Below are 57,671 nucleotides of genomic sequence, written 5' to 3'. Positions count from 1 at the left end.
GAGCCGTTGCTGACGGTGATGGCGCTGGCACTGCGCAAGCCCTTCGAATTGACCGAGGCTGCGAACTTTGCGGCATGGTCGAGATTGGCGATGTCGCGCTGGGTGGCGCCGCCGATAGACACGTTCTGCCCGGTCAGGCGCACGCCGTCGATCGCGTTGACCCGTCCGTAGATACGGATATTGCCATCGGGCGAGACCGGGAACGATCCGGCCATCAGGTTGCCGACCGCCGACTGGTTGATGGCGCCGTTCGCGCCGATCAGGCTGTCGGTGAATTCGCGCGTCGGCGTCGAGACGTTGAGGCTGCCGACGTTCACGGTGCCGGAACGGCCGACCACGAACCCCTTGGGATCGGCGAAATAGACGTTACCGCCGATCGCACCGTTCATGTAGGAGTTCAGCGTGCCGTTGACGTAGACCGGAGCGTCGCGAACGATGTTGACGAGGTTCTGCGTGCCCGTCGGCAGTTGCAGGTTGACGGTGTTGCCCTGCCCGACGCTGAACTGCGAGAACGAGTTGAAGGCGTTGTTGCCCGAGACCGTCGACGTCGTGACGTTGGTGATGCTGCCGGAGGTCTGCAGCGAGGTGCCGGTGCGCCCGTCCGGCGTGATCACGTTCGCCGTCTGCGCCTGAACGCGGACGCTGTACACCGGCAGGAAAACCATCTGCAGCGCGCAGAGCAGCGACATCGAACGGAAGCGCGAAAGCCTCCGCAGCGTCGTCAGCTCGTCATCGTCTCGCGTCGCAGATGGTCCGCGCATGTCAGATCCTCGTCATCGGCATTGGCGCCGATCCACCACCGGGTGGGAGAATGTCGTCGACGGCGTCCGGCATCAGAACTGGCCGGGCGGCAGCTTGAAGATGTCGGGGCTCTTGGCATCGGCCACGTAGAACAGCAGCAGGCTGGTGGGCGTCAGCACACGCTGGTTGTTCTCCTTGTTCTCGAACGTGCCCTGCAGCAGCAGGATCACCGAGCGGTCCTTGGCATCGCTGCCGCGGAACATCACGATGCCGCCGGCGACCGGCATGTTCACCGCGACGGAGTCGGGCTTGAAGCCCTCGCCCATGAAATGGGCGCGCAGGATGTTGGCGTTGGAAAACAGCTTCTCCGGCGTCATCGCCGTGTCGGTCCCCTTCGACCAGACCGCGCCGACCTGGATCAGCGATTTGGTCTTGTAACCGAACACGTAGGAAAGCTCGGCGGTGCCGCCATTCGGCAGCAGTTCCGGAACGGCGAGCAGCAGGCTGCGCGTCAGTTCGGACGCGTTGTCCTGGATCTTGATGGCGTCGGGCTTGGCGTTGAAGTCCTTCGCCATCGCCGCGCGCACGTCGGTCTCGCTCATCCCGAACTTGGCGGAGCGAAAGCCGTCGACCGCCTTGGCCGTCTTGTCCTCGGCGGCGGGAGTTTCTGCCGCAGCCGTGGAGGTTGCACCAGCGGGAGCTGGCGCCGCGCCGGCAGCAGCGGCCTTGGGCGGGGCCTTCTGCTTCGGCACCGCGCCCTGAGCCGCAAGCGGCCCGGCTGCAACAGAGGTGAGAAGGCCGACGAGGGCCGGAAGGAGATAGATCTTGCGCATCGAAAAACCTTCGAAACAAACCTGAAACAACGCGTCAAAAACAGCCGCTGTGAAATCGACTTCTCCGCACCGTCGTCACAACCGGGACGGAAATTGCTGCAACGCCACAAGGTGTTGCAAATCATCACGGCGCAGACAAAGCTCGAAACAGCGAGTCTTCGGCTGCGTAGGAATACGGTATCGGGCTGACCAATGCTGCGAATGAACATTCATATGCGTCGTTTTTCATCAATTGTGGCCGTTAGCCTTTCGCGTTAAGGACACGCTTGGGAATAAGTTCTGCGAAACATTTCATGACCAAGCGGCCAGCTCCTGCCCCCACCGTGCCGGCGCCTGCCCGCCGCGATTTCCTGCGCATTGCAGGCGCAACTGCCGCTGGATTCTTCGCGCTCGGCGCGACATCGGATCGCATGCGGATCGTGGCGTCGCTGACCAGCCTGTCGCTCGACGACGAGCTGACCAGAAGAAACATGTCCGACGGCAATACGACATCTCGCCTTGGCGGCCTCATTGCCGGCTTGCGGCAGCGCGGCTGGGTCGAAGGGGTCAACTACCGCTTCGAGCTCCGCTCGACGTTCGGCGGCCCGGACAAGCTGAGGACGGCGGTGCAGGAGCTGATCGCGCTCAAGCCCGATGTCATCTTGACCGGCTCGACGGTCGAAACCGCGGCCATGCTGGGCGCCACCAAGACGATTCCGATCGTTTTCGCGACTGCGAACGACCCCGTCGGCAACGGCTTCGTGCAGAGTCTGGCGCGTCCCGGCGGCAACGTCACCGGTTTCACCAGCAGCACCGCCGAGATGGGCGGCAAGTGGCTTCAGCTGATCCGGGAGGCCGTGCCGGATCTGGCGCGTGTCGGCGTCCTGTTCAATCCCGCGACGACGCCGCGCGCCGGGCGCTTCTACCTGGAATCCATCGAGCAGGAGGCCGCCGCAACCGGAGGAGTGTCCGTGGTCCCTGCCCCCATCGGCGCCCCGGCCGAGATCGACACCGCGATGGGGCGCTTTGCCGAACCTCCCAAGGCCGCAGTGATCGCGCTGGTCGACAGTTTCTTGGTGGTCAACCGGCAAGCCATCGTTGCGGCGGCGGCGAAATATCGTGTCCCCGTGATCTATCCGTTTCACTATTTCATGGATGCAGGCGGGCTGATGAGTTACGGGCCGACGCTCGAAGTGCGCTCGGCCGACTATGTCGACCTCATCCTGCGCGGCACCAAGGCCGGCGATCTGCCGGTGCAATCGCCGCGGAAATACGATCTCCTGATCAACCGCACGGTCGCCCGCGCGCTCGGATTGGTGATGCCGTTCACGCTGCTCGCGCGTGCCGACGAGATCCGCGAGTGAACGAAGCGATCGACCAGGGACATTTGCGGACGCCTCCCGGCCGGCTCTTCCGCAAATATCTCTACTCGATCGTCGCACTCGCATTCGCAGCACTCGCCGTCAGCACCGGCTTCGACGTCTGGTTCTCCTATCGCGAGCAGAAGCAGCTGCTCGCGGCGACGCAGCGCGAGCAGGCCGCATCCGCGGCGATCCAGATCGGCCAGTTCATCGGCCAGATCGAGAACCAGATCAGGTGGCTCGCGCGCCTGCCGCCGGAGTTGTCGAGCAACGAAGACCAGCGGCTCAACGCAATCCGCCTGCTTCGCCTCTCGCCCGCGATCGCTGAAATTGCCGAGCTCGACTCCCGGGGCCGCGAGCAGGTGCGCGTGTCGCGCCGCGTCGCGGACAGGCTCGGCAGCAAGACCGATCTCTCCGGCTCGCCCGCCTTCCGCGGCGCCAGTGAGAGCAGGGCCTATTACGGACCCGTCTACTTCTTCGGCGACACCGAGCCGTTCATGACGCTCGCCACGCGCGGGACCGGCCGCGATCCGAACGTGATCGTCGCCGACGTCAATCTGCGCTTCATCTGGGATCTCGTCGCCGGGATCAGGGTCGGCAACACCGGGAAGGCCTATGTGGTCGACCGCGAGGGGGTCTTGATCGCGCACCCGGATCTGTGGCCGGCGCTCCGCCGCAGCGATCTGTCCGGGTATGCCGACGTCCGCGCCGCGCTCGATGGGGTGGGCCCGCCCTCTGGCGGCCTCGTCAAGGAGGACCTGTCGGGCCAACGCGTGCTGTCGACCTACGCGACGGTCCCCTCGCTCGGCTGGCTGGTCTTCGTCGAGCTTCCACTCACTGAAGCCTATGCGCCGATCTACGCGTCGATCGGCCGCTCGACGTTCCTGCTGGTCATCCTGCTGGCCCTTGCGGTTCTGGTGTCGCTCTGGCTCAGCCGGCGCATGACCGTGCCGATCCAGCTCCTGACGCAAGGCGCGCGGCGGATCGGCAGCGGCGATCTCGGCCTGCGGCTCGCGATCAGGACCGGCGACGAGCTGGAGGCACTCGGCGACCAGTTCAACCGGATGGCCGCGCATTTGCGCGAGTCCTACGCCACGCTGGAGCGCAAGGTCATCGAGCGGACCTCCGAGCTGGAGAAGGCCCGCGACCACGCGCTGGCCGAGCATGACTCGGCCGAGCGCGCGCGCAGCGTCGCGGTTGCGGCCAACGAGACCAAGTCGCGATTCCTCGCCGTCGTCAGCCACGAGCTCCGCACGCCGCTGAACGGCGTCATGGGCGTGCTGCAACTGCTCGACGACGGCAGCCTCGGCGAAGCGCAGCGCCGCCACCTCGCGACCGCGGCGGCATCAGGCGAAACGCTGGTCGCACTGGTCGACACCATCCTGGAATATGCACGCCTGGAAGCCAGCACCGAAACGCTGGAGACGCGCGACTTCCGCCTCGACCGGCTGATCGAGACCGCCGTGGATCTGATGCGTCCACAGGCCTTCGGCAAGGGCCTGGCCTTCGACCTCGCCTTCGACGAAACGGTCAATACCTCCGTGCACGGCGATCCCGTCAGGCTCAACCGCATCCTGCTCAATCTGATCGGCAATGCGATCAAGTTCACCCCGCGCGGCGGAATTGCCTTGCAGGCGACGGCCGGGCAGCGCGACGATCATGTCCTGCTGCACATCACCGTTCAGGATACCGGCATCGGCATCGCGCCCGACATGCACGAGCGCATCTTCGATGATTTCGTCCAGGCCGACGACAGCATCGCGCGGCGATTCGGCGGCACCGGCCTTGGCCTTGCGATCGCGCGGCGCCTGACGCGCCTGATGCGCGGCGAGCTGACGGTGGAGAGCACGCCGGGCGCGGGCAGCACCTTCACGCTTGACGTGCCGCTCGGCCTTGCCGCAAGCGGCGTCGCGCAAAGTGCGCTTGCCCCGCCGTCGCGGCAGCTCCGCGTGCTGCTGGTCGACGACGATCCCGTCAATTGCGAGGTCGGCGAAGCCATCCTGAACCGGCTTGGACATCGCCCCACCATCGCACGCAACGGCGCCTCGGCCATCACGCTCGCCCGCGAGCAGCCGTTCGACGTCATCCTGATGGACCTGCACATGCCCGACATGGACGGCGTCGACGCGGCCTCGCGGATCGGCAAGCTGGGCCTGCCGAAGATGCCGCGCATCATCGCCGTGACCGCCGACGTGTCGCGCAGCGCCCGCGAGCGGCTCGCCGGCGCCGGCATTACCAGGATCGTCGGCAAGCCGATCCTGATCAATGCGCTGCGCGAGGCGATCGAAGACAGCCCGGAAGAGCCGGCCGCAGCGCCACTTGCCGCGGGTGCGTTGATCGACCGGCACTTCCTCGACGACCAGAAAGAATTGCTGGGCGCGGCGCAAATCGCGAAGTTGCAGCAATTGCTGGAAGAGACCAGCAGACAGCTCGTCGAAGACATCGCGAACGCGGCAACGGCCGGCGATCACAAGCAGCTTGCACGCTCCGCGCACCAGCTCGGCAGCGCCGCCGGCGCGCTCGGTCTCGTCCGCCTGTTCGAGCGTTGTCGCGAGATCGAGGACACCGCGGCCACGATGCCCCCGCCCGAATGCCAGAGCGCCGCGCGCGACCTCGCCGCGCTGCAGAAGGCTTCGATGAGTGCGCTGGAAAAGTTGCTTCGGCCGGAAAAGCCGCGGTTGATCGGCTCACAGGATCGGTAGAGCGTCAGCGAAACCCTTCGCTTTCGTGCGCGCGAATACGTGATGGGTTTCGCAAGGGCTCTACCCATCCTATGCTCCTGGAATTACTGTCCGGCGCTCGTAAGCCGATTCATCGACCAATCTTCTTGATGCAAGTGGGCTCGCTGTTGGGGTGAGGCGTGCAATCCCAGTCAGGTCCAAAGCCCGCACCAGCGTTCTGCTGGGGCAAGAAAGGGAAGTAGATCACCACGACGGCAAAGATGGTGACAGCGACAATTGCCAACACCAGCATCCACACGACGCCTGCGCGATCCGGGCTCCAGCGGAGATGCCGAATCGACCGATGCTTCCTTGGATGCGAATGCTTCACGGCGGTGTCGTCGATGCGGTGTGGCAGATAGGTTATAACTTTAAGGTTGTGTCTAACCGGTCGCGGTTTTTAGCTCATCGGAAGGGTCAAGCGCCAGCGAAACCCTTCAACCCGCCCAAGACGACGAAGCAAGATTGGTTTCGCTGGCACTGCACCCATCGCATGCTGTCTCGGTCTCAGGGCGTTCCCTCGCCCTCCTCCCGCCCAAACCGCTCCACCAGAAAATCGATGAACAGCCGCACCTTCACCGACAGATGCCGCGTCGGCGGATACACTGCATAGAGCGCGAGCGGCGGCGCCGAATAATCGTCCAGCACCGTCCGCAGCTCGCCCTTCCTCAAAGCATCGGCGGCGATGAAGTCCGGCAGCAGCGCGAGCCCCCTGCCCTTGATCGCGACGTCGCGCAGCACTTCGGCATTGTTCACGCAGAGCGACCAGGCCGGCTGGATCCAGTGATCGCCGTCGCGGCCTGTGAGCTTCCACTGATTTCCGGTGAGCAGAAAGCCGTAGGTCAGCGACGCATGCTGGCGCAAATCCTGCGGATGCTTTGGCGTGCCGTGCCGCGCCAGATAATCCGGCGACGCGCAGATCATGCGCGCCACCGGCACGATCTTTCGCGCGATCAGGCTGGAGGATTCCAGCTCCGCGATCCGCAGCGTCACGTCAAAGCCGTCCTGAACGGGATCGAGCAGATCGTCGCTCAGCACGATCTGGAGCTGAAGCTCGGAATGGCGCGCCATGAAATCGGCGAGCACGGGACCTAACCGCAGCGTGCCGAACGACATCGGCGCGTTGACGCGCAACAGGCCCCGCGGCGCCGACTGGGCCTGCGCCACCGCCTGGTCGGCGGCCTCGATCTCCGAGAGGATTACGACCGCGCGCTCGAAATAGCGCTGGCCGTTCTCGGTCGGGCTGGCGTGGCGGGTGGTCCGGTTCAGAAGCTGGACGCCGAGGCTCTCCTCGAGGTCGGCGACGTATTTGCTGATCGCCGAGCGCGACAGCCGCAGCTGGCGGCCGGCTTCCGCAAAACTCCCGCTCTCAACCACCTTCACGAAGGCCCGGAGGCTGCCAACCTTATCCATGGGCCGCCCCCGGCGATTGTTTCCAAATCGTAGACATAGACGTCATATTTGCATGGATTGTCTCCAATCCAAAGCGGAACGATATTTCCGGCCAGAGCAAGACCGCTCCCCGATTTCAGGAGGACGACAATGTCTGGACTGCACCATGTCACCGCGATCGCCGGCGATCCCATCCGCAATTTCGGCTTTTACACCCGCGATCTCGGCCTGCGTTTCGTCAAGAAGACGGTCAATTTCGACGATCCTGGCACCTATCATTTCTATTACGGCGACGAGACCGGCCGCCCCGGCACCATCCTGACCTTCTTCCCTTGGGCCGGCGCCGCCCCGGACGTCGCGGCGTCGGCGAGACCCATCAAACCGCGTTCCGCGTGCCGCAGCGTTCGCTGGGCTACTGGACCCAGCGCTTTACCGAGAAGGGCATCGCGTACGAGGCGCTGGAGAAGCGCTTCGGCGAATCCGTGCTGCCGTTCACCGACCCCGACGGCATGGCGCTCGCGCTGGTCGGCGTCCCCGGCGCCGAGAACGAGCCGGGCTGGAGCAATGGCGAGGTGCCGGCAGAGCATGCGATCCGCGGCTTCCACGGCGTAACCCTGCTGCTCGACAGCGCGGCGAAGACGGCTGCCGTCCTCACCGACGTGTTCGGCTTCAAGGAAACGGGCCGCGAAGGCTCCGTGATCCGCTTCAAGGCACCGGGCGATGTCGAAGGCAGCGTCGTCGACATCTACGAAGCCAAGGGCTTTTTGCGCGGACACCAGGGCGGCGGTTCCGTGCACCACATTGCTTTCCGCGCGGCCGACGATGCCGAGCAGGGCAAGATGGCGCAGCAACTCGTAAGCAACCACGGCCTGCACCCGACCGAGCAGCGCGATCGCAACTACTTCCGCTCGATCTACTTCCGCGAGCCCGGCGGCGTGCTGTTCGAGATCGCGACCGACATCCCGGGCTTCGCCGTCGACGAGCCTGTCGCGACGCTGGGACGAGATCTGAAGCTGCCAAGCTTTCTCGAACAGCATCGCAAGCAGATCGAGGGCGTGCTGCCCAGCCTGGAGGAGACCGTGGCATGACCGAGCTTGCATTCATCCATCGTTACGAGCCCGCGACCGGCGCGGGCTCCCCTCCGCTCCTGCTGCTGCACGGCACCGGCGGCGACGAGAACGACCTGCTCGGGCTCGGCAAGATGATCTCGCCCGGCTCCGCCCTGCTCTCGCCGCGCGGCCGCGTGCTCGAGCACGGCATGCCGCGCTTCTTCCGCCGTCTTGCGGAAGGCGTGTTCGACGAGGACGACGTGCGCCGGCGCGCAGCCGAGCTCGGCGACTTCGTCACGGAGGCACGGCAGCAGTACGGCATCGCCGCGCCAGTGGCCGTCGGCTTCTCCAACGGCGCCAACATCGCCGCCGCGCTGCTGTTGCTGAAGCCGGACGCGCTCGCAGGCGCGATCCTGCTGCGCGCGATGGTGCCGCTGTCGGATCCGCCGAAGGCGGAGCTCGGTGGCAAGCCCATCCTGTTGCTGTCCGGCCAGGCCGATCCGATCGTACCGGCGAGTAATTCGGCAAAGCTCGCGGCGTTGCTGTCGGACGCCGGCGCGCATGTCGACCACAAGGTGCTGCCGGCAGGCCATCAATTGTCGCAAGCCGACGTGACGTTGGCCCGCGGCTGGATCGGCAAGGTCGAGGCCAAGGCTGCATGAACTGACGAGCGGCGCATTGCCTCACCGCTATGCGCCGCTCGCGGCACGATAGCCGCGATGGTCCGTCATGAACCCAACGATCGATGCAGCGATCGGCTAGGTCACAAAAAGCTTCCGATCTCGTTCCTTGATGTGGCTCGTGCGATAGTAAGAGACAAACCAGGTACGGCCTCCCGGCGCGGGAGGACGCGCCAGGCGAAGAGTATCGCGAGCACCGGCGCTCCTTGCCCTCACCCGAAAGTGGAAATGGTCGAACATGCGAAGCGCCTCGATCGCATAGGCGATGGCCACCTTGCGGTCTTCAATGCGGATCAAATGATCAGCGTTTTCTTTTTCCCCGCCAGCCGCCATGTTCGAGGAACCTGTATAGACGATCGGATTGTCTCCGTTGAAATCCGTCACGAGGAACTTGTGGTGAACCATGTTCGAACGGTCCGACGTGTTGCCGGACCATTCCGACTTGAACGGCTCGGGTGCATTCTCGCCTAGATAGGCGAAAGGCAGAAGCCCGATCGATCCGTCGGGTTTCTTCACTTGCAAACCTCCCGTCCGCTGCGCAACGCCGTACGAAAACAGCGTTCGATGCATCAGTTCGTCGAATTCGTCGCGCACAATGCCGGTCAACTGGTTAAGGAAGACGACAGAGTAGAGCACCGAGCTTTCCGCATTCGCAATCGCCTCCGCGATCGGTGTCAAGGAGAGGGCCGGATCGGAGTGGGGAGAGAAGCACAACGAGACGCGCGATCCCGGCTCGTCACGCACGACGTGCCACTCCTTCGCGATGTCCGACTGACGAAATCGCTTCGGATCATCCCAATATTGCTCGAAGGCGCCGGCAAACGCACCGGCCACGTCTACGTCGTCAAACAGAAGCGCATTGTTGGCCTGTATGTACAAGCCTCGCAGTGAAAAATTTGTCGAGCCCGCCAGTACTCGGATCGGGCGACCGTCACGCTTGACGATCAGCACCTTGTTGTGTTGCTGACGACCAAAATGCATACGCTTGATTTCAGCGCCTGCAGCGACGAAGCGCTCTGCACTGATCGTTTCGCAGCTGTCCGGATCGCCCTGCTCGCCATGGTCATCGATGATGGCGCGCAATCGGCTTCCGAGTGCTTCGAACCTGCGCACGATCTCGGGCTCCTTGCATTCATAGATCAGTGCATCGATCGTCAAGGATTGATCCTGAATAACGTCATCGAGCAACGTGTAGACAAGGCGACGAGCCTCGAACCCCAGCCAGTTGTAGTGCGCATCGAACGGAGCCATGTCATGATCGAGGTTAGCCCGGGCGGGTGCACCGACCGGCGGCAGGATGCCCGCCTCGTTCTTGAACCGATCGGCATAAGCCTGCGAAGAGGCGAAGCCGCGTGTAAAGCCGACGTTGAGAAAGCCATCGACCGTCGTCGGCGCCAGTGAGATCGCGTTCTCGACGGATGGCCCGTCGAAGAGCGCACCCCCGGCATCCATGTATTTCGCAATCACGCGATACTGAAATTCTCCCTCGGGCGTCTCGGTTGGCACGTGGACCCAACGGAATTTCTGGAACGGGGCCTCGGTTGAGCGAAACGAACGGGGCCGGTCCAGTTGAGGAGGATCGTCGAAGTGCAACCTGTTACGCAGAGCGCCCCATCTCGTGGAGCCCGGATACTTCACCTCGACGGAGAACCCGACAAAGTCGTTGGTCGCCTTCTCCTTCTCCAGGTCGAAGGCCAACAGCGCGACGCCTTCCCCGCGATATAGCTTGAAAGTCAGTCCGTCGGCCGACGCCTTGCGCTCAAAATCCATGACTCCCTCCCTTATTGGTTGCATCTCAGACAAAAAACAACACAAACGCAAGGCCTGCGGGACGAGCAGCGTCGTGAAGTCGCGGGCAAGCATCCTGATCCTTGCCGACCCATGGTTTGCCGGCTTCGCGACATTCTTCGAACCTGAACTTCTCCTATGGGATACAAGCATCATTCCCCGATGACCGGAGCCCATGCCCGCGCGACTCGGAAGGCAGATATCCGAATTCGCGGAGCATGCGCTGCGAGAGGCCTGCCCGTCGAAAAGTGCCCAAGACCGGTGAATCTAAAGCCCGGTCAATCCCGGCGGCGGCTTGCGCATGTTCGCGGCCTGCTCAAAGGCGTGGGCAAGACGGAGCAGCTTGTGCTCGCTCCAAGCGCGGCCTGCGAAACTGATTCCGAGCGGATAGTCGGGCGTGTCCTTGTCATCGACGCCTGAGATGGAGCCGCCCGGCACCATGACGCTCGGATAGCCCGCCTTCGCTGCGATCACGCAGCCGCTAGCGCCGGGAAACAGCACCGCGTCGAGCTTGTGCTGGTTCATGTAGGCGTCCATGCCGCGCGTCCTGGCGGACAGCAGGTCCATGGCCCGAGCCGATTTGTACTCGCGCTCGCTGAGATCGCCTCGGGTATCGTTGGCGGCGAGAAACAGGTCCTGGCCGAAACGCAACGCCTTCTCCGCGTGCGCCGCGTTGAAGGCCACGATATCCGCCATGGTCTTCATGTCCGTATTGGTCGCCCAATCCCTGAGATAAAGGTTGAGATCGCGCTTCAGCTCGTAGAGGAAGACGATCGGCGGCGTCGCCACATTGCCCTTGTGACGGCTCAGCGGATTGCGGTTGAGCACGTTCATGCTCGTGCCCGGCCCGCCGATCCAGCCCGGTGTCGGCATGTTGGCACGCACGATGACGGCGCCGAGATCCTCCAGCACCTTGATCGCATCGGCCATCACCTTGGCCGATCGGGGCGGCAGCTTGCCGTAATAGCGATCGTTCAGCGGATCGTCCGCGTCGCTCGGCACGCCGATGCGCGCGCCCTTCATCGCGTCGTTCGCAAGATCTGCAGTGTAGTCGGCCGGCCGCCGCTGCCGCTCGGTCGCGGGGTCGAGTGGGTCCTTCGCCGCCAGCACGTTGAGCAGCATCGCCGCATCGCGCACGGTGCGCGTCATCGGTCCGGCGGTGTCCTGGCTGTGCGAGATCGGCACGATGCCGGCACAGCTGACCAGCCCGACGGTCGGCTTCACGGTGACGAGGCCGTTCATGCTGGCGGGATACAGCAGCGAGCCCGAGGTCTCGGTTCCGATCGACGCCGCGCACAGGCCGGCCGCCACGGCGACCGCCGAGCCCGCGCTCGATCCGCCCGGCAACACGATCGGAATGCCGCGGTCGTCCACCAACTCCGGTGCGAATGGATTCTTCACCTGCCCGCCCAGCGAGGAATAGCCCGCCGGCATGTCGGCCGCGAGGATGTTGGCAAACTCGGTCAGGTTTGCCTTGCCCAGGATCACCGCGCCGGCCTTGCGCAGCAATTTGACGACCGTGGCGTCTCTCCTGGCGCTAGCGCCCTCCAGCGCCAGCGAGCCCGCCGTGGTCGGCTGCTTGTCGGAGGTCGCGATGTTGTCCTTCACCAGGATCGGGATGCCGGCCAGCGGCCGTTTGGCCGACGGCTTTGTCTCGTCGAGCTTGCCCGCGATCGACAGCGCATCGGGATTGAGCGTACGCACGGAGTTGAGCGCGGGGCCATTGAAATCATAGGCTTCGATGCGCGCGAGGTAAGCCTTGGTCAGCGCCGTGGCAGTCACTTGCCCGCTGGCCAGCGCCTGAGCGATCTCGCCCATGGATGCATTGTCGAGCTTCAGATTGGCCGGTGCCCCGGCGCCGACGACAGTCGCGGCGATGCGAGTATCGCGACGGGATGGCTTCTTCATGGCGTGCCTCGCCTGACGGCGCGTCCCGAACCATGAGGCCGCGATGATGCTATATTGCCAGTGTTTTGCCCGACGGGTCAACGACACCGCCGGCCCGCGCAAGCCGCCGAGCGGATCGCGCAAGCCATTGAAATCACTAACTCCGCCTACTGTGCATGGGGTTGTTTTTCGTGTTTTTGTTTGGACCCTCAAAAAATGGCCTCGCTCCGATGGAGAGAGGCCATTGTCGAAGCGACACGATCAACTGGATCGAGCGGCCCCTATTCCCAGGACCAGGTCGAAAAGTCGTTCTCGTATTGCGGGACGTCCTTCCAGACGCCTTTCAGCTTCTTGTTGGTGATGGTGATCAGCTGCGGCTGGTAGAGGAAGCCGGCGACCGCGTCGGTGGCCAGCATGCGCTGGGCATCGCCGAGCAGCTTGGCGCGGCCAGCCTCGTCGGGCGTCGCCACGATCTGCTTGTAGAGCGCGTTGAAGGCCGCGTTGTTGTAGCCGAGGTAGTAGTCCGGCTCGGTGATCTTGACGAGGTCGATCGGCTCGACATGGCTGACGATGGTGAGGTCGAAATTGTGCGGGCCGTTGCCGGCGAACACCTGCGACAGCCACTGCGCCCATTCGACGTTCTCGATCTTGGCGATGATGCCGACCTTGGCGAGCTGGGCCGCCAGGATCTCGCCGCCCTGCCGCGCATAGGACGGCGGCGGCAGCTTCAGCGACAGTTCGAGCGGCGTGGTGACGCCGGCCTCCGCGAGAAGCTTCTTGGCCTTCTCGGGGTCGTAGGGATTGATGCCTGTCGTGTCGACATAGCCCAGCGCGCCGGGCACGTAGAAGCTGCCGATCGGCGTGCCGAAACCATCAGCCGCGCCGTCGATCATCGCCTTGCGGTCGATCGCGGCGAGGATGGCGCGGCGCACGCGGACGTCGTCGAGCGGCTTCTTGCGCTCGTTGATGCCGACGATGGTCTTGGCGCGGGAGCCGCCGACCATGACGTTGAAGCGCGGATCGGCCTTGAACTGGCCGATGGCGCGCGCCGCCGCAACGCGCGGGAACGCGTCGACATCCCCCGAGAGCAGCGCCGCAATCTGCGCCGCGGGATCGGAGATGAAGCGGATCGTCACCTTCGACAGCTTGATGGCGCTCGCGTTGCGATAGTCGGCCCACTTGTTCAAGGTGATCGAGGAGCCCTTGGCCCAAGCCCCAAGCTGATAGGGTCCTGTGCCGACCGGCTGCGTGCCGTTAGTGCCGGCGCTCTTTGGCTCGACGATCGAGCCGCTCGCCTGCCCGAGCAGGAAAGGCAGGTTCGGCTCGGAATATTTCACCGAGATCACGACCGTATCGGCGTCGGGCGCGTCGACCTTCTCGAACGCCTGGAACAGGCTCTTGTCCTTGTTGGTGCTGGTGGCGATCGCGTTGCGCTCGAACGAGAACTTCACGGCGGCAGAATCGAACTTCTCGCCGTTCTGGAATTTGACGCCCTTGCGCAGCTTGAACGTATAGGTCTTCAGGTCGGGCGACGCGGTCCAGCTCTCCGCCAGCAAGGGCGAGACCGAGCCGTCCTCGTTGATCTTGGTCAGCGTCTCATAGATGTTGTAGAGCGTGACTTCGGCGATCGCAGCCGCGGCCGCGATGGTGGGATCGAGCCCCGGCGGCTCCAGCGCCATCGCCATCACGACGCTGTCCTTCTTGCTCTGCGCCAGCACCGGCAGCGGTGCCGCGGCCAGCGCGGCGGCAAATGCGACGATCGATAGTTTCCTGAACATGCGTAACTCCCCGGCCTCTCTCTTCGTAAGCCTACGCCAATTCCGTCCACGACACTAACCTTCCATGGACGCCTGCGGCAACGCCATCACGGCCTCCGCCTTGTGACAGGCTGCGAGATGGCCCTCGCCCACATTGCGTAGCAAGGGCGGAACCTCGCGGCAATGCTGGTCGGCGAGCGGACAGCGCGCGACATAAGGACACCCGCTCGCAACAGCCGATTGCGAGGCGATCGCCTGGGCCCCGCGTCGCCGCCGGCCGCCACCGGCGCGCACCCGTGGCACGGCATCCAGCAGCGCCCGCGTATAGGGATGGGCGCACCGCTCGAACAAATCCTCCGGCCGGCCCTGTTCGACGATCCGGCCGAGATACATCACCGCGACCTCGTCGCAGAGATAGTCGACCACGGCGAGGTCATGGCTGATCAGGATGTAGCTGAGGCCGAACTGCTCCTGCAGGTCCTGCATCAGGTTCAGCACCTGCGCCTGCACGGAGACGTCGAGTGCGGAGACCGGCTCGTCGGCGACGATCAGCTTCGGCTGCGTGATCAGCGCGCGTGCGATCGCGATGCGCTGGCGCTGTCCACCCGAGAATTCGTGCGGATATTTGTCCATGTCGGCATCACGCAAGCCGACCTGACGCAGCACCGCGGCGACGCGGTCGCGAAAGGCTGCGCGGTCGGCATCGTCCAGCACGGTAAGCGGCTCGGCCACGATACGCGCGATGGTCTGGCGCGGATCGAGCGATCCGTAGGGGTCCTGGAACACCATCTGAAAATCCCGACGGGCGCGGCGCAGCTCGTCGGCCGAGATGCGATTGAGATCGCGCCCGAGCAGCGCAACCTGCCCCGACGTCGGTCGCTCCAGCGCCATCACCACCCGCGCAAAGGTCGACTTGCCCGAACCGGACTCGCCGACAATGCCGAGGCTCTTGCCCGCGGCCACCTGTACGCTGACGCCGTTGAGTGCGCGGACCTGCCCTGGCGGGCGGAACAGGCTTTCGCGCGGTAGCGCGTAGCGCTGCTCGAGATCCTTCACGTCAAGAAGCGGCGCCGCCGTCATACGGGCGCCCCGACATTCGCGGCCATCGAGACATCGGTACGCAGGCAGCGCACGCCATGGCCGGCGCCGACTTCGACCATTGGCGGCAGCACCGCGCGGCATTGATCAATCACAAGCGGACATCGTTCGGAGAAAGTGCAGCCGGCCGGCAGATCGGCAAGCTCCGGCACCGTGCCCGAGATAGTCGTCAGCCGCGTCCCCTTGCGCGCGCCGAGCTTCGGCCGAGCGCGGAACAGGCCCTGCGTATAGGGATGGCCCATGCGGCGGAACACTTCGTCGGTCGGACCGCTCTCGACCACCGTGCCGCCGTACATCACCATCATGCGCTGCACGTTCTCGGCGATGACGCCGAGATCGTGCGAGATCAGGATCATCGACATGCCCCGCTCCTCGACGAGGTCGGCGATGAGGTCGAGGATCTGACCCTGGATGGTGACGTCGAGCGCGGTGGTTGGCTCGTCCGCTATCAGAAGGTCTGGCTCGCAAGCTAGCGCCATGGCGATGGTGACACGCTGGCGCTGGCCGCCGGAAAACTGGTGCGGATAGGCATCGATGCGCCTGGCCGGATCGGGCAGTCCGACCCGGTCGAGCAAGGCGATCGCCTCCCGCCGCGCCTGCGACGCCGAATATTTCCTGTGACGCCGCAGCGGCTCGGCGACCTGATGACCGATCGTGTGCATCGGATTGAGCGCGGTCATCGGCTCCTGGAAGATCATGCTGATCCGGTTGCCGCGCAGCTTGCAATAATCCGCATCGGGCAAACCGGCGAGTTCGCCGCCGTCAAGCTTGATGCTGCCGGTGACGACCGCGCTCTCAGGCAACAACCCCATCAGCGACAGCGCCGTGACCGACTTGCCGCAACCGGATTCACCGACGAGACCGAGCGTCTCGCCGCGCTTCAGCGCAAAGCTGACGCCGCGCACCGCCGGTGCCGGCCCGCGACTGGTGTTGAGGCGGACGCCGAGATTGTCGACGGCGATCAGTGGTGCGGTGGAACGCTCGCCCATCGTCACCGCTCCCGCGCCAGCCTGGGATCAAGCAGATCGCGCAGGCCATCCCCGAGCAGATTGAGGCCGAGGACCGCGATGGCGATCGCAGCGCCGGGATAGACCGCGAGCATCGGCGACTGGAACAGCAGCGTCTGCGCGTCGTTCAGCATCCGCCCCCAGGACGGTTGCGGCGGCTGCGTGCCGAGGCCGAGATAGGACAGCGCGGCTTCGGCAAGGATGGCGAGCGCAAACTGGATGGTGACCTGCACGATCAGGATCGACAGAATGTTGGGCAGCACGTGCTCGATGGTGATGCGGAATTTGCCCTTCCCCGAGGCCCGCGCGGCCAGAACGAATTCACGCGCCCAGATCGCATTCGCGGAGCCGCGCGTCAGCCGGGTCAGCGTCGGGATCTGAAAAATGCCGATCGCGACGATCGACGTCACCATGCCCGGCCCCACGACCGCGGCCAGCATGATGGCGGAGAGCACGGCGGGAAAGGCGAAGGCAAAATCGGAGAACCGCATGATGATCTCTTCGGTCCAGCCGCGTCTCGCCGCCGCGATCAGGCCGAGGCAGACGCCGCAGGTGAGACCGATGCTCACGGCGATGACGCCGACCAAAATGGTCGCGCGCGCGCCCGCGAGCAGCAGCGAGACGATGTCGCGGCCGAAGGAATCGGTGCCGAGCCAGTGCGCCGCCGATGGTGGCCGGAGTTTCGAGGCGATGTCGATCTCGTAGGGCGAATACGGCGTCCACACCAGCGACAGCAGTGCCGCGGCAAGCACGACGAGGCTGAGCGCACCGCCCAGCACAAAGCTGCGATGGCGCAGCGCGCGGGCCCAGAAGGTCCGGGCCGGCAACCGGCGCACCACGACCGGCGCATCAACCGAACTGGTCAGGGGCGCGCTCACAAATCGTGGACCTTGATGCGGGGATCGATGAAGGCATAGAGCACGTCGACCACGAAATTGACGATGACCACCATGGCGGCCAGCAACATCACGCAGTTGCGCACCACGATGAGGTCGCGATTGGCGATCGACTGGAAGATCAGGCGGCCGAGCCCCGGCAGGTAGAACACGTTCTCGATCACGATGGTGCCGGCCAGTAGATTGGCGAATTGCAGTCCCATCACCGTCATCACGGGGATCATGGCGTTGCGCAGCACGTGGCTCCACAACACCTCGCGCTTGCCGAGCCCCTTTGCGCGCGCAGTGCGGACGAAGTCTTCGCGCAGCACGTCCAGCACCGCCGAGCGCGTGACGCGCGCGAGGATCGCAGCCTGCACCACCGCGAGCGAGACCGCCGGCAGCAGCAGCGATTTGATCCCCAGCCAGATGCCGTCCTCCCAGCCGGGAAAACCGCCCGCGGACAACCATTGCAGCCGCACCGAAAACAGCAGCACCAGGAGAATCGCGAACCAGAAATTCGGCAGCGCGATGCCGATTTGCGTCAGCGACATCACGCCGACATCGCCGAGCTTGTTGTGATTGGCGGCGGTGTAGATGCCGGCCGAGAGCGCCAGCACAACCGTGATCAACATGGACATGATCGCAAGCGGAATGGTCAGCACCAGCCGTTCCGCAATCAGGCTCCCAACCGGCGTGCCATAAACATAGCTGTTGCCGAGATCGCTGACGAGCAGTCCCTTGATCCACTGCAAATAGCGAACCGCCAGCGGCTGGTCGAGCCCGAGCTTGACCGTGAGCGCGCGGACCGCATCCGCCGACGCGTCGGCGCCCATCAGCATCTGCGCGGCATTGCCCGGAAGCGCGTCCAGCACCAGAAAAATGATCACAGATGCGCCGACCAGCGTCGCCAGCAAGGTCAGGACACGTCGGAGGACAAAAACGCTCATGCGCGATTAGATTCAGGGCTCATCCGCGGCACGATCAACATTCCGGGGGCCGGACGCAAGCCCTTTGCAGCGCGCGCATCCGTTCAGCCGGGCCAGCGGGACAACAGATCGTGCGAAGCCTCGAACAGCGCGCTGGCGCGCAGCAATTCGGCGTCGGCACGGAAGCGTCCGACGAGCTGAAGTCCGATCGGCAGGCCGTCGCTGCCGAATCCGCAGGGCAGACTGATCGCGGGGTGCCCGGTCATGTTGAACGGCATGGTCCAGGGGAACCAGTGCGGCCGGACGCTGTCGAAATGTGCCCCGTCGATCTCGATGGTGCCGAACAGGTCCTGATCGATCGGCAGCGCAGTGCGGGTGATGGTCGGCATCGCCAGGAGATGCCCGCGCGCAAGCAAGGATTGCACGCGACGAAACAGCGCGGTGCGCGCGAACATCGCCTCCTGATAAGCAACGCCGCTGACATTGGTCGCGAGCGCAACCTGCTCGACGAAGGCTTCACTAAGAACGTCGCCATGCTCGGCGACCAGTTTGGCGAAGCGCGTGCGCCAGACGGTGTGATTGATCGCGCGCCAGATCGGCTCGACGTCAAACCCGTCGCCGGAAAACTCCTCAAGCTCGGCACCGAGGCTTGCCAGCCGATCGAGGCTCGCCTTGAAGCTGGCTGCGACATCGGCGGATACCGGCCGTCCGGGCGGCGAAGCGCAGAACAGGATCTTCTGTCCGCGCAGATCGCCCCGCGGCGCGGCGGTGCCGATGAAGTCGGGCACGGGGACACCGATCGACCAGGGATCGCACGCGTCTTCGCCGGCCATGGCCTGCATCATCAGGGTGGTGTCGGCGACATCACGGGTCATCGGCGTGACATAGGTCTGGTTGCCGAACGCATCGAGTGCCTGGCTGTGTGCGATCACGCCGTTGCTCTGCTTCAGCCCGACCACCCCGTTGCAGGCGGCCGGAATCCGCGTCGAGCCGCCGCCGTCGGTCGCGATCGCCAGCGGTGCGATGCCGCTTGCAACGGCCACCGCCGCACCGCCGCTAGAGCCGCCGGAAGAGCGCTCCGCGCTCCAGGCGTTGCGGGTACGGCCGAACAGCGGCGAGTCGGTCAGGCATTTGCTGCCGAACTCGGGCGTCGTGGTCTTGCCGATCAGGATCGCGCCTGCCGCGCGCAGCCTGGCGACAGCGACGGCGTCCTCGGTCGGCACATTGTCCCTGTACGGAACGGCGCCGAACGTGGTCTTCACGCCGCGTGTGTTGACGATGTCCTTCACCGTGACGGGAATGCCGTGCAATAGGCCCAGAGGCTCGCCCGCCATCACCCTGCGCTCGGCGTCGCGCGCCTCGTCCATCGCCTCCTCACCGCAGAGCGTGATGAAGCAGTTCAGCTCGGGCTGGAGCGCCTCCGCGCGCGCGAGCACGGCCCGCGTGACCTCGACCGGGGAGATCTTCTTGCGGTGGATCTGCTCGCGCAGCTCGACGGCGGAGAGGAAACAGAGATCAGTGCTCATAAATTGACATGCTCGCGTCAGGACGCGCGGACCTTGCCAGCGCGCACCTCACCTGTCCATTTCGGCTGGCGCATGGCCGCAGTCCGCCGGGACATCTCGGAGGATACCTGTCTCGGAGGATGTCTGGGCGCTCTGCTACCAGTTCCAGCTGACCTCGTGGCTCCAGGGCGGATCGGCGCCCGGACGGGTGCAGGTGATGCCGGCGCATTCGACGGCAAAAGTCAGCGCGCGGCGGAGTTCGTCGGCGCCTATGTCCTTCAGTTGCTGCCGGGCGAGCCGCCCCTGCTTGTGCAGGGCAAACACCAAAGCGGCCTGAAAACTGTCGCCAGCGCCGACGGTATCGCCAACCACGACCGTCGGCGCGGGGACTTCGACCTGCCCTGCCCTGGCGTGCCACGCGAGCGCACCGTCGCTGCCGCGGGTGATGACGACGAGGCTGGTGCCCTGCCCGAGCAACGCGCTGGCGCGTTGGCCGTAAGGCTCGGCTCCAAAGAGATAGGCGAAGTCGACGTCCGACATCTTGACGAGATCGGCGCCCTCGGCGAACTCGGCCATGCGCGCGAGATAGGCCGGCTTGTCCTTGACCAGATTGGGGCGGCAATTCGGGTCGAAGCAGATCGTCGACGATGCGCGCGCGTCTGCGATCAGGGCTTTCGTCTCGGCGGCGCCTTGATCATCGACCAACGTGGTCGAGCCGACATGCACGGCCTCGATGTTCGCGAACGGGATAACCCCGAGCTGGTACACCCAACTCCTTGTCGCGCTGCCGGCGTCATAAAAGGCGTATTGCGCCTCGCCCGCGACCATGCGGACGAAGGCAAGCGTGGTCTGGTGATTGCTGCGCGTCGCACGTCTGAGATCGACGTTCGATGCCGCGGCGTGATCGGCAATCATCTGCCCGAACACGTCGGTCGAGATGCCGCCGACGAAACCAGTCGGCGCACCCAGCCGCGCGAGACCGATCGCCACGTTCAGGCAGGAGCCGCCCACCGCCGGCATCACCGCTTCGCGTCCCTCCACGCTCCGCGTCGGCACGAAGTCGATCAGCGCATCGCCGCAGGCAATCAGCATCGGCACGGGCTCACCGCCGCTGATTGTACACGTCGATGCAGACCGCCCCGAGCAGCACCAGACCCTTGATGACCTGCTGGTAGTCGATGCCGATGCCGAGGATCGACATGCCGTTGTTCATCACACCCATAATCATCGCGCCGACTACGGCGCCTCCGACGCGCCCGACGCCGCCATAGGCCGAGGCGCCACCGATGAAGCAGGCGGCGATGACGTCGAGCTCGAAGCCCAAACCTGCCTTGGGCGTCGCGGTGTTGAGGCGCGCGGCAAAGACGAGGCCGGCCAGCGCAGCCAGCACGCCCATGTTGACGAAGGTGAGAAACGTCAGCCGCTCGGTCTTGATGCCCGACAGGCTGGCCGCCTTGGCGTTGCCGCCGACAGCGTAGATCTGACGGCCGATCACGGTGCGGCGGGTGACGAAGCCGTAGAGCGCGATCAGCGCACCCATGATCACCAGTACGTTCGGCAGGCCCCGATAGGTCGCGATCAAATAGGTGAAATAGAGCACCGCGCAGGCCAGCAAAATGCTCTTGCCGAGGAAAAACGCGTAAGGCTCGGCCTCGATGCCGTGCGAGAGCTCGCGCGTGCGGCTCCTCGCGCTCGCATAGACCAGCCCCAGCGCCAGCAGAGCCCCAACGAGCATCGAGGTGGGATGCAGCGTGCCGGCCTCGGGCAGCAGCTCCGGAATGAAGCCAGACGACAGTTTCTGGAAGGTCGGCGGGAACGGCCCGAGCGACTGGCCCTGCAACACCGCCAGCGCCAGGCCCTTGAACACCAGCATGCCGGCCAGGGTGACGATGAAGGACGGGATCTTGAAATAGGCGACCCAATAGCCCTGCGCCGCGCCGATGGCGGCGCCGACCACGAGGCACGCGATGAAGGCGAGCGTATAGTCGACCTTGTAGGTCACCATGAGCAGGGCGGCCACGGCACCGACGAAGCCTGCGACAGAGCCGACCGACAGATCGATGTGTCCGGTGACGATCACCAGCAGCATGCCCAGCGCCATGATGACGATGTAGCTGTTCTGCAGCACCAGGTTGGTGAGGTTGAGCGGCTGCAGCAGCGTGCCACCGGTCATGACCTGGAAGAACAGCATGATCGCGAGCAGCGACAGCAACATGCCGTAACTGCGCAGATTGTTCTTGATGAAGCTGCCGTGCCGGCGCTCCTCGGGCAGCGTAACCGTCTTGTCGGTCATGGCTGCGATCCTCCTATCTCTGCGGCCTCAGGCGCGCTGTTTCCGTTGCTTCGTTCATTGCGCATGATGGCGCGCATGATCTTTTCCTGCGTCGCCTCCGCACCCTTGAATTCCCCGACGAAAGCACCGTCGTTCATGACGCAAATGCGGTCGCAGACGCCGAGCAGCTCGAGCATCTCCGAGGAGATCACCACCACACCGCGGCCGGCCTCAGCAAGCTCGTTGATGATACCGTAAATCTCGTATTTGGCACCGACGTCGATGCCCCGCGTCGGCTCGTCCAGGATCAGGACCTTGGGATCGGTCATCAGCCATTTCGACAGCACAACCTTCTGCTGGTTGCCGCCGGAGAGCTGGCCGGTCTCCTGGTAGACGTCGGAGCAGCGGATCCGCATCCGGTTCCGATAGTCGCTCGCAACCTTCAGCTCAGCGATGTCGTCGATCACCCTGCCAGGCGCGACCTGGTCGAGGCTTGCGAGCGTGATGTTCTTGCGGACGTCGTCGGCGAGGATCAGCCCGAGTTGCTTGCGGTCCTCGGTGACATAGGCAAGGCCGGCGTCGATCGCGGCGGCCACGTTCGGCAGCGCGATCTCATGGCCTTCGAGCCAGATACGACCGCTGATGTTGGTGCCCCAGGAACGGCCGAACAGGCTCATGGCAAATTCGGTGCGGCCTGCGCCCATCAAGCCCGCGATCCCCACGACCTCACCGCGCTTGACGCTGAAATTGACGGCCTTGATCACCTGCCGTTCGGGATGAATGGGGTGATAGACCGACCAGTTCGCGACCTCGAGCACGCATTCGCCGATGGTCGCGCTACGCTCTGGAAAGCGATGGGCGAGATCGCGGTTGACCATGCTCCGGATGATGCGGTCTTCCTGGATCGGCTCGGCATGGCAGTCGATGCTGTCGACGGTGCGGCCGTCGCGCAGCACCGTGATGTGGTCAGCGACGCGGGCGACCTCATTGAGCTTGTGCGAGATCAGGATCGAGCCGATGCCCTGTTTGCGGAATGCCATGAGGCGTTCCAGCAGCGCGGCGCTGTCGGCCTCGTTGAGGCTCGCGGTCGGCTCGTCCAGGATCAGCATCCGCACCCGCTTGGAGAGGGCTTTCGCGATCTCGACCAGTTGCTGCTTGCCGACACCGAGATCGGTGATCAGCGTATCCGGCGATTCCTTCAGGCCGACTTGGGCCAGAAGATCGCGGGTGCGCCGGTAGACCTCATCGCGATCGATCACGCCGAATTTCGACGGCGGATGCGACAGGAAAATGTTCTCCGCGATCGACATCAGCGGGATCAGCGCAAGTTCCTGGTGGATGATGATGATGCCGAGCGCCTCGGAATCGTTGATGTCTCTGAAGCGGCGTTCCTCGCCATCAAAGACGATGGTACCCTCGTAGCTGCCATGGGGGTAGACGCCGCTGAGCACCTTCATCAGCGTGGACTTGCCCGCGCCGTTCTCGCCGACGAGGGCGTGGATCTGTCCGGCCTCGACAGAGAAATTGACATCGCGCAACGCCTGCACGCCTGAAAAGCTTTTGCTGACGTTTCGCATCTCCAGCATGGCGGTCATTGGATCATGTCCTCAAATCGATCGGATGTTGGCGCTACATCCCCATCATCATTGCGATCGCAGCGAAGCAATCCAGACTCTCTCCGCGGCGGCAGACTGGATTGCTTCGCTGCGCTCGCAAAGACGGAGTGCATAGCAACCACCGGCGGCAGGAATGAGCTCATCACCTTGCCCCTCTCCCCGCAAGCGGAGAGAGGGGACGAGCAAGCCTTACTGGAACTGCGACTTCTTGTAATAGCCGCTGTCGACCAGGACCTTCTCCCAATTGTCCTTGTAGACCACGACCGGCTTGAGCAGATAGGACGGGACGGTCTTGACGCCGTTCTCGTAGGTCTTGGTGTCGTTCACCGTGACCTGCTTGCCGGCAAGCGCCGCATCGACCATGTCGGCGGTCACCTTGGCGAGGTCGCGGGTGTCCTTGAAGATGGTCGAGTACTGATCGCCACGCAGCATCGCCTTGATCGAGGGTACCTCGGCGTCCTGCCCGGAGATGATCGGCATCGGTTGATCGGCGCTGCCATATCCGACGCCCTTCAGCGAAGAGATGATGCCGATGGAAATGCCGTCATAGGGCGACAGTACGGCATTCAGTTTCTTCTTGCCGTAATAGGCGCTGAGCAGATTGTCCATGCGAGCCTGCGCGGTGGCGCCGTCCCAGCGCAAGGTCGCAACCTTGTCCATGCCCATCTGGCCCGAGGCGACGACAAGCTTACCGCTGTCGATGTAGGGCTTCAGCACGCTCATCGCGCCGTTGTAGAAGAAATAGGCGTTATTGTCGTCGGGCGAGCCGCCGAACAGCTCGATGTTGAACGGGCCCTTGCCGTCCTTCAGACCGAGCCCCCGCTCGATCGATTGCGCCTGCAGCACGCCGACCTGGAAATTGTCGAAGGTGGCGTAATAGTCGACGTTCGGCGTGCCGCGGATCAGGCGGTCATAGGCGATGATGGTAATGCCTTTTGCCTTCGCTTGCTTGAGCACGTCGGACAGCGTGGTGCCGTCGATCGCGGCAATCACCAGCGCCTTGGCGCCCTTGGTCACCATGTTCTCGACCTGCGAGAGCTGGTTCGGGATGTCGTCCTCGGCATACTGCAAATCGGTGTTGTAGCCGCGCTCCTTGAGCACCTTGACCATGTTGTTGCCGTCGTCGATCCAGCGCGCCGACGACTTTGTCGGCATGGCGATGCCGACGGTCGCCTTGTCCTGGGCAGACGCAGTCGTGCTTGCCGCCATCATCGCGGCGCCGGCCAATGCCAGCGCGAGGAATGTCGTCTTGAGTTTCAGCATGGTTCACTCCCTTGGGTGTCAGACTGTTTCTTGGTTTCATCGCAAACGTCGGTCGTGGGCAGGGTCAGGTCTCCTATGCGAGCATCACGTCGGGCTCCGCGCGACCTCGCGCGGATGCCTCCAATAGAAAAGTGCAGCCGGCTTGCGGATCGTCGGCGCGCGCTGCGGCGTCCATGTCCTGCCAGGCCGAGGTGACGAGCAGGCGCGACAGATCGGGACCGACGAAGGCCGGGCAGCTCGCCTGCTTCGCCGGCACACTGAGTGAGCGCAGGCGCTCGCCTTGCGGCGAATAGACATCGATACGGCTCGCGCCCCAGCAGGCGTTCCATATCTGGCCATCGGCGTCGCACACCGAGCCGTCGAGACCGCCGATGCCGCTGTGGCGCAGCAGCACCTCGGGCTCGCCGCGCGGGAGGCCCGTCGCGGGATTGAGCGGCACGGAATAAAGCACCGCAAGCGCGGTGTCGGTGAAATAGCCGATAGCTCCGTCAGGCGAAAAGCAGATGGAATTGGGAATGCTGATACCGGGAAACAGCGTAGAGATTTTGCCGCGATGGAACGCGTAGATCGCACCTGCACCCCGCTCGGCGTTCCTGCCCATGGTCCCGATCCAGAACGTGCCGGACTGATGCACGCGGCAATCATTGGAGCGGGTTGTGGGATTGTCCGCTTCGAGCGGACAGAACAGCGTCATCGCGCCATCGTCTATGTTGCGAATGTAGAGACCGTCCTCCGCGACAATCAGCTGCCGTTCGGCATCGATACGCCCGAGCGCGCTCGCCATCCGGCCGAGTGGGTGGACGCGAATGCTGCCATTGCCTAGATGTGCCTCGAACAGACGCCCCTCACGAATGTCGAACCACCATGCGGTATCGGTCGCAACGTCATAGGTTGGCCCTTCGCCGAGATGGCACGGCTCGGCCGAGAGGACGGAGGTCGGCACCTGTTCCATCATGGCGCCCTTGCCCCAAAGCGATAGACGGTGTGATGGCGATAGACCCCGCCGGGATCGAGGCGCGGGCTCGGGAAATCCGGCCGGTTCGGCGCGTTTGGCCAGATGTGCGGCTCCAGGCACATCGCGTCCGACTGCCGGATCAGCTTGCCGCCCTTCCCCGAGATCGTGCCGTCGAGATAGTTGCCGGAATAGACCTGAAGGCCGGGCTGATCGGTGAAGAGCTCCATGATGCGCCCCGAGCGCGGCGCCTCCAGCCGCGCCGCGAATGCGAGCTTGCCGTCGCGCCCGAGACAATAGGTGTGGTCGTAACCCTTGCCGTGACGCAATTGCTGATCGCTCTCGCGGATACGCTCGCCGACGGGGCGCGGATCGCGAAAATCGAACGGCGTGCCGGCGACCGCGCGCGGCGGCTCCGGCAGCGGGATCGCGGTGGGGTCAATGGCGAGGAAATGATCGGCGGCAACTGTAAGCTTGTGGTCGAGAATGGAGGTGCCTGAGGTCGCGCCTTCCAGATTGAAGAAACTGTGATTGGTCAGGTTAACGATGGTCGGTCGATCCGTTCGCGCCTCCATGGTCAGCGACAGCTCCGTCGGGCCAGTAACGCGATAGGTCAGGCTGACATCGAGCTTGCCGGGATAATTCTCCTCGCCGTGCGGACTGACATAGGTCAGCGTCACCGCCGGCTCCGCGCCGTCGTCGATCTCGACAATCTCCCAAAGCTTGCGGTCAAAACCGTCCAGCCCGCCATGCAGCGCATTCGGGCCGTTGTTGACGGGAAGCTGAAACGTCTCACCGTCAAGCGAGAACTGTCCCTCGGCGATACGGTTAGCGTAGCGGCCTACGGTAGCGCCCAGAAACTTTCGTTCGGCGAGATAACCGGCAAATGCATCATGGCCGAGCACAACGTCGTCGCAGCTTCCTTTGGCGTCCGGCGCGATCAGGGCCTGCAAGACCGCGCCATGGGTGATGATGCGGGCTTCGAAGCCGCCCTCCCCGCGCAGCGTGATGCGCTCGACATTGCGGCCATCCGGCAGCGTTCCGAAGACGTCATCTTCTATTCTTGCACCAGCCATGGTCAGTCCACAAAAGGTTCGACGATTATGCGCTTGCCGAGCAGGAAGGCATCCGCGACGAGGCGGAGCGGCACCAGGTCGACGTCGCTCGCGCCTGTGACGGAGAGCTCGACGAAACGCCGGTACAACTCACGATATTCCTCATCGGGTGCCTCGGCGACTTCCTTGCCGTCGATCGACATGCGCCGCCCGCCGCCGGACAACGTCATTTGCCCCCGGTCGGTTTCCACGGAGATATCCCAGCTCTGGGGGCCGGTCTGGCGGAAGTCGAATTCAGCGGTGACGGGCAGGCCATCGAGGTCGGCCAGCAACAGCTTCGCGGCAATCGGGGCCTGGCAATTGGCGGGAAAGGCCAGTTCGGCCGCGGTGACGAAGACCGGCTTCGACAGAATACGGGTCAGGATCGAGAGTGCGTTGATGCCGGGATCGAACACGCCGAGACCGCCAGGCTCCCAGATCCAGGCCTGCCCGGGATGCCAGACGCGGACGTCCTCTTTCCAGTTGATGTGCACGGACAGAATGCGACGCGTGGCGAGCCACTCACGCGCCGGCTCGACCGCCGGCGCATAGCGCGAATGCCAGGTCGCAAACAATGTCCGCTTTAGCCCCGCCGCCATCGCGATCAGGGGATCGAGCTCGGCGACGCCGATGCCGGGTGGCTTCTCCAGCATGACATGCTTTCCGGCGGCGAGCGCGGCCACGGCCTGGCCGCGCCGCACCTGCGGCGGCGTGCAGAGCGAGACGGCGTCAATCGCCGGCCCCTTCTCCAGCAAGTCCTCGATGGTCGCAAAGTGCGGCAGGTCCGGCAGCGAGGCGTTGCGGCTCGCCACAGCGACAAGCGTCGCGCCCGGTGTCGCGGCGATCGCGCCCACGTGCTGATCGCGCGCGATCTTGCCGAATCCCACGATGGCGATGCGAAGGTCTGTCACGCCGTTTCTCCCGTATCCGCGGAAGGCTGCGCACCGGCCGGGGCCTCGATCACGGCCCCTTCGTGGCGGCGCGTGCCGTTGTGAATCACATGGACCATCGCCTCCGACGCGGCTTCGGCATCGCCGGCCGCGATGGCATCGACGATCTTCTGGTGCCAGAGCAGGACGGTCTCGCGGTCCTCGGCTTCGACTGGTGCGCTGAGCAGGAACGAGGCACGCAGCGCAGCCTCGATGACATGCCCGATCGATCGCATGAACAGATTGCCAGATGCCCGCGCCACCGCGACATGAAGCGCGAGATCGGCATCGGCAAAGCCGACGGAGTCCGACGCTTCAAGTCGCATGCGCTCCATGGCGCGACGAAGCTCGGCGACATCCTCCTCGGACCGCTGCGCCGCCGCGAGCACAGCCGCGCGGGGCTCAACGGCGAGACGGATCTCGGCGAGATCATTCAGGAAGCGCTTGTCGATGCCTGCATCCAGATGCCACGCCAGCACGTCGGCATCGAACATGTTCCAGGCGGCTCGCTCGCGCACGACGGTGCCGACCCGCGCTTTGGTGGTGAGCAGGCTCTTGGCTACGAGAGTCTTCACGCTCTCACGCAACACCGGTCGCGACACACCGAACATCGCGATCATCTCGGCGTCGCCCGGCAGCCGCGTTCCCTCCGCATAGCGGCCGGCGATGATGTCGACGCCGATCGATCGAGCCACTTCCGCATGGTTGGAATGGGCCCGCCGCGTCGGGATGACGACGATGCGCGATGTCATGAAGCTGCTCCCGCACGCCTGGCGGCAGGCCGGCGCGCAAGCGCGACCAGCCCCTTCTGCAGGGCGATGAAGGCGAACAGCAGCACACCGGTCGCGATCTTGGTCCACCAGCTGGACAGCGTCCCGTCGAAATTGATGTAGGTCTGGATCAGCCCCTGGATCAGCACGCCAAGGAATGTGCCGATCACCGATCCTTGCCCGCCCGTGAGCAGCGTGCCGCCGATCACGACCGCGGCGATGGTGTCGAGCTCGACACCGACCGCGGAGAGCGAATAGCCCGCGCTGGTGTAGAAGGAGAAGACGATGCCTGCGACCCCTGCGAGCAGGCTCGACAGCATGTAGATCTTCACCGTCATCGTGCCGACGGCGACGCCCATAAGACCTGCGGTGGTGCGGCTGCCGCCGAGTGCATAGACGTTGGCGCCGAACCTGGTAAGCCGCAGCAGCAAGGCGCCACCGATCACGATGACCAGCATGATGATGGCAATCGCCGTAAGCCGCCCGCCGCCGGGCACGCGCAGTGCGAAGTCCGACACGGTGGAATAGACCGGTGCGGTGATCGGCACCGATTCCGTCGAGAGCAGGAAGCTTGCGCCGCGCGCCAGGAACATGCCGGCGAGTGTTACGATGAAAGGCGGCAGATCGAAGACATGGATGATGGCGCCCATCGCCGCCCCGAAAGCGGCCGACAGCGCGAGGATGGCGACGAAGGCGACGAGAGGCGGCATGCCCCAGCGCTCGATTGCCAGCGCCACGAAGACGGTAGTGAAGCCGATCACCGAGCCGACCGAAAGGTCGATCCCCCCGGAGATGATCACAAAGGTCATCCCTGTCGCGACGATGCCGAGGAAGGCGTTGTCAGTGAGCAGATTGCCGACCACGCGGGTGGAGGCGATATTGGGAAATTGCACGGCACAGAGCGCAAAGCCCGCAACCAGCACGATCGCCGTGATCAGGACAGGCGGCAGGCCCTTCATGCTTTCGTCCTCCGCAGCCGCATGGCCATACCGGCAAGGCCTGAGAATTTCGGCGATTGCAGGAGCAACACCGCGAGCACCACCCCCGCCTTGACCAGCAAGTTGAATTCCGGCGGGTAGCCTGACAGCAAGATTCCAGTGTTCATGGTCTGGATGATCAGCGCCCCCAACACCGCGAGCACAAGACTGAAACGGCCGCCGAACAGCGAGGTGCCGCCGATCACCACCGCGAGAATCGCGTCGAGTTCGAGCCACAAGCCTGCATTGTTGGCATCGGCGCCCATGATGTCCGCGGCCGCGATCACGCCCGCAAGAGCGGCACAGACGCCGCACCAGACATAGACCGCCAGGATCATGGCGCGCGTGCCGACGCCGGCAAGCTCGCTCGCCCGCGCATTGCCGCCGGTCGCCTCGATCAGGAGCCCGAGCGCGGAGCCGCGCACCACCGTGCCGGTGACGATCAGCATGCCGATCGCAATTGCGACCGGCACCGGCAGGCCGAGGATAGAGCCATTGCCGAGCCAAACCAGGTCGGGCGAGGAGAAAGTCACGATCCGCCCCTCGGTGATGAGCTGGGCGATGCCGCGGCCAGCGACCATCAGGATCAGCGTCGCGACGATCGGCTGCATGCCGAGCACGGCGACGAGAAACCCGTTCCACAATCCACAGAGCAGGCCCACGCCGAGCGCGGCCGCCAGCACGATCGGAAGCCCGTGGCTGTCGGCGAGGCTCGCCGCGATCGCACCAGAGATGGCCATGATGGCACCGACGGAGAGGTCGATGCCGCGCGTTGCGATCACCAGCACCATGCCGAGCGCAAGCAGCGCCACCGGCGTGCCGCGGTTGAGCACGTCTATCAGGCTGCCGAACAGGCGCCCGTCCTGGAGGCGCAGATCGAAGAACTGCGGCGACACGACGCGGTCGACCGCCAGGATCACGATCAATGCAAGGATCTGGGCAAGCCCGCGGCGCGGCAACAGCGCTGTCATGCCCGCCCCTCACGTGCTGCTGCACCGCCGTCGGCCGCAATAGCCGCGAGAATGCTGGTAACGTCAATCGCTTCGCCCGCGAGTTCCTCGACATGGGCGCGATCACGCAGCACCACGACCCGATCCGAATAGGTCACGATCTCGTCCAGCTCGGACGAAATCACGAGCAGCGCCAATCCGTCGTCGCAGAGCTCGCGGATCAGGCGGATGATCTCGGCATGCGCGCCGACGTCGATGCCGCGGGTCGGCTCGTCCAGCACCAGTAGCCGCGGCGATGTCGCGAGCCATCGCGCAAGCAACACCTTCTGCTGGTTGCCGCCGGAAAGGAGGCCCACGGGGCGCTCGGGATCGGGCGGGCGGATATCGAGCATCTTGACGTAACGCCCCGCAATCTCGTCCTGCTCGCGGCGCGACAGCGGACGATGCAGGCCGCGCTTGGCCTGCAGCGCCAGCACGATGTTCTCCCGGACACTGAGCTCGGCGACGATACCTTCGGTCTTGCGCTCCTCCGGGCAATAGCCAAAACCGTGGCGCACGCCGTCGCGCGGCGATTGAAGCCGCACGGGCGTGCCCTCGACCGTCGCCTGCCCGCGATCGGCGCGCTCGGCACCGAACACCAGCCGCGCCGTCTCCGTGCGGCCCGAACCGAGCAAGCCGGCAAGGCCGACGACCTCGCCATGGCGCAGTTCGAGATTGAACGGTGCGACATAGCCGGCCTTGCCGTAGTTCTCAAAGCTCGCGCAGACGTCGCGCGCCTGATGCTCGCGCGTTGCCGCCCGCGCCCTGGTGGTCTCGGCCAGCTCACGGCCGAGCATCATGCGGATCAATTCGAGCCGGGGCAGCGAGGCGGTTTCGCGCTCACCGACCAGGCGGCCGTTGCGCAAGACCGTGATGCGGTCGGAGATCTCATAGACCTGATCGAGGAAGTGGCTGACGAAGACGATGCCGATGCCGCGCCCCGCAAGCTGGCGCATGATGCCGAAGAGGATCTCGACCTCATGACGGTCGAGGCTGGCGGTCGGCTCGTCCAGGATCAGCACGCGGGCGGAAAGATCGACGGCACGCGCGATTGCAGTGACGTGCTGGATGGCCACCGAATAGTTGCCGAGCGGCGCTGAGACGTCGATGTCGAGGCCGAAGTCCGTAAGCAGCGTCTTCGCGCGGCGGCGCATCTCTCCTTCGCGCACAATGCCAAAACGCATCGGCTGCCGGTCGAGGAACAGGTTCTGCGCCACCGACAGGTTCGGCAAAAGGTTGACCTCCTGGTAGACCGTGGCGATGCCGGCCTGAAGCGCGGCCTTGGCCGAACGTGGCGCGACTTCGTCGCCGCCGAGCCGGACAAAGCCGCCATCCCGCGGGAAGACGCCGGTGATGACCTTGATCAGCGTGGACTTGCCTGCCCCGTTTTCGCCGAGCAGCGCATGTATCTCGCCGGCGCGCAGCGTGAAGTCGACCTCCTGCAATGCATGCACCGCGCCGAAGCTCTTGCTGATCCCGCGTACCTCCAGCAGGGAAGCAGCAGGATCGAGGCTGTTCTCCATGGCAAATTCACTCCCACCGGCACCCGCGTGTGATGCGGACACCCAGCCTAGCCGCTCTTACAGCGGCTTCGAAGAGGGGCGCCGGACCACAGGCCGCGATCCGGCGCGGCACCCGCCTCAGTAACCAAGGCCTTTCTTGCTGTCGTAGATCTTCTGCGGATCGTCGGCCGCAGTATAGAGCCTGGATTCGGTCTGGATCCACTTCGGCGGAACGGTGCCCTTGTCCTTGAAAGCCGCGATGGCATCGAGGGCGGGGCCCGCCATATTCGGTGTCAGCTCGACGGTGGCATTGGCTTCGCCGGCGGCCATCGCCTTGAAGATGTCGGGGACCGCATCGATCGAGACGGTCAGGATCTCCTTGCCGGGCTTGAGGCCGGCTTCCTTCATCGCCTGGATCGCGCCGACCATCATGTCGTCATTGTGGGCGTAGACCGCACAGATATTCTTGCCGCCGCCTTCGGCCTTGATGAAGCTCTCCATCACTTCCTTGCCCTTGGCACGGGTGAAGTCGCCGGTCTGGCTACGCACGACTTTCAAGTTAGTGTGCTTGGCAATCGCGGTGTCAAAGCCCTTCTTGCGGTTGGCGGCGACGCTCGCGCCGACCGTGCCCTGCAGTTCGACGATGTTGCAGGCCTTGGCCCCGACGGTCTTGGCCAGCCAGTCGCCGGCGACCTCACCCTCGTGCACGCTGTCGGAGGTGACGGCGGTCAGATACAGTTCCTTGCCGGAAGGATCGATGTCGCGGTCGAGCAGCACGACCGGAATCTTGGCCTCCTTGGCTTCCTTCAACACCGAGTCCCACCCGGTCGAGACAACGGGCGCGAGGAAGATCGCATCAACGTTCTGCGCGATGAAGGAGCGGATCGCCTTGATCTGGTTCTCCTGCTTCTGCTGAGCATCGGCGATCTTGAGATTGACCTTGCGCTTGGCGGCTTCCTGCTTGGAGACGGACGTCTCGGCCGCGCGCCAGCCGGATTCCGATCCGATCTGCGAGAAGCCGATGGTGAGCTCGGCAGCCTTGGCCGGCAGCGCGAGCAGCAACGCGACCGTGGCGCTGGCCGCAAAGAGGGCTTTAGGGGTCATCAGGCGTGTCTCCCAAATGTTTATTTCGGGCGCCGGTCGGTAGCATGGCACCCAAAGGCCGACCTTTGCGGCGGCGGGAGAGACTATTTCACGGAAGATCGGTTCCGTATAGTCATATTATTTGACTATTCGACTGATCGATACGGACGTTCGGGAGGGGTCCGCAGATGACACGCCAAGCGCGATTTTGTTCCGGGAATGCAACGGGAGGATGAAGGAAAATTAGAGGAACGGCTAGCGCCGCCGGTCATGGCCGGACTTATTCCGGCCGCCCACGTCTCGCCATGTGCCACGAACAACGTATGCCCGGGACAAGCCCGGACATGACGACCTTCTGCAATAGGCTTGGGCGGATTGAAAGACGAAGCGAACGCTAGATCAACTTCCGCTGCGCCAGGTTCTTCATCAACGCACCAATGCCAAACGTCCACGGCTCGCACTCGTCGCTGGTGCGCATGCGGTTGACGAGCTTGCCGAGCTGGGGCGCTGAGATCGTGACGATATCGTCGCGCTTGTGGGTGAAGCCCTGCCCCGGCGCATCGCGATCCTTCACGGGCGCGAACATGGTGCCAAGGAACAGCACGAATCCATCAGGATATTGATGCACCTTGCCGATCGTCTGCTCGACGAGATCGGTTGGATCGCGGCTGATCATGCTGATCGAGGAATGGCCGTCGAGGACGAAACCATCCGTGCCCTTCACGTTCAGGCTGATGTCCAGCGTGCGCGCGTCGTCGAGCGAAAAACTGTCGTCGAACAGCCGCAGCAGCGGGCCGATCGCGCAGGACGCGTTGTTGTCCTTGGCCTTCGACAGCAGCAGCGCCGAACGGCCCTCGAAGTCGCGCAGGTTCACGTCGTTGCCGAGCGCACCGCCGACGATCTTGCCGCGGCTCGAGACGAACAGCACCAGCTCCGGCTCCGGATTGTTCCATGTCGACTTCGGATGCAGGCCGGCATCCATGCCGGTGCCAACCGAAGACAAGGTCGGGGCCTTGGTGAAGACCTCGGCGTCGGGGCCGATGCCGACCTCGAGATACTGGCTCCAGGCGTTCTGGTCGATCAGCACCTGTTTCAAATGCATCGCCTGGTCCGAGCCCGGCTTGAGCTTGGACAGATCGTCCCCGATCAGCCGCGTCACCTCTTTGCGGATGGCTTCGGCCGAGGCCGGATTGCCCTTCGCGCGTTCTTCGATGACACGCTCCAACATCGAGATGGCGAAAGTGACGCCGGCGGCCTTCAGAGTCTGGAGATCGACCGGCGCGAGCAGCCACGGCTTTGTCGGGTTGCGGCCGTCGGGCGGCGTGTTGGCAACGATCGCATCGAGATCCCCGATGCGCTCGCCCTTCGTTGCGGCAAGCGCCTTCGCCGGAGCATCCTCTTCGCAAAGCGCGCTGACGGTCGGAAACTTCGCGGTGACGTCGAACACACCGTCGCTGCGCACGGCTGCCACGGCCGGGCCGTTCGCCTGAGGCAGCCAGACACGGCCCACCAATGTTCCCCGCGTGCCGTCCTCGGGGAGAAGATCCTTGGTTGTCAGTGTCGTCATGGCCGCGTCCTCGCTGTTTCCCGGCGAAGACCAATAAACGTCTGGTTCCGGAAGTCCAGAGCGGCAGGACGCCTCGCGGCTACGCCCCTGCCCGCGCTTTTCGCGCTGCGATCTGCTGGAGTGCCCAACGTGCGTTCTTACGGACATCAGGATCGGCGTCGTCTGCGATGACCGCCAGGAATGCTTCCCCGTCGGGATGGGCGATCTCGCCGAGCGCGGCGGCCGCTTCCTTCCGCAAATTGGCCTGGTCGTGGTTGATGCAGTTTCCGATCGGACGTACCGCGCGCTCGATCTTCATTCTGCCGAGGCTGCGGATTGCTTTCAGCCGCACCTGCCAAAATTCGTCAGCGAGCGCACCGACGAGTTGGTCTGCCGCGATCGAACCGTTGACGTTGAGACCCAGCGTTTCCGCCGCCATCTCGCGGACCATCCAGTCGGCGTCCTTCAGCGCGCGCGTGATCGTCTCGGCCGCGGGCTTCATCTGCGAGAAGGCCAGCGCGCTGACGGCGGCGCGGCGCACATGGGCGTCGGGATCGTTGATCAGTGCGGTCAGCGCGGGAATGGATTCTTCCAGCTTGAGGAAGCCGATCACGCCGATCGCCTGCACGCGAACGGCAGCGTCCGTATCCAGAAGCGCTTCCAGCGCCGGCTTCAGCGTATCCCTGCAGCGCAGCTCCTTCAGCGCACGCAGCGCGCCCATGCGGACGAAAGCGTGGGCGTGCTTGACCAGCGGCAGGATGATCTCGGCACAGGCGGGATCCTTGAACTCGGCCATGCTGTCGGCCGCGGCGGACGCGACGATTCTTTCAGGATCGATCAGCAGCTTTACGAGCGCGCTCGCAGCCTCCGGCCCGTCGAACTCGCCGAGCGCCATCGCGACCTGCTGGCGCACGCCGGCGTCGGGATCTGCGACCATACTGGCGAGATGCGGAACCGCGGCCGGATCGCCGGAATGACCGAGCGCGATGATCGCAACCCGGCGCTCTGCGGGATCGGCTGCCTGAAGCCGCTCGTCGGCGTCTTCGAGGTCGTCATAGGACTCGAATGGGCTCGACATGACTACCTCAGGAGATAGGGAATGTTGACGGTGACGGCGCCGGTCGGGCAATCCGCCTCGCAGGGCATGCAGTACCAGCATTCGTCATAGGCCATGTAGGCCTTTCCGGTCATGTCGCTGATGCGCAGGACGTCGAGCGGGCAGACGTCCACGCACACGGTGCAGCCCTTGTCGGCGATGCATTTGGCGTCGTCGACGACCACCGGAACCGATGTCTGATAGGAAGCGAGAGGCATCGTTGGTCTCCTGTTGCTATGTTGCGGCGGGTCAGGCGGAGGCGCGGATGCGCTGCTTGTCGTAGAGGTCCTTCTCGTCGTCGGCGATCGGGACGACGTACGGCTCCACCGCACGCTTCTCGCTGGTCATCTTGCCATCCTGCTTGGAGAGCAGCGTGTGGCAGAACCAGTTTTCGTTGTCCTTCTCCGGGAAATCCGTGCGCCAGTGATAGAGTCCCCAGCGGCTCTCCTCGCGGTAAAGCGAGGCATGCACCGCCATGTCGGCGCAGTCCATGATCGACTGCACTTCGAGCGCGCGGAGCAGCTCGTGCGCGTTGCGCGCGATCATATGCTCCTGCATGTCCTGCCGCGTCTCGGCGAGACGGCGCATTCCGAGTTCGTATTTTCGCGTGACCTTCGGCGGCTGAAGATAGTCGTTGACGAGACGCCGGGTCTTGTACTCGACCTGGTTCGGCGGAATGCCGTCCTCGCGCTTGGTCGGTGCCAGCACGCGGTCGCGCTCCTTGGCGACATCGGCCGCGTCGAACTCGGCAAAATCGTGGTTCTCGGCGAACTCCATCGCATCGACGCCGGCAACCGCGCCATTGGTAAAGGCGCCGAGCATGTAGTTATGCGGCACGCTCGCCATGTCGCCGGCAGCATAGAGGCCGGGCACGGTCGTGCGGGCGTTGTCGTCGACGAAAACGCCGGACGCGCTGTGGCCGGAGCAGAAGCCGATCTCGGAAATGTGCATCTCGATCGAGTCGTTGCGGTAGTCGACCCCCGCCCCTGCTGGAACAGGCCGCGCGTCGGCCGTTCCACCTTGTGCAGCGTGGATTCGATCTCCGAGATCGTATCGGGGTGCAAATGCTTGAGCTGGAGGAACACCGGGCCCTTGCCGGACAGGAGCTCGTTGTAAAACTCCAGCATCATCTGGCCGGACCAGTAGTCGCATTCGATGAAGCGCGAGCCCTCGTTGTTAGCGGTAAAGGCGCCGAAGGGGCCGGCGACGTAGGCGCAGGCTGGGCCGTTATAGTCCTTGATCAGTGGGTTGATCTGGTAGCATTCGAGGTTCGCGAGCGCGGCGCCGGCATGATAGGCCATGGAATAGCCGTCACCGGAATTGGCGGCGTTCTCATAGGTCCCGAACATGTAGCCGGAGGTCGGCAGGCCGAGGCGGCCGGCAGCGCCCATGCAGAGGATGACGGCCTTGGCCTTGATCACGAGGATCTCGGCGGTGCGGGTATTGACGGAGATCGCGCCGGCGATGCGGCCGTCGCTCGATTTGAGCAGACGCGTCGCCATGTAGCGGTTGGAGATCAGGATGCGGGCGCGGCGGAGCTGGCGGTACAGCGCCTTCTTTACGGTCTCGCCGTTCGGCATCGGCAACACATAAGTGCCGATGTGATGCACCTTCTTGACGGCGTAGTCGCCGTTCTCGTTCTTCAGGAAGCGGATGCCGAAGCTGTCGAGTTCCTCGATGATGCTGTAGCAGTTCTGCGCGTATTTATAGACCGCCTTCTGATCGACGATACCGTCGTTCGCGATCGTGATTTCCTTGGTGTACTGCTCCGGCGTCGCATATCCGGGGATGACGGCGTTGTTCAGCCCGTCCATGCCCATCGAGATCGCGCCGGAGCGCTTGACGTTGGCCTTTTCGAGCAGAACGACATTCGCCTTCGGGTTCTTCAGCTTCGCCTTCAGCGCGGCCATCGGCCCGGCCGTGCCGCCGCCGATCACCAGCACATCGCAGGAAACCTCCGAAAGTCCGTCGACGATCTGATCTAGTGCCATCGCTTGCTCCTGGTCCGCCGGAAGGTCCGGCGCCTTTGCATCAGATTTGTTCAGGGGCCTTCCGGCGATAGCAATTAGTTGTCGCCGAGGACCGATTTGCGCGTCAGCGCTCGACGAAAGCCTTTTCAATCACGAAATGGCCGGGCTGGCTGTGGTTCCCTTCGACGAAGCCCCGTGCTGAGAACATCGCCGGCAGTTCCTCGAGCATCGCCGGGCTGCCGCACAGCATGATGCGGTCCGTCTCGATATCGAGGCCTGATAGCCCGACGTCGTCGAACATCTGGTTGGAGGCGATCAGGTCGGTGATCCGGCCGCGATTCCTGAACGGCTCACGGGTGACGGTCGGGTAATAGACCAGCTTGTCGCGGATCAGGGGTCCGAAGAACTCGTGGTCGCGCAGGCCTTCGACGAGCTGCTCGCCATAGGCGAGCTCCGAGACCTGGCGGCAGCCATGGGCGAGCACGATGGTCTCGTAATTCTCGTAAACGTCGGGGTCCTTGATCAGACTGGCGAAGGGTGCAAGCCCGGTGCCGGTCGAGAGCAGCAGCAGGCGCTTGCCCGGAATGAGATTGCCGGTGATCAGCGTGCCCGTCGCCTTGCGGCCCACCAGGATGATGTCGCCCTCCCTGATCTTCTGGAGGCGCGAGGTCAGCGGGCCGTCCTGCACCTTGATCGAGAAGAATTCGAGCGCCTCCTCGTGATTGGCGCTTGCCATGCTGTAGGCTCGCATCAGGGGCTTGCCCTCGACCTCGAGGCCAATCATCGCGAACTGGCCGTTCTGGAAGCGGAAGCCGGGGTCACGCGTCGCGGTGAAGCTGAACAGGGAGTCGGTCCAGTGCCTGACCGACAAAACCGTTTCCTTCTGAAATGCGCTCATGGTCTCTCCTTCTCCATTACGCACAGGTTCTCGGAGAGAGCAGAGTCCGGCAATTCGGAAGTGAAATTCCTGGTCGATTAGTTTCACATTTCACGGACGTGATTGAAGAGGAGTCACGCGGCCAGATCGTCGCTGGCAATTAGTTGCTATCCCCGCGCGCCCACGCGTGCGTAGAAGAATGCCGGAGGTTTCGTCATGACCATGACCCTGGTGGCACTGACCGTGGCCGACTATGAGACCAGCGCCGATCTCGCGACGCTCCTCGTGCGCACCACCGACGGCGATGCAATCAGTGTGCCCGCGGAGAAACTCCGCCTCTCCTGCAAATGCGCCCACTGCACCCGCGCCCGCATCGACGGCCGCTTCCCGGAAGCGTTTCCCGGTATCGCGATAACCGAGATCGGCGATCTCGGTTATGGGCTCAACATCTCGTTTTCGGATGGGCATAACAGGGGGATTTACCCGAAGCCGTATTTGTTGAGTTTGGCGGGGCAATAGGGATTACGGATCGTCCCCTTGATCACCCCCTTGCTCCGCTGTCATTCCCCGCGAAAGCGGGGAATCCAGTACGCCGCAGCCTCTCCGTAAGCCGCTGCTTTCTCTGGAATACTGGGTCGCCCGGTCAAGCCGTGCGATGACGGCAGAGTGAGCGGCACCGGTCTCTCGCAAACGCGTGGCCCCCACAGCCCCCCATCTGGCACGGACATTGCTCCTCTTTAGAACGATTTCAACGTTCCGGAGGCGGATGATGTTGCAGGCGGCCAATGTGGTTCGCGGGGCTGGTCCCCCGACAGTTCGGCCCGCGGGTGGTTCCTCGCTGCTGCTCACCGAGAATCAGCAATGGATCGGCGGGCCGCCGCCGCTGATGGACAAGCTGACGCCGCGCGAGCGGGAGCTGGTGTTGAAGCAGGGCCGCCGAAAGGTGCTCAACCGCGGCCAGACGCTGTTCAGCCAGGGCGGCAGGCACGACGGCATCTGGCTGATCGAGAGCGGCCGCGTCCGCGTGTTCTACACTTCGCCGCTCGGGCGCGAGATCACGCTGGCGTATTGGCATGTCGGCAATTTCGTCGGCGGGCCCGAAGTGTTCGAAGGCACCGTGCATCAATGGTCCGGCGTCGCATCCAGCAATTGCAGCGTCGTGCACCTGCCCGGCAAGGAGCTGCGGTCGCTCGCAGTCGAGATCCCGAATCTCGCCATCGGCCTGATCGAAGGCCTCACCTTCAAGGGCAAATGCTATTCGGCGCTGGCGCAGATGCTTGGAACGCGCTCGATCACACAGCGCCTTGCACACCTGCTGCTGCATCTCGTCGATCTCTACGGCGTCGAGGACGCCGACGGTCGGGTGATCGCGGCCGCCTTCACCCATGCCGACATCGCCCACATGGTCGGCGCCACCCGGCAATGGGTGACGATCAGCCTGAAGCGGATGCAGGAGAAGGGAATCGTCGTGACCAAGCGCTCGCAGATCGTGGTGTGCCGGACCGACGTGCTGGAGGAGATGCGTGGTCAGGGAGCCGACTAGGCGCGGTGCACAGGCAAGCGGCTTTATAGTGCAAGACTGCCCAAGGAGTATGCAATCAGCTTTTCCCGGCAACTAATCGACTGCGGCGACCATTCCGGATTTGCCCTGTCCGTGCCCTCACCCAATCATGGCACCCACAGCACATCCAACCGAATGAGGATGAGAATGGCCCGCCATCTTTCCACGCTCTCGATCGCGATGTCGGTGACGTCGCTGGCGCTCCTGCTCGCGCAGCCGGCTACGGCGGAAACCGTCACGCTCGGCATCGGAACGCAGGACACCACGACCAATACGGTGACCGCCGGCATCGTCATCCGCCAGCTTCATCTTCTCGAAAAATATCTGCCGAAGGACGGCAAATATTCCAACATCAAGTTCGAGCTGGAGTGGCAGAACTTCACGTCCGGCCCGCCCGTCACCAACGCCATGATGGCGAACAAGCTGCAGATCGGCATGATGGGCGACTATCCGCTAATCGTGAACGGCTTCACCTTCGACAGTAACCCCGAGAGCAAGAGCCGCCTGATCGGAATGGCCGCCTACAGCCTGGCCGGCTCCGGCAACGGCATAGTGGTCCACAAGGACTCGTCCTACTACGATCTCGCCGATCTCAAGGGCAAGCTCGTCAGCGTACCGTTCGGCTCCGCTGCACATGGCATGGTGCTGAAGGCGATGCAGGACCGCGGCTACCCCGCGGACTTCTTCCAGCTCGTCAGCCAGAGCCCGGAGGTCGGCTCGACCAATCTCCAGGAAAAGAAGATCGACGCGCATGCCGATTTCGTTCCCTTCGCCGAGCTCTTACCGTTCCGCGGCTTCGCGCGAAAGATCTTCGACGGCGTCGAGACCAATTTGCCGACCTTCCACGGCATCGTGGTGCGCACCGATTTCGCCGAAAAATATCCCGAGGTCGTCGTTGCCTACTTCAAGGCACTGATCGCCGCCAACCAGTGGCTGCGTGACGATCCCAAGCTGGCCGCCGAGAAGATCCAGGAATGGACGGGCATCAACAAGGAAGTCGTCTACATCTTCCTCGGCCCCAGCGGCAACATGACGACCGATCCCACCATCAAGCCAGCCCTGATCGACGCGGCTGCGACCGACATCAAGGTTCTGCAAAACCTCGGTCGCATGAAGGAATTCGACCCGAAGAAGTGGGTCGATGACAGCTATATCCGGAAGGCTTTTGCCGAGATGAAGCTCGACTACGATGCGCAGCTTGCGAGCACCAAGAATTACGAAATCAAAGGCGAAGACGCTTTCTGCAAGAAGCCCATCACCGATCCGCGCAAGGCCGGTGAGGTCTGGGTCGACGACGCCGGCATCCTGCCGTTCTCGTCGGCGAGCTGCACGTTGGGGGCCTATGCCGACTTCAAGGCCAAGGGCAAGAAGATCAACGTCGCCTACGTTTTCGACACCACCCGCGGCATCAAGCTGTTCGCCGACCAGGCCTTCTTCGCAGTCGGCAATGGCGAGGTTACGCCGTTCCTGCTCAAAAAGGACGCCGAAGCCCACGCCGCCAAGATCAGCGGCAAGGTGCTCGGCTTCGACGACGCGGTGAAGGCAGCAGTCGGCGGAGGCAAGACGTGAGCAGCTCCGCCATCCTCAGACATTCCGAGGACAGCATGCCGACAACAGCAATCGCAGAGGCGGGCCCCGTGCCCGCCGCCACACCACAAGCGACACCGCCCTCGTTCGGCACACTCGCGCTGCGCTGGTACCGGCTCAACCGGGCGGGGCTTCGCGCGACCGCAATCGGCATCATCTCGCTGCTCGCATTCCTGCTGGCCTGGCATCTGCTCACGACCTATCGTGTCGTGTTCTTCGTGCGCTTCACCAACGTGCCCTCGCCGCTGGCGGTCTATGCGAGCTTCACCAAGGCGATCCACGATCCAAAATTCCTGCTGCACATCGTCCTGAGCTGCCGGCGCATCCTCGTCGGTTTCTCGCTCGCGGCGATCGTCGGCGTGCCGCTCGGCCTGATCATGGGCCGCTTCAAGCTCGTGCATGAAATCGTCTTCCCTGTCGCGGAAGTGCTGCGGCCGATCCCCGCGATCGCCTGGGTGCCTATGGCGATCATGCTATGGCCGACCAACGAGCAGAGCATCGTCTTCATCACCTTCCTCGGCTCGTTCTTCCCGATCCTGATCAACACGCTGCACGGCATGTCGCTGGTCGACCCCGTCCTGGTGCGTGCCGCGCAATGCCTCGGCGCGCGCGAGCGATCGATCTTCCGAGACGTGTATTTTCCGGCCTCGCTGCCGCACATCTTTACCGGTCTCACCGTCGGCATGGGCGTGGCCTGGGTCTCGCTGATCGCCGCCGAGATGATCTCCGGTCAGTACGGCATCGGTTACTTCACCTGGGAGGCCTATTCGCTGGTCCAGTATGCCGACATCGCACTCGGCATGATCGCGATCGGCGTATTGGGCCTCGGATCGAGCCTGCTCATCAGGGGCGCGGGACAATTGGTGATGCCGTGGAGGTCGACATGAGCGAGATGCTTGCAAACCCGCCGAAGGGCCACATCGAGGTCAGGAATTTTTCCCTCAGCTATGACAGCATCGAGGGACCGGTCCAGGCCGTCACCGACACGCAGATCCATGTGAAGCCCGGCGAGTTCGTCTCGATCGTCGGCCCTTCCGGTTGCGGAAAGTCGACGCTGCTCAATGCGGTCGCAGGGTTCCTCAAGCCGACAACGGGGGTGGTCACCGTCGACGGCGAGCGTGTGAACGGCCCCAGTGCCGAACGGGGCATGGTGTTCCAGCAATATTCGCTGTTTCCCTGGAAGACAGTGCGGGAGAATGTCGAGTTCGGCCTGAAGATGCGCGGCATGCCGCGCTCGCAGCGCGAACGTGCTGCGCGCACGCTGCTCGGGCTTGCGGGATTGGAGGCCTTCGAGAAGCACTATCCGGAGAAACTCTCGGGCGGCATGAAGCAGCGCGTGGGCATCGTCCGCGCGCTCGCGACGGGGCCCAAAGTGCTGCTGCTGGACGAGCCTTTCGGCGCGCTCGACGCGCAGACGCGCGTCATCATGCAGCAGATCCTCACCAACATGTGGCAGCGGCTGAAGATCTCGGTGCTGTTCGTGACCCACGACATCGATGAAGCGATCTTCCTCTCCGACCGCGTCTACTGCATGACCGCCCGCCCCGGCTCGATCAAGGCAGAGATCCCGATCCCGCTGGAGCGACCGCGGCAGCAGGCGATGATGATGTCGTCGGAGTTCCTGGCACTGCGCCGCGGACTGATGTCACTGATCCGCGAGGAAAGCATCAAGGCGATGGGCGGTGAGATCACTGATCTGGGCATGCAGGGGCTGAACATCGAGCTGCAGGGGCACTCGCTGGCGGATGTGATTTAAGCGTCGCCGAGAGATACGATTTCGTAGGGTGGGCAAAGCGAAGCGTGCCCACCATCTTGGTCGCACGCTGAGATGATTGGTGGGCACGGCGCTTTCGCGCCTTTGCCCACCCTACGGCAGCTTCTCTGTATTCACTTAAACCAGTGCACCAGCGCGATGCTGATACCGAGCAGCAGCAGCAGTGACAGCGTCACGGCCGCTGTTACTCGCCCACCAACATTGGCGAGCACGCGCACATCGACGCCGAGACCAAGCGCGGCCATCGACACGACGGTGAGGAAGCCTGTAATCTTGGTAATCGGCACCACCACCGTGCTCGGAACGATCTCCAGTGACCGCAAGGTCGCAAGCACGAGAAATCCGAGAATGAACCAGGGCACGAGGCGGAAAAAGCCGACATTGGTCTTCTTGGCTCCGCTCTGCCAGCGGGACGCAATCAGCGAGAGGCCGATCACGACGGGACCGAGCATCAGCACGCGCATCAGTTTCACCAGCGTGCCGATCTGCGTCGCGATGAGGCCGGCCGGCACCGTCGCCGCCAGAACCTGAGGCACCGCATAAACGGTGAGGCCCGCCAGAATACCGTATTGCGTGGCCGACAACTGCAGAAGCGGAATCAGCAGCGGCAACCCCAGCACCATCATCACGCCGAGGATCGCAGTGAAGGAGATCGAGGACGCGATTTCGTCGCTGTTGGCACCGATGATCGGCGCGACCGCGGCGATCGCCGAATTCCCGCAGATCGAGTTGCCGCAGGCGATCAGGATCGACAGCCGCGTCGACAGGCCGAGCAGGCGGCTGATTCCGAAGGAAACCGAAAGCGCGATCACGACGATCGCCGCAATCGACAGCAGGAGCGCGATACCCGAGGCCGCGATGGCGGCAAAGCTAATGGAGGCCCCGAGCAGCATGACCGCGACTTCGAGCAGCTGTTTGGCGCTGAAGGCGATGCCGGATTGCCAGCGGGCGGCCGGCTTCCAGAAGCTGCGCAGCGCCATGCCGAGCAGGATCGCCATCACCAGCGCCTCGACATAGGGATGCTCGAAAACGCCGAGTTCCGCCCGTTCGAGCAAGGCCGAGACACCGGCGACCAGGACGCAGAGGAGGATGCCGGGAATCAACGCCGCAATGCGGCTGGCGGCGGTGGCCGGCTTGGCGTCAGCCGGGCTGGATGCTTGATTCTGCGACACAAATCTCTCCAAGAGGAGAAGGATTTATACGCAGCGCCGCTCGATAGGGGAATAAGTTTTCGGCATATCAGGGCCGATGGAAGTTCTGTGCTCGGCCCGGAATAAGTCCGGCTCAGAAGATCAGGCTTTTGGCGAGCGAGGCGACGCGGCTGAAGCCGTCATACACGCCGGGCTCGAAGAAGGCCGCACGCGCAATCACGATGCCGGCGACTAGCGACCAGAACAGGCCAGTGCCTACCCTCAGCAGGAGCTTGGACGCACGCGCTCGCCGCTGGGTGTCAGTCGCGGACACCAGCTCCTCGCCGAAGGGTTCAAATCCAGTACGTTCCATGGCCGTTAATCCACCAATTCCTGAATGGAATGTCGTCGTTTCGGCCTCAAACGGCAATGGAAGCGATTGGCGTTTTTGCCCTCCGGAAGGGAAACTCATTCCTCTGGACAGTCCCGGAGCAATTGTTTTCTTCTTTAGGCCCGTTGCCGCACCGGCGGCCCGCCTACAGGGCCAGATAACGGCGCCGGATCGCGTCGTTGGCCTTCAACTCGTCGATTCCGGCAGCATAGACGATCTGGCCCTTGTCGATGACCGTGGCGTGGCTCGCCAGCCCCAGGCAGAAATGCATGTTCTGCTCGGCGATCAGCACGGTCGATCCGAGTTGGCGAAGCTGCCGCAGCAGCTCCCCGATCCGCTGGACAATGATCGGGGCAAGCCCCTCGCTCGGCTCGTCCAGGAGCAACAGCGCGGGATTGCCCATCAGCGTGCGGGCGATCGCGAGCATCTGCTGCTCGCCGCCCGAGAGCCGCCCGGCGATGCGTTGGCGCAGCGGCTCGAGCAGCGGAAAGACCTCATAGATGCGTTTGATCGGCCACTCATCCTGGCCCTCCGGCCCCTTCTTGCGACCGATGACGAGGTTGTCCTCGACCGTATGCTCAGGAAATATCTGGCGATCCTCCGGCACGAAGCCGAGGCCGGCGCGCGCGATATGGTGCGGCCTCTGGCCGGAGATCACCGCGCCGCGAAGGCTCACTCTGCCGCGACGCGGCGGCGCCAGCCCCATGATCGCCTTCATGGTGGTGGATTTGCCGGCGCCATTGCGGCCCAGGAGCGCCATCGTCTGCCCCTGGCGGACGGAGAGACCGACGCCGAATAGGATCTGGCTGGTGCCGTAATAGACGTCGAGATCGGCCACTTCGATGATGGCTGCGCTCATGCGGCGGCTCCCGCATGCTCGGTGCCGAGATAGGCGTCGATGACAGCGCTATTATTGCGGATCTCGTCGGGCGTGCCGGTTGCCAGAATACGGCCATAGCAGAGAACGACGATCTTCGGGGCAATCTTGAACACGATGTCCATGTCGTGCTCGATGAAGACGACGGTGATCTTCTGCGTCTCCCAGAGTTCGCGCACCTTGTCGATCATGCGCCAGCGCTCTTCCGGACCCATGCCGGCCGTCGGCTCGTCCAGCAGCAGCACCTTGGGTTCGAGCACCAGCGCAAGGGCAATGTCGAGCAGCTTCTGATCGCCGTGCGACAGCGTCGCGGCCGTGCGATGGCGTTTGCTCGCGAGGCCAAGCAGCTCCATCACGTGCTCGGCGCGGTCGCGCGTCTCCGGCAGCGGGAAGCGCTTATGCAACACCGCGGACGTCCCCTGGTCGGCGCTGACGGCGGCCAGCATGGTCTCCTGCACCGTCAGCGATCTGAAGATGCTGGCGACCTGGAAGGCGCGCCCGATGCCGTGGCGCACGATCTCCGGCGGCGAGCGGCCGGCGAGATCGACGCCGTCGAGCAGCACTTGGCCGGAATCCGGCTTCAGCGCGCCGGTGATGAGATTGAAGAAGGTGCTCTTGCCCGCACCGTTGGGGCCGATCACGGCCGTGAGCGAGCCGTCGGGAAAGTCGAGCGAGACGTCGTTGGTCGCTTTCACGCCGCCGAACGATTTTGCGAGGTTGCGGATCTGAAGCATGGCTAACGCCCCTCGCCTGCGTCGCGCCGATGAGCAAACCATTCGGCGGCGAAATCGAGCAGGCCCTTGCGCAGGCCCAGCGCGAAGAACAGGATGACCACCCCGAGCACGATGCCGTGATATTCGGTGAAGCGCGTGACGGTGTCGTTGAGCAGCAGCAGCAAGACAGTTCCAACCATCGGTCCGAGGAAGGTAGAAACACCACCGAGCATGTTGATGAAGATGCCCTCGCCCGAGATCGTCCAGTAGGCGAACTCCGGATAGGCGCCGGAGACGAACAACGCCATCACCATGCCGCCCATCGACGCGAACAGCGCCGCCAGCACGAAGACGGTGAGCTTGGCGCGCCAGACGTCGATGCCGAGAAAGCTCGCGCGCGCCGCGTTGTCCCGGATCATGCGCAGGGTGTAGCCGAACGGCGATTGCGCAATCTGGCGCATCGCGAGCAGGCCGAGGATCAGCAGCGCACAGCTCGTGATATAGAGATGCACATGGTCGGCGAGATTGATGCCGAGAAATGCAGGACGCGGAATCCCGCCGCGCAGGCCCTGGTCGCCGCCGGTGAAGGAGGCCCACGACAAAATGGTCGAGTGGATCAGCATCTGGAAGGCGAGCGTGACGAAGGCGAAATAGATCTCCTTCAGTCGCACGCAGATCGCGCCGATCACGGCCGCGATCACCGCGGTGATCGCCAGCGTCGCGACGAAGGCGACGGGGATCGGCACGCCGAGCTTCTGCATGATCAGGCCAAAACTGTAGGCACCGAGGCCAAAGAACATGCCGTGGCCGAACGAGGTCAGCCCGGTATAGCCGACCAGCAGGTTGAGCGAGGTCGCGAACAGCCCGTAGGCCGAGCAGCGAATGACGAAATCGAGCAGCGCCTTGCTGCCGGTGAGCAGCGGCAGGCTCGCCAGCACAGCGAAGGCGATCAGCGCGATCAGGACGTCGCGATAGCGACGCAGTGCCGCGCCATCGCGTACCGGCCCCAGCGTCTCGGCGCGTCCGGCCTCCAGCTCGGTCATGCCGCCTCCTTGCCGAACAGGCCGGTAGGTTTGGACACCAGCACGATCACCATGAACAGATACATCAGGCCTTCCGTGAACAGGGGAAAGCCGAGCGAGCCGTAGGACCTGATGAGGCCGAGCAGCAACGCGCCGATCAGCGCGCCCAGGATCGAGCCCATGCCGCCGATCACGGTGACGATGAAGGATTCGATCAACACAGAGAATCCCATGCCGGGGGTCAGAGAACGCACGGGCGCCGCAAGCGCGCCAGCAAGGCCCGCCAACATGCCGCCGAGCGCGAACACGCCCCCATAGATCAGGCCGGTGTTGATGCCTAGCGCCGACACCATGCCAGGATTGTGCGCAGCCGCGCGGATCACCTTGCCGATCCGGCTGCGCGACAATCCGATGCCGAGCACGATGGCCGCGATGAGCGCAACGCCGATCAGCAGCAGATAATAAGGCGGCACCACGCCGCCGGCGATGAACAGCGGCATCACCTGGAACGCCGCCGGCATGCCCATCGACCTGAATTCCGGCCCCCAGATCAGGCGCACGACATCGTCGAAGATCAACACGAACGCGTAGCAGACAAGCAGCTGCATCAAGACGTCGGCGCCATAGACGCGGCTCATAAAGACGCGCTCGAAGATCAGGCCAAGGATTGCTGTGCCCGCTGCGCCCGCCAGCATCGCCAGCGCAAAGCTCCCGGTGAAATGATAGGCCGTCATCGCGAAATAGGCGCCGAACATATAGAAGGCGCCGTGGCTGAAATTGACGACCTTGAGCACGCCGAAGATCAGCGTCAGCCCGACCGCGACCAGGAACAGCAGCATGCCGATGATGAGGCCGCTGGTGGTTTGGGTCACCAGGCAGGCGGAACTGGAGAGGCAGCCGGCAAGCGCGTCGAGATCCACGGGACCACTTTCATTGCAGCGCGCCAGATCCGGCGCGGAGAGCCAAAACGACGACGGCGGAGACGGTCACCCGTCTCCGCCGCGCACAGGATCAGGTGTAGCCCTTGCTCTTCTTCCACTCGGCTTCGAGTTCGAAGATGGTCTTCCAGTCGCCGGCCTTGACCTCGGGCACGTACGGCTCCTGCGGGATCGTGGTGCCCCAGCCGATGGCGTAGCCGACCAGCGTGTGGTCGTCGCCGCGCATCGTCACGGTACCGTCGGCGCCGAACGGGCACTTGATGGTGAGGCCCTTCAATGTCTCCGCAATCTTCTTGCCGTCGGTGGAGTTCGCCTTCTTGGCGGCCTCGGCCAGGAACATCACGGCCGTCGCGTTCTGCCATGACCAGTTCGTCGGGTACTCGTTGTACTTGGCCTTGTAGGCATCGCCCCAGGCCGCATTCTCCGGCGTGGTCGGAAAGGTCTTGATGTAGCGGTTGCCGGAGTGGATGCCCTTCGGCAGGTTCTTCACGACGGTGAGCGCGGTGTAGTCCGCCATGTTGACCGCGAACACCTCCATCTGGCCGAACATCGCGTAGATGTTGGCCTGGTCGATGTAGGAGGTGAGATCGCCACCCCACAGGCAGGAGTACAGCGCCTGCGGTTTGGCCTGCAGAATCTTGGTGACCACCTCGGTGTAGTCGGGCTGGAACAGCTTCGGCCAGGACTCGCTGATGATCTCGACATCGGGCGCAAAGCGCTTCAGATACAGCGTGAACTCGCCGGTGGTATCGCGGCCATAAGCATAGTCCGGCGAACAGGTCGCCCATTTCTTCAGGCCCTTGGCCTTGGAGATCGCGGCGGCGTAGCTGCCGCCGACGATGGAATCGTGAATGCCCTGGCGCACGCAGCGGAACGCGTTCGGGATGTGCTGCTTCGGATCGGCGGTGAGCGAGGACGCTTCCGAGCAGGTGTGAACGCAGAGCACGCCGAGATCGCGCGCCACTTCATGTACCGCGAACGATCCGGACGAGGCTTCGCCGTCGATCAGCCACTCGCAGCCGTCGGTGTTGACGAGTTCGCGCGCGACGCGGGCGGCTTCCTGCGGCTGGCCCTTGGAGTCGCGGATCACCATCTCGATCTGCCGTCCGGCGAGGCCGCCGGCCGCGTTGACCTTCTCGACCTCGAGCATCACCGCATTTCGCGACGACGTGCCGAGCTGCGCGACGCGGCCCGACAGAATTGTCGGCATGCCGATCTTGATGGTCTTGGCTTGGGCCCGCGCCACCCACGGCGCGGCAACACTCATCGCACCGGCGCCCATCAGCGCCAGCGTTGAACGGCGGCTGATGCCCGGCGTGCGGGTTCTCGTCATTTTCCCCTCCCTCTGTCGGGTCGGCGTTTCCTGATCCCTGCCGGAGATCGTCTCGTCTCCGTGTGCTCAAGGATTTCAGAGGTAGGGGGTGACGTCAAGCCAAAGATGAATTACGAGTCAGAATTCATCGATGGAGACAACGAGGCCGCAACCGGCCCAAAATCCGCGCAATGATCAACCTGTCGAGCTTCATCGCCTTTCATGCCCGGCGCACGCCGGACCGGCCTGCGCTGAAATATCGCGGCGAGGAGATTTCCTATGCCGTCTTCGATGCGCGCATCCGCAAGGCCGCCGGCTGGCTCGCCGCGCAGGGCATCGGCGCCGGTGACGTCGTGGCCGTGCTGATGAAGAACAGCGCGGCGTTTCTGGAACTGGTGTTTGCCACCAGCCATCTTGGTGCGGTGTTCTTGCCGATCAATTTTCGTCTTTCGCGCGACGAAGTCGGCTACATCTCAGGCAATGCCGGTGCGCGCCTCTTGATCGTCGATGAAGAACTTGCCGCACATGCAGCGGGCGCGAACATCGTCGTGCTGAACGAGGCCGCGCAACGGAGCGTCACACGCCTCGCGGGCGATGCGCCTGTTGCGCCGATGCATCTGCGCGCGCCCTCCGACCTGATGCGGCTGATGTACACGTCGGGGACGACCGACCGCCCCAAGGGCGTCATGCTCACCTACGACAATTTCTACTGGAAGTCCGCCGACCAGACCATCGCGCTCGGCCTCGGCGCCGGAACGCGGCTGCTCGTCGTCGGCCCGCTCTACCACGTCGGCGCGCTCGATCTGCCCGGCATCGCCGTGCTCTGGCACGGCGGCTTCATCCACATCGAACGCAATTTCGAGCCGGAAAGCGCGCTTGCGGCCATAGCTGAAAACAACCTCAACGCGGCCTGGTTCGCCCCCGTGATGACCACCGCGATGCTGACCTGCCCCACCCGCGACAGCTACGACGTCTCCAGCCTGGCATGGGCGATCGGCGGCGGCGAGAAGACGCCGGAGCTGCGCATCCGCGCCTTCTCCGAATACTTCCGCAACGCACGCTACATCGACGCCTACGGTCTCACCGAAACCGTCGGCGGCGACACCTTCATGGACGCCGGCCGCGAGATCGAGAAGATCGGCTCGACGGGGCGGGCCATCGCCCATGTCGATATCGAAATTCGCGACGAGGATGGCAGGACGCTGCCGTCGAAGGTCAACGGCGAGATCTGCCTGCGCGGCCCCAAGATCACGCGCGGCTACTGGAAGGATCCGGACAAGACGGCAGCCGCCTTCTTCGGCGACTGGTTCCGCAGCGGCGATGTCGGCTATCTCGACGATGAAGGCTTCCTGTATCTCACCGATCGCAAGAAGGACATGATCATCTCGGGCGGCGAGAACATCGCCTCCTCCGAGGTCGAGCGTGTCATCTACGATTTGCCTGAGGTCCGCGAGGTCGCGGTGATCGGCCTGCGCGATGCGCGCTGGGGCGAGCGGCCGGTCGCGATCGTGGTGCTGGCCGAAGGCGCGAGCCTTGAGCTCCCTGCCCTCACCGAACATTGCCGCGCCCGGCTGGCGAGCTTCAAGGTGCCGAAGCAGCTCGTCATCCGCGACAGCCTTCCGCGTAATCCGAGCGGAAAGACTCTCAAGCGCGTGCTGCGCACCGAGCTGGAGACGTCTGAATGACGCAAGCGAATGCCAAGGTCGCAAAGCTCAATCGCGTCGAGCGCAACGCCTGGACCAAGCAGAAGATCTTCGAGGCCGCCACCAAGGTCGTCGGAAAGCATGGCTATGCCGAAGCTTCGGTCGCCCGCATCACTGAAGAGGCCGGCGTCGCGCAAGGCACCTTCTACAATCATTTCGAAAACCGCCAGGAGCTGCTCGACCAGCTCCTGCCGAAGATCGGCCTCGACATGGTCGAGTTTATCCGCGCCCGCACCGGCACGGCGGATGCGGCGCGGCAGGAGATCGCGCGCTTCTCCGCCTTCTTCGACTTCATCCGCGAGGTTCCGGAATTCCTGCGGATCCTCAACGAGGCCGAATTCTTTGCACCAACCGGCTACCAGAAGCATCTCGACAACATCTCGGTCGCCTATGTCCGCATCCTGCGTCGCGCCCGCGGGGCCGGCGCCATCGAGGATTACAGCGACGAGGAGTTCGAGGCGATCGTCCACATGCTGATGGGCTCGCGCGGCTATCTCAGCCGCCGCTACTCCTATTCGGAAGGCGGCGTCACCGCCGTGCCCGACCACGTCATCTCCGCCTACCGCAAGCTGATGACACGCGGCCTGTTCAGTTCATCGGGAGATCAGGAAACGCTATGAACATCGAGATCTCCACGCCAGCCGCTCGACCTCGCCTCGGCGATCGCCGAGGGCGATATTCGCTGCCTCCTGATGGTGCTGGTGCACATGACTGGCGACACACGCTGGCTAGAGCCACCGTACTTGCCCAAGCGCGACATCCGCCTCATTCCCGATCCCGAGGCCGGGGTGCCGAAAGAGGTCCAGGACGAGATCCGGTCCGCCGTGGTCAAGCTCTTTGCCGACGGCACGCCCAAGCCCGTCATCGCCGACCCCGGCGAAGAGTTATTGTTAAAGATGATGCGCAGCTGCCTTGGCGAGAAGGTCGCGCCGGAATACGCGCCCTTGATGCGCGAGGAGATGGGATTCGTGCCGCGCGAGCCGCGCTGGACCAGGCGTCCGGCCGACGAAAAGCTCGCAGAACAGCATGTCCTCATCGTCGGCGCCGGCGTCTGCGCCATCGCGCTCGGCGTAGCACTCGGCCATCTCGGCATCCCCTACACCATCGTCGAGAAGAATGACGAGCTCGGCGGCACCTGGTGGATCAACCGCTATCCCGGCTGTGGCGTCGATACGCCCAACCACTCCTACTCCTATTCCTTCGGCACCAACAATGAGTGGACACGCTACTTCTGTCAGCGCGAGGAGCTGCTGGGCTATCTCCAGAAGGTCGCCGAGGAGCACGGCATCCGCGCGCATCTGCGCACCATGACCGAGCTGACCTCATCGCGCTGGGACGAAGGCAAGCGGCGCTGGATTTCGACGCTCAAGACCCCGACCGGCGAAGAGACGTTCGAGATCCACCGCGCTGGTCTCGGCCATAGGCCAGCTCAACGATCCCTCGCGCGCGCACTTCAAGGGTGAGGAAGAGTTCAAGGGAACGATCCTGCATTCGGCGCTGTGGTCTGATGACATCGAGCTCGACGGCAAACATGTCGCCGTGATCGGCACCGGCGCGACATCGATGCAACTCGTGCCGGCGATCGCCGCCCGCGTCGCCTCCGTCACGGTCTACCAGCGCAGCGCACAATGGGCGCGGCCGGTGAAGGGCTATTCCGACCCGATCAGCGACGGCGCGCGATGGCTGCTGGCGCATCTTCCGTTTTATGTGCAGTGGTATCGCTTTAACATGTTCTGGCGTTACGGCGACGGCCTCTTGCCCTTCCTGCGCAAGGATCCCGCCTGGCCGCATCCCGAGCGCGCCGTCAACAAGGGCAATGACCGGCACCGGCAGGAACTGACCGACTTCATCCTCACCGAGCTGAAGGACCGGCCCGACCTGATCGAGAAATGCGTGCCGACCTACCCGCCCTACGGCAAGCGCATCCTGCTCGACAACAACTGGTTCAAGACCTTGACCCGGGGCAACGTCGAGCTCGTCACCGACACGATCGACCATTTCGACGAGGGCGGCATCGTCACCGCCGACGGCAAGCACCGTCCCGCCGACATCATCGTGGTCGCGACGGGCTTCAAGGTGACGGAGATGGCGGCGCGCCTCAACATCAGCGGTCGCGACGGCAAGGATTTGCGGCAGGCATGGGCTAACGACAACCCGACCGCGTTCCTCGGCCTCACCGTGCCGGGCTTTCCGAACTTCTTCTGCATGCTCGGACCCAACTCGGGACCGGCGCATGGCGGCAGCGTCATCTTCCAGTCGGAGTGCCAGAGCCGCTACATCTCCGCCTGCCTCGCCGACATGGTCGATCAGGACCTCGCCGCCGTCGACGTGCGCCAGGACGTGCTCGACGACTATGTCCGCAAGGTCGATGCCGAGCACGAAACCATGATCTGGACCCATCCCGGCATGAGCACCTACTACCGCAATGCGAGCGGCCGCGTGTTCTCCGCGATGCCGTGGCGATTCGTGGATTACTGGCGCATGACGCATGATCCGGATTTGGGGCAATACAGGCTGACGAAGGCGTGAACGTTGATCGCGCGGCGATGACGGTGCACCCTCTCCCCTTGCGGGAGAGGGTGGCTTCGCAAAGCGAAGCCGGGTGAGGGTTCTATCCTCACGAACGGTATTGCGAGTGGATAGAACCCCTCATCCGGCGCTTCGCGCCACCTTCTCCCACAAGGGGAGAAGGAAGAAGACGAGCTCCGCGGGAGGAATCATCTCATGCCCAAGCCGCTTGTGCGCATCTACACCGACTACAAGAGCCCCTACGCGTTCGTTGCCAACAAGCGGTTGTTCTCGCTCGAAGAAACGCACGGTGTCGAGCTCGAATGGCTGCCCTACACGCTGCGCGTCGCCGAATTCATGGGGACGGTCGAGGACCGCACGCCGCATTTCTGGCGCAAGGTGCGTTACGCCTACATGGACGCGCGGCGCTATGCTAACGCGCAGGGGCTCGTGATGAAGGGGCCTCGGCGAATCTGCGATGCCTTCCATGCCAGCGTCGGCATGCTGTTCGCGCAACGCCACGGCTTCTTCCGCCCCTATCACGACGCGGTGTTCCGCAAGTTCTGGAGCCATGAGCTTGAGATCGACGATCTCACCGACATCAGCGGCGTCATCGCCGCCTGCGGCGGCTCGGCCAGCGACTTCGAAGCCTACGTCCACGGCCCTGCCCGCGCCGAGCATGACCGCATCGTCGACGAGGCCGAAGCGCTCGGCGTGTTCGGCGTTCCGACTATGGTCTTCAACGGCGAGCTGTTTTGGGGCGGCGACCGCATCGATCTGCTGATCGAGCAGAATCGAGAAGCCCGACACGATCGAGGCCGCGCTGGGCAGCCGGTATCGCAGGCCAGCTTGACCGATGTCATCGAATTGTCATCGAATGTGCCGAGAGCTTTGGACTCTCGCACATTCGGGATGACACATGGACTATTTCAAGCGCTTCAACTTCCTGTTCGCCGCACCTGTTTTCGACGCCGACGACCTCGAAGGCAACCGCTTCAACCAGATCATCGAGGAGATCCAGCGCTCCGGCTTCGAGGTGGTCCGGGCTCGCAAGCTGGAAGACGCCGAGATGGCGGTGCAGACCGATGCCGCGATCGGCTGCATGGTGGTGGACTGGGGCAAGAAAGGGCTCGAGGGCAAGACCTCGTCGCTGATCAACTTGATGCGCCGCCGCGGTCTCGATTTCCCGATCATCCTCCTGATCCGGCGCAAGCGGTTCGAGGATTTGCCGGTCGAGGTGCTCGACTTCATCGACGGCTACGTCTTCCTGTCCGAGGAGACGCCGACCTTCATCGCCAAGAATTTGATCAGCCGGCTCAAGCAATATGCCGAGACGCTGAAGACGCCGTTCTTCGGCGCGCTGGTCGATTATGCCGAGGAAGGCAACCAGCTCTGGACCTGTCCGGGCCACAATGGCGGCGTGTTCTACAACCGCAGCCCGATCGGCCGGGTCTTCGTCGAGCATCTCGGCGAGTCCGTGTTCCGGGACGATCTCGACAATTCCGTGCTCGACCTCGGCGACCTCCTTACCCATGAGGGCCCGGCGCTGAAGGCGCAGAAGGAAGCAGCAGCGATCTTCGGCGCGGAAAAGACCTATTTCGTGCTCAATGGCACCTCGACCTCGAACAAGGTTGCGCTCGGCGCGCTCGTCACGGACGGCGACCTCGTGCTGTTCGACCGCAACAACCACAAGGCCGCCCATCACGGCGCCCTGATGATCAATGGCGGCGTCCCGGTCTACGTGCCGACCGTCCGCAATGCCTGGGGCCTGATCGGTCCGATGCGCTGGGACGCGCTCGACGAGACGGCGCTGCGCGAGGCCATCCGCAACCACCCGCTGGTCGAGGACAAGGACGCCTGGCGCAAGGAGCGGCCGTTCCGCGTCGCCGTCGTCGAGCAATGCACCTATGACGGATCGATCCATAGCGCCGAGATGATTTTGAAGCGTATCGGCCATCTCTGCGAATACATCCTGTTCGACGAGGCCTGGGCCGGCTTCATGAAGTTCCACCCGCTCTATGCCGGCCGCTTCGCCATGGGCCTCTCCAACCTTCCGCCGGAAGCCCCGGGCATCATCGCGACGCAGTCGACCCACAAGCAGCTCGCGAGCTTTTCGCAGGCCTCGCAAATCCACATCAAGGACCGCCATATCCGCGGCCAGAAGCGCCGCGTCGAGCACCGCCGCTTCAACGAGAGCTTCATGCAGCACGCCTCCACGTCGCCGTTCTATCCGCTGTTCGCCTCACTCGACGTCGGCGCGCAGATGATGAAGGGCCGCTCCGGCGAGGTGCTGTGGGACGATACGATCCGGCTCGGCATAGAGCTTCGCAAGAAGATCCGTGCGATGCGCCGGGAGTTCGAGGAGAAGGAACAAAATCCGGATCGCCGCTGGTTCTTCGAACCCTTCGTCCCCGATCGCGTCGCCATTCCCGACGTCAGCCGCCCCGGCGCCGCGCATAACGTCGCCTGGGAAACGCTGTCCACCGACGAGCTCGCCACCAATCCGGCGCTCTGGCAGCTCTCTCCCGATACCAGCTGGCACGGCTTTCCCGATCTCGCGGAGGGCTTTGCCATGACCGATCCGAACAAATTGACGCTGCTGACACCCGGATTCGACCGCTCGACCGGCGCCTATGCCGAGCACGGCATCCCGGCGCCGATAGTCGCGCAATATCTGCGCGAGAACCGCATCGTCCCCGAAAAGAACGACCTCAACTCCCTGCTCTTCCTGCTGACGCCCGGCGTCGAGGCGAGCAAGGCCGGTACGCTGATCTCCGGCCTCGTCGCGTTCAAGAGGCTGCACGACGACAATGCGCTGCTGGCCGACGCGATCCCGGAATTCTACCAGCGGCGACAGACGCGCTATGCCGGCGTCCGGCTGCGCGATCTCTGCGGCGAGATGCACCGGTTCTTCCGTGATGCCAATGTCAGCGCGCTCCAGGCCCGGCAGTTCATGCCGGAGCACATGCCGGAGATCGCGATGTCGCCGCGCGATGCAGCGCGCCGCCTGATCCGTAACGATGTCGACTATCTGCCGATCGAGGCAATCGCAGGCCGCATCGCGACCACGCCCTTCGTTGTCTATCCGCCCGGCATCGCGACCATCGTTCCCGGCGAGCGGCTGACGGAACGGGCCAAGCCCATGGTCGATTATCTGAAGATGTTCGAAAGCTGCTTCAACACATTTCCGGGCTTCGATGTGGAAATCCAGGGCGTCTACAAGGAGGTCGATGCCCATGGCCGCATCGGGCTCTACACTTACGTCGCCGTTGAGTAGGTGTCGATGACCGAAACAGCGATTGCGCGTCCAGACGACGAGCCGGTGCTGGTCCGGCCATCACGCGAGAGCGATATCGAGGCGATGCTGGCGATCTATCGCCACCACGTCCGCAATGGGGTGCCGCGCGACGTCGAGGGAACAGGCGCACCGGAACCGGATGATCTACGCGACCGGCGCAAGAATCTGAAGCAGACCCGGCTGCCGCATCTGGTCGCGACCTTTCGCGGCGAGGTCGTCGGCTATGCCTATGCGGTGCTGTTCCGCAAGCGTCCGGCCTATCGCTACACGGCCAAGCACTCGATCTACGTTCACCACGCACATCTCGGCCGCGGTGTCGG

47 protein-coding genes and 4 pseudogenes (2 of these 51 only partly in view) are annotated in these 57,671 nt (G+C 64.1%); 16 read left to right on the top strand and 35 right to left on the bottom strand.

The features are described from left to right. Positions 1 to 761: pseudogene (locus tag ACQ86E_RS25625) on the bottom strand (leukotoxin LktA family filamentous adhesin); it reaches 15,557 nt to the left of the window's first position. A gap of 72 nt (positions 762 to 833) precedes the next feature. Then, complete coding sequence (locus tag ACQ86E_RS25620; protein WP_431202353.1) at positions 834 to 1,574, bottom strand: hypothetical protein; 741 nt, start codon at positions 1,572 to 1,574, stop codon at positions 834 to 836. Between the two features lie 293 nt (positions 1,575 to 1,867). Here ACQ86E_RS25620 and ACQ86E_RS25615 point away from each other — a divergent pair, with 293 nt between their 5' ends. Both ACQ86E_RS25615 and ACQ86E_RS25610 read left to right on the top strand, forming a co-directional pair. Then, positions 1,868 to 2,917, top strand: a complete 1,050-nt coding sequence (locus tag ACQ86E_RS25615; RefSeq protein WP_431202352.1) for an ABC transporter substrate-binding protein — start codon at positions 1,868 to 1,870, stop codon at positions 2,915 to 2,917. Beyond that, on the top strand, positions 2,914 to 5,616 hold the full coding sequence (locus tag ACQ86E_RS25610) for an ATP-binding protein (protein WP_431202351.1): 2,703 nt from the start codon (positions 2,914 to 2,916) through the stop codon (positions 5,614 to 5,616). The genes ACQ86E_RS25615 and ACQ86E_RS25610 overlap by 4 nt, the downstream gene beginning before the upstream one ends. Before the next feature lie 525 nt (positions 5,617 to 6,141). Here the strand turns inward: ACQ86E_RS25610 and ACQ86E_RS25605 are convergent. Beyond that, positions 6,142 to 7,047, bottom strand: coding sequence for a LysR substrate-binding domain-containing protein (locus tag ACQ86E_RS25605; RefSeq protein ID WP_431202350.1), 906 nt, complete (start codon positions 7,045 to 7,047; stop codon positions 6,142 to 6,144). A 129-nt stretch (positions 7,048 to 7,176) separates the two neighbouring features. On the opposite strand from ACQ86E_RS25605, the pseudogene ACQ86E_RS25600 reads away from it, so the two are divergent. Both ACQ86E_RS25600 and ACQ86E_RS25595 read left to right on the top strand, forming a co-directional pair. Further along, positions 7,177 to 8,114, top strand: a pseudogene (locus ACQ86E_RS25600) (ring-cleaving dioxygenase). Beyond that, a complete protein-coding gene (locus tag ACQ86E_RS25595) occupies positions 8,111 to 8,737 on the top strand; it encodes an alpha/beta hydrolase (protein WP_431202349.1) in 627 nt (208 codons plus the stop codon). The pseudogene ACQ86E_RS25600 and the gene ACQ86E_RS25595 overlap by 4 nt, the downstream one beginning before the upstream one ends. Before the next feature lie 96 nt (positions 8,738 to 8,833). On the opposite strand, the gene ACQ86E_RS25590 is transcribed toward ACQ86E_RS25595, so the two are convergent. The 25 genes and pseudogenes from ACQ86E_RS25590 to ACQ86E_RS25470 all read right to left on the bottom strand — a co-directional run bounded on the left by ACQ86E_RS25590 (position 8,834) and on the right by ACQ86E_RS25470 (position 38,558). Then, positions 8,834 to 10,525, bottom strand: coding sequence for a phospholipase D-like domain-containing protein (locus ACQ86E_RS25590; protein WP_431202348.1), 1,692 nt, complete (start codon positions 10,523 to 10,525; stop codon positions 8,834 to 8,836). Positions 10,526 to 10,810: 285 nt separating this feature from the next. Continuing rightward, positions 10,811 to 12,451: an amidase family protein gene (locus ACQ86E_RS25585; protein WP_431202347.1), complete on the bottom strand. Its 1,641-nt coding sequence runs from the start codon at positions 12,449 to 12,451 to the stop codon at positions 10,811 to 10,813. A 260-nt stretch (positions 12,452 to 12,711) separates the two neighbouring features. Beyond that, positions 12,712 to 14,208, bottom strand: coding sequence for an ABC transporter substrate-binding protein (locus ACQ86E_RS25580; protein ID WP_431202346.1), 1,497 nt, complete (start codon positions 14,206 to 14,208; stop codon positions 12,712 to 12,714). Between the two features lie 54 nt (positions 14,209 to 14,262). Continuing rightward, positions 14,263 to 15,267, bottom strand: coding sequence for an ABC transporter ATP-binding protein (locus ACQ86E_RS25575; protein ID WP_431202345.1), 1,005 nt, complete (start codon positions 15,265 to 15,267; stop codon positions 14,263 to 14,265). Next, positions 15,264 to 16,274 carry an ABC transporter ATP-binding protein gene (locus tag ACQ86E_RS25570; RefSeq protein WP_431202344.1) on the bottom strand — a complete coding sequence of 337 codons (1,011 nt, stop codon included), beginning with the start codon at positions 16,272 to 16,274 and terminating at the stop codon, positions 15,264 to 15,266. Before ACQ86E_RS25570 ends, ACQ86E_RS25575 begins: the two co-directional genes overlap by 4 nt. A gap of 2 nt (positions 16,275 to 16,276) precedes the next feature. Continuing rightward, positions 16,277 to 17,170: an ABC transporter permease gene (locus ACQ86E_RS25565; protein WP_431202343.1), complete on the bottom strand. Its 894-nt coding sequence runs from the start codon at positions 17,168 to 17,170 to the stop codon at positions 16,277 to 16,279. Beyond that, positions 17,167 to 18,117, bottom strand: a complete 951-nt coding sequence (locus ACQ86E_RS25560; protein ID WP_431202342.1) for an ABC transporter permease — start codon at positions 18,115 to 18,117, stop codon at positions 17,167 to 17,169. The genes ACQ86E_RS25565 and ACQ86E_RS25560 overlap by 4 nt, the downstream gene beginning before the upstream one ends. 83 nt (positions 18,118 to 18,200) lie before the next feature. After that, entirely contained in the window at positions 18,201 to 19,622 is a 1,422-nt protein-coding gene (locus tag ACQ86E_RS25555; protein ID WP_431202341.1) for an amidase, read from the bottom strand. 135 nt (positions 19,623 to 19,757) lie between these two features. Beyond that, positions 19,758 to 20,693 (bottom strand): carbohydrate kinase family protein, encoded by a 936-nt coding sequence (locus ACQ86E_RS25550; protein ID WP_431206561.1) that lies wholly within the window; start codon positions 20,691 to 20,693, stop codon positions 19,758 to 19,760. Positions 20,694 to 20,703: 10 nt separating this feature from the next. Continuing rightward, entirely contained in the window at positions 20,704 to 21,894 is a 1,191-nt protein-coding gene (mmsB, locus tag ACQ86E_RS25545) for a multiple monosaccharide ABC transporter permease (protein ID WP_431202340.1), read from the bottom strand. Beyond that, positions 21,891 to 23,468: a multiple monosaccharide ABC transporter ATP-binding protein gene (gene mmsA, locus ACQ86E_RS25540; RefSeq protein WP_431202339.1), complete on the bottom strand. Its 1,578-nt coding sequence runs from the start codon at positions 23,466 to 23,468 to the stop codon at positions 21,891 to 21,893. The genes mmsB and mmsA overlap by 4 nt, the downstream gene beginning before the upstream one ends. 210 nt (positions 23,469 to 23,678) lie before the next feature. Then, entirely contained in the window at positions 23,679 to 24,752 is a 1,074-nt protein-coding gene (gene chvE, locus ACQ86E_RS25535; RefSeq protein WP_431202338.1) for a multiple monosaccharide ABC transporter substrate-binding protein, read from the bottom strand. 73 nt (positions 24,753 to 24,825) lie between these two features. Continuing rightward, positions 24,826 to 25,704 carry an SMP-30/gluconolactonase/LRE family protein gene (locus tag ACQ86E_RS25530; protein ID WP_431206560.1) on the bottom strand — a complete coding sequence of 293 codons (879 nt, stop codon included), beginning with the start codon at positions 25,702 to 25,704 and terminating at the stop codon, positions 24,826 to 24,828. Next, positions 25,704 to 26,780 (bottom strand): aldose epimerase family protein, encoded by a 1,077-nt coding sequence (locus ACQ86E_RS25525; protein WP_431202337.1) that lies wholly within the window; start codon positions 26,778 to 26,780, stop codon positions 25,704 to 25,706. Before ACQ86E_RS25525 ends, ACQ86E_RS25530 begins: the two co-directional genes overlap by 1 nt. A gap of 2 nt (positions 26,781 to 26,782) precedes the next feature. Continuing rightward, complete coding sequence (locus tag ACQ86E_RS25520) at positions 26,783 to 27,709, bottom strand: Gfo/Idh/MocA family protein (protein WP_431202336.1); 927 nt, start codon at positions 27,707 to 27,709, stop codon at positions 26,783 to 26,785. Further along, positions 27,706 to 28,479, bottom strand: a complete 774-nt coding sequence (locus tag ACQ86E_RS25515; RefSeq protein WP_431202335.1) for a FadR/GntR family transcriptional regulator — start codon at positions 28,477 to 28,479, stop codon at positions 27,706 to 27,708. Before ACQ86E_RS25515 ends, ACQ86E_RS25520 begins: the two co-directional genes overlap by 4 nt. Then, a complete protein-coding gene (yjfF, locus tag ACQ86E_RS25510; RefSeq protein WP_431202334.1) occupies positions 28,476 to 29,456 on the bottom strand; it encodes a galactofuranose ABC transporter, permease protein YjfF in 981 nt (326 codons plus the stop codon). Before yjfF ends, ACQ86E_RS25515 begins: the two co-directional genes overlap by 4 nt. Then, on the bottom strand, positions 29,453 to 30,445 hold the full coding sequence (locus tag ACQ86E_RS25505) for an ABC transporter permease (protein WP_431202333.1): 993 nt from the start codon (positions 30,443 to 30,445) through the stop codon (positions 29,453 to 29,455). The genes yjfF and ACQ86E_RS25505 overlap by 4 nt, the downstream gene beginning before the upstream one ends. After that, positions 30,442 to 31,986, bottom strand: a complete 1,545-nt coding sequence (locus ACQ86E_RS25500; RefSeq protein WP_431202332.1) for a sugar ABC transporter ATP-binding protein — start codon at positions 31,984 to 31,986, stop codon at positions 30,442 to 30,444. The genes ACQ86E_RS25505 and ACQ86E_RS25500 overlap by 4 nt, the downstream gene beginning before the upstream one ends. Before the next feature lie 117 nt (positions 31,987 to 32,103). Further along, complete coding sequence (gene ytfQ / locus ACQ86E_RS25495; RefSeq protein ID WP_431202331.1) at positions 32,104 to 33,069, bottom strand: galactofuranose ABC transporter, galactofuranose-binding protein YtfQ; 966 nt, start codon at positions 33,067 to 33,069, stop codon at positions 32,104 to 32,106. A gap of 373 nt (positions 33,070 to 33,442) precedes the next feature. Next, a complete protein-coding gene (locus ACQ86E_RS25490; RefSeq protein WP_431202330.1) occupies positions 33,443 to 34,615 on the bottom strand; it encodes a fumarylacetoacetate hydrolase family protein in 1,173 nt (390 codons plus the stop codon). 79 nt (positions 34,616 to 34,694) lie between these two features. Next, positions 34,695 to 35,672, bottom strand: coding sequence for a HEAT repeat domain-containing protein (locus tag ACQ86E_RS25485; protein ID WP_431202329.1), 978 nt, complete (start codon positions 35,670 to 35,672; stop codon positions 34,695 to 34,697). Positions 35,673 to 35,674: 2 nt separating this feature from the next. Then, complete coding sequence (locus ACQ86E_RS25480; protein WP_008141081.1) at positions 35,675 to 35,908, bottom strand: 4Fe-4S dicluster domain-containing protein; 234 nt, start codon at positions 35,906 to 35,908, stop codon at positions 35,675 to 35,677. Between the two features lie 31 nt (positions 35,909 to 35,939). Continuing rightward, positions 35,940 to 37,681: pseudogene (locus ACQ86E_RS25475) on the bottom strand (fumarate reductase/succinate dehydrogenase flavoprotein subunit). A 103-nt stretch (positions 37,682 to 37,784) separates the two neighbouring features. Further along, positions 37,785 to 38,558 carry a ferredoxin--NADP reductase gene (locus ACQ86E_RS25470; protein WP_431202328.1) on the bottom strand — a complete coding sequence of 258 codons (774 nt, stop codon included), beginning with the start codon at positions 38,556 to 38,558 and terminating at the stop codon, positions 37,785 to 37,787. Positions 38,559 to 38,759: 201 nt separating this feature from the next. Here ACQ86E_RS25470 and ACQ86E_RS25465 point away from each other — a divergent pair, with 201 nt between their 5' ends. The 5 genes from ACQ86E_RS25465 (at position 38,760) to ACQ86E_RS25445 (ending at position 43,441) form a co-directional block, all read left to right on the top strand. Beyond that, on the top strand, positions 38,760 to 39,056 hold the full coding sequence (locus ACQ86E_RS25465; protein ID WP_431206559.1) for a gamma-butyrobetaine hydroxylase-like domain-containing protein: 297 nt from the start codon (positions 38,760 to 38,762) through the stop codon (positions 39,054 to 39,056). Between the two features lie 247 nt (positions 39,057 to 39,303). Beyond that, the gene (locus ACQ86E_RS25460) at positions 39,304 to 40,080 is read left to right on the top strand and encodes a Crp/Fnr family transcriptional regulator (RefSeq protein ID WP_431202327.1); all 777 of its coding nucleotides are present in this window, start codon (positions 39,304 to 39,306) and stop codon (positions 40,078 to 40,080) included. 165 nt (positions 40,081 to 40,245) lie between these two features. Continuing rightward, complete coding sequence (locus ACQ86E_RS25455; RefSeq protein ID WP_431202326.1) at positions 40,246 to 41,667, top strand: ABC transporter substrate-binding protein; 1,422 nt, start codon at positions 40,246 to 40,248, stop codon at positions 41,665 to 41,667. Between the two features lie 35 nt (positions 41,668 to 41,702). Then, positions 41,703 to 42,572, top strand: coding sequence for an ABC transporter permease (locus tag ACQ86E_RS25450; protein WP_431202325.1), 870 nt, complete (start codon positions 41,703 to 41,705; stop codon positions 42,570 to 42,572). Next, complete coding sequence (locus ACQ86E_RS25445) at positions 42,569 to 43,441, top strand: ABC transporter ATP-binding protein (RefSeq protein ID WP_375309936.1); 873 nt, start codon at positions 42,569 to 42,571, stop codon at positions 43,439 to 43,441. Before ACQ86E_RS25450 ends, ACQ86E_RS25445 begins: the two co-directional genes overlap by 4 nt. A 131-nt stretch (positions 43,442 to 43,572) precedes the next feature. Here ACQ86E_RS25445 and ACQ86E_RS25440 read toward each other — a convergent pair whose 3' ends face one another. The 7 genes from ACQ86E_RS25440 to ACQ86E_RS25410 form a co-directional block, all read right to left on the bottom strand. After that, on the bottom strand, positions 43,573 to 44,631 hold the full coding sequence (locus ACQ86E_RS25440) for a YeiH family protein (protein WP_431202324.1): 1,059 nt from the start codon (positions 44,629 to 44,631) through the stop codon (positions 43,573 to 43,575). Between the two features lie 112 nt (positions 44,632 to 44,743). Continuing rightward, positions 44,744 to 44,962 carry a hypothetical protein gene (locus ACQ86E_RS25435; RefSeq protein WP_431202323.1) on the bottom strand — a complete coding sequence of 73 codons (219 nt, stop codon included), beginning with the start codon at positions 44,960 to 44,962 and terminating at the stop codon, positions 44,744 to 44,746. Positions 44,963 to 45,125: 163 nt separating this feature from the next. Then, on the bottom strand, positions 45,126 to 45,839 hold the full coding sequence (locus tag ACQ86E_RS25430; RefSeq protein ID WP_431202322.1) for an ABC transporter ATP-binding protein: 714 nt from the start codon (positions 45,837 to 45,839) through the stop codon (positions 45,126 to 45,128). Continuing rightward, positions 45,836 to 46,591, bottom strand: a complete 756-nt coding sequence (locus tag ACQ86E_RS25425; protein ID WP_431202321.1) for an ABC transporter ATP-binding protein — start codon at positions 46,589 to 46,591, stop codon at positions 45,836 to 45,838. The genes ACQ86E_RS25430 and ACQ86E_RS25425 overlap by 4 nt, the downstream gene beginning before the upstream one ends. Positions 46,592 to 46,593: 2 nt before the next feature. Next, on the bottom strand, positions 46,594 to 47,613 hold the full coding sequence (locus tag ACQ86E_RS25420) for a branched-chain amino acid ABC transporter permease (RefSeq protein WP_431202320.1): 1,020 nt from the start codon (positions 47,611 to 47,613) through the stop codon (positions 46,594 to 46,596). After that, the gene (locus ACQ86E_RS25415) at positions 47,610 to 48,512 is read right to left on the bottom strand and encodes a branched-chain amino acid ABC transporter permease (RefSeq protein ID WP_431202319.1); all 903 of its coding nucleotides are present in this window, start codon (positions 48,510 to 48,512) and stop codon (positions 47,610 to 47,612) included. Before ACQ86E_RS25415 ends, ACQ86E_RS25420 begins: the two co-directional genes overlap by 4 nt. A gap of 91 nt (positions 48,513 to 48,603) precedes the next feature. Further along, positions 48,604 to 49,863 carry an ABC transporter substrate-binding protein gene (locus ACQ86E_RS25410; RefSeq protein ID WP_431202318.1) on the bottom strand — a complete coding sequence of 420 codons (1,260 nt, stop codon included), beginning with the start codon at positions 49,861 to 49,863 and terminating at the stop codon, positions 48,604 to 48,606. Between the two features lie 170 nt (positions 49,864 to 50,033). Here ACQ86E_RS25410 and ACQ86E_RS25405 point away from each other — a divergent pair, with 170 nt between their 5' ends. The 7 genes and pseudogenes from ACQ86E_RS25405 to ACQ86E_RS25375 form a co-directional block, all read left to right on the top strand. Beyond that, entirely contained in the window at positions 50,034 to 51,527 is a 1,494-nt protein-coding gene (locus ACQ86E_RS25405; RefSeq protein WP_431202317.1) for an AMP-binding protein, read from the top strand. Next, positions 51,524 to 52,165: a TetR/AcrR family transcriptional regulator gene (locus tag ACQ86E_RS25400; RefSeq protein ID WP_431202316.1), complete on the top strand. Its 642-nt coding sequence runs from the start codon at positions 51,524 to 51,526 to the stop codon at positions 52,163 to 52,165. The genes ACQ86E_RS25405 and ACQ86E_RS25400 overlap by 4 nt, the downstream gene beginning before the upstream one ends. A 123-nt stretch (positions 52,166 to 52,288) precedes the next feature. After that, positions 52,289 to 53,008 carry an NAD(P)-binding protein gene (locus ACQ86E_RS25395; protein ID WP_431202315.1) on the top strand — a complete coding sequence of 240 codons (720 nt, stop codon included), beginning with the start codon at positions 52,289 to 52,291 and terminating at the stop codon, positions 53,006 to 53,008. A gap of 100 nt (positions 53,009 to 53,108) precedes the next feature. Beyond that, on the top strand, positions 53,109 to 54,074 hold the full coding sequence (locus ACQ86E_RS25390) for a flavin-containing monooxygenase (protein ID WP_431202314.1): 966 nt from the start codon (positions 53,109 to 53,111) through the stop codon (positions 54,072 to 54,074). Between the two features lie 195 nt (positions 54,075 to 54,269). Next, a pseudogene (locus tag ACQ86E_RS25385) lies at positions 54,270 to 54,776 on the top strand (DsbA family protein); the annotation flags it as partial. Between the two features lie 196 nt (positions 54,777 to 54,972). Beyond that, positions 54,973 to 57,330 carry an Orn/Lys/Arg decarboxylase N-terminal domain-containing protein gene (locus tag ACQ86E_RS25380; RefSeq protein WP_431202313.1) on the top strand — a complete coding sequence of 786 codons (2,358 nt, stop codon included), beginning with the start codon at positions 54,973 to 54,975 and terminating at the stop codon, positions 57,328 to 57,330. A 6-nt stretch (positions 57,331 to 57,336) separates the two neighbouring features. Further along, a protein-coding gene (locus ACQ86E_RS25375) for a GNAT family N-acetyltransferase (RefSeq protein ID WP_431202312.1) crosses the window boundary here: on the top strand, positions 57,337 to 57,671 show its 5' portion. It continues 244 nt past the right edge of the window; the window shows 335 of its 579 coding nt (coding positions 1–335); its start codon is at positions 57,337 to 57,339; the stop codon falls past the right edge of the window.

Origin of the sequence: Bradyrhizobium betae, from assembly GCF_050632175.1 — a bacterium.
GTDB classification, from domain to species: Bacteria; Pseudomonadota; Alphaproteobacteria; order Rhizobiales; family Xanthobacteraceae; genus Bradyrhizobium; species Bradyrhizobium betae_B.
This window is presented reverse-complemented; position numbering and strand designations above follow the sequence as displayed.

Coding starts and splice junctions, on each gene's coding strand:
- ACQ86E_RS25620 (WP_431202353.1), bottom strand. CDS start 1,574: ATGCGCAAGATCTATCTCCTTCCGGCCCTCGTCGGCCTTCTCACCTCT.
- ACQ86E_RS25615 (WP_431202352.1), top strand. CDS start 1,868: ATGACCAAGCGGCCAGCTCCTGCCCCCACCGTGCCGGCGCCTGCCCGC.
- ACQ86E_RS25605 (WP_431202350.1), bottom strand. CDS start 7,047: ATGGATAAGGTTGGCAGCCTCCGGGCCTTCGTGAAGGTGGTTGAGAGC.
- ACQ86E_RS25595 (WP_431202349.1), top strand. CDS start 8,111: ATGACCGAGCTTGCATTCATCCATCGTTACGAGCCCGCGACCGGCGCG.
- ACQ86E_RS25590 (WP_431202348.1), bottom strand. CDS start 10,525: ATGGATTTTGAGCGCAAGGCGTCGGCCGACGGACTGACTTTCAAGCTA.
- ACQ86E_RS25585 (WP_431202347.1), bottom strand. CDS start 12,451: ATGAAGAAGCCATCCCGTCGCGATACTCGCATCGCCGCGACTGTCGTC.
- ACQ86E_RS25580 (WP_431202346.1), bottom strand. CDS start 14,208: ATGTTCAGGAAACTATCGATCGTCGCATTTGCCGCCGCGCTGGCCGCG.
- ACQ86E_RS25575 (WP_431202345.1), bottom strand. CDS start 15,267: ATGACGGCGGCGCCGCTTCTTGACGTGAAGGATCTCGAGCAGCGCTAC.
- ACQ86E_RS25570 (WP_431202344.1), bottom strand. CDS start 16,274: ATGGGCGAGCGTTCCACCGCACCACTGATCGCCGTCGACAATCTCGGC.
- ACQ86E_RS25560 (WP_431202342.1), bottom strand. CDS start 18,117: ATGAGCGTTTTTGTCCTCCGACGTGTCCTGACCTTGCTGGCGACGCTG.
- ACQ86E_RS25555 (WP_431202341.1), bottom strand. CDS start 19,622: ATGAGCACTGATCTCTGTTTCCTCTCCGCCGTCGAGCTGCGCGAGCAG.
- ACQ86E_RS25550 (WP_431206561.1), bottom strand. CDS start 20,693: ATGCTGATTGCCTGCGGCGATGCGCTGATCGACTTCGTGCCGACGCGG.
- mmsB (WP_431202340.1), bottom strand. CDS start 21,894: ATGACCGACAAGACGGTTACGCTGCCCGAGGAGCGCCGGCACGGCAGC.
- mmsA (WP_431202339.1), bottom strand. CDS start 23,468: ATGACCGCCATGCTGGAGATGCGAAACGTCAGCAAAAGCTTTTCAGGC.
- chvE (WP_431202338.1), bottom strand. CDS start 24,752: ATGCTGAAACTCAAGACGACATTCCTCGCGCTGGCATTGGCCGGCGCC.
- ACQ86E_RS25530 (WP_431206560.1), bottom strand. CDS start 25,704: ATGGAACAGGTGCCGACCTCCGTCCTCTCGGCCGAGCCGTGCCATCTC.
- ACQ86E_RS25525 (WP_431202337.1), bottom strand. CDS start 26,780: ATGGCTGGTGCAAGAATAGAAGATGACGTCTTCGGAACGCTGCCGGAT.
- ACQ86E_RS25515 (WP_431202335.1), bottom strand. CDS start 28,479: ATGACATCGCGCATCGTCGTCATCCCGACGCGGCGGGCCCATTCCAAC.
- yjfF (WP_431202334.1), bottom strand. CDS start 29,456: ATGAAGGGCCTGCCGCCTGTCCTGATCACGGCGATCGTGCTGGTTGCG.
- ACQ86E_RS25505 (WP_431202333.1), bottom strand. CDS start 30,445: ATGACAGCGCTGTTGCCGCGCCGCGGGCTTGCCCAGATCCTTGCATTG.
- ACQ86E_RS25500 (WP_431202332.1), bottom strand. CDS start 31,986: ATGGAGAACAGCCTCGATCCTGCTGCTTCCCTGCTGGAGGTACGCGGG.
- ytfQ (WP_431202331.1), bottom strand. CDS start 33,069: ATGACCCCTAAAGCCCTCTTTGCGGCCAGCGCCACGGTCGCGTTGCTG.
- ACQ86E_RS25490 (WP_431202330.1), bottom strand. CDS start 34,615: ATGACGACACTGACAACCAAGGATCTTCTCCCCGAGGACGGCACGCGG.
- ACQ86E_RS25485 (WP_431202329.1), bottom strand. CDS start 35,672: ATGTCGAGCCCATTCGAGTCCTATGACGACCTCGAAGACGCCGACGAG.
- ACQ86E_RS25480 (WP_008141081.1), bottom strand. CDS start 35,908: ATGCCTCTCGCTTCCTATCAGACATCGGTTCCGGTGGTCGTCGACGAC.
- ACQ86E_RS25470 (WP_431202328.1), bottom strand. CDS start 38,558: ATGAGCGCATTTCAGAAGGAAACGGTTTTGTCGGTCAGGCACTGGACC.
- ACQ86E_RS25465 (WP_431206559.1), top strand. CDS start 38,760: ATGACCCTGGTGGCACTGACCGTGGCCGACTATGAGACCAGCGCCGAT.
- ACQ86E_RS25460 (WP_431202327.1), top strand. CDS start 39,304: ATGATGTTGCAGGCGGCCAATGTGGTTCGCGGGGCTGGTCCCCCGACA.
- ACQ86E_RS25455 (WP_431202326.1), top strand. CDS start 40,246: ATGGCCCGCCATCTTTCCACGCTCTCGATCGCGATGTCGGTGACGTCG.
- ACQ86E_RS25450 (WP_431202325.1), top strand. CDS start 41,703: ATGCCGACAACAGCAATCGCAGAGGCGGGCCCCGTGCCCGCCGCCACA.
- ACQ86E_RS25445 (WP_375309936.1), top strand. CDS start 42,569: ATGAGCGAGATGCTTGCAAACCCGCCGAAGGGCCACATCGAGGTCAGG.
- ACQ86E_RS25435 (WP_431202323.1), bottom strand. CDS start 44,962: ATGGAACGTACTGGATTTGAACCCTTCGGCGAGGAGCTGGTGTCCGCG.
- ACQ86E_RS25430 (WP_431202322.1), bottom strand. CDS start 45,839: ATGAGCGCAGCCATCATCGAAGTGGCCGATCTCGACGTCTATTACGGC.
- ACQ86E_RS25425 (WP_431202321.1), bottom strand. CDS start 46,591: ATGCTTCAGATCCGCAACCTCGCAAAATCGTTCGGCGGCGTGAAAGCG.
- ACQ86E_RS25420 (WP_431202320.1), bottom strand. CDS start 47,613: ATGACCGAGCTGGAGGCCGGACGCGCCGAGACGCTGGGGCCGGTACGC.
- ACQ86E_RS25410 (WP_431202318.1), bottom strand. CDS start 49,863: ATGACGAGAACCCGCACGCCGGGCATCAGCCGCCGTTCAACGCTGGCG.
- ACQ86E_RS25405 (WP_431202317.1), top strand. CDS start 50,034: ATGATCAACCTGTCGAGCTTCATCGCCTTTCATGCCCGGCGCACGCCG.
- ACQ86E_RS25400 (WP_431202316.1), top strand. CDS start 51,524: ATGACGCAAGCGAATGCCAAGGTCGCAAAGCTCAATCGCGTCGAGCGC.
- ACQ86E_RS25390 (WP_431202314.1), top strand. CDS start 53,109: ATGCAACTCGTGCCGGCGATCGCCGCCCGCGTCGCCTCCGTCACGGTC.
- ACQ86E_RS25380 (WP_431202313.1), top strand. CDS start 54,973: ATGGACTATTTCAAGCGCTTCAACTTCCTGTTCGCCGCACCTGTTTTC.